Source organism: Lewinella sp. IMCC34191 (genome assembly GCF_003390935.1).
Classification (GTDB): Bacteria; Bacteroidota; Bacteroidia; order Chitinophagales; family Saprospiraceae; genus Neolewinella.
The window spans coordinates 1-56790 of sequence record NZ_QNQZ01000012.1; the positions used below are offsets into that span (position 1 = coordinate 1).

The 56790-nt window shown below is 58.1% G+C and carries 54 protein-coding genes (1 of these 54 only partly in view); 36 read left to right on the plus strand and 18 right to left on the minus strand.

Translation table 11 applies throughout. The annotated features are described in order from the left end of the window. Positions 1 to 394 precede the first annotated feature (394 nt). Both DRW39_RS22350 and DRW39_RS22940 read left to right on the plus strand, forming a co-directional pair. Positions 395 to 1546: a hypothetical protein gene (locus DRW39_RS22350; RefSeq protein WP_157976231.1), complete on the plus strand. Its 1152-nt coding sequence runs from the start codon at positions 395 to 397 to the stop codon at positions 1544 to 1546. A 78-nt stretch (positions 1547 to 1624) separates the two neighbouring features. Next, complete coding sequence (locus DRW39_RS22940; RefSeq protein WP_410503604.1) at positions 1625 to 1987, plus strand: HNH endonuclease; 363 nt, start codon at positions 1625 to 1627, stop codon at positions 1985 to 1987. Positions 1988 to 2405: 418 nt separating this feature from the next. Here the strand turns inward: DRW39_RS22940 and DRW39_RS22355 are convergent, their stop codons facing one another. After that, the gene (locus DRW39_RS22355) at positions 2406 to 2600 is read right to left on the minus strand and encodes a hypothetical protein (protein WP_157976232.1); all 195 of its coding nucleotides are present in this window, start codon (positions 2598 to 2600) and stop codon (positions 2406 to 2408) included. Between the two features lie 96 nt (positions 2601 to 2696). After that, positions 2697 to 3725: an IS4 family transposase gene (locus DRW39_RS19265; protein ID WP_116108723.1), complete on the minus strand. Its 1029-nt coding sequence runs from the start codon at positions 3723 to 3725 to the stop codon at positions 2697 to 2699. A 365-nt stretch (positions 3726 to 4090) separates the two neighbouring features. Here DRW39_RS19265 and DRW39_RS19270 point away from each other — a divergent pair, with 365 nt between their 5' ends. Both DRW39_RS19270 and DRW39_RS22945 read left to right on the plus strand, forming a co-directional pair. Beyond that, positions 4091 to 4297, plus strand: coding sequence for a hypothetical protein (locus tag DRW39_RS19270; protein WP_104421877.1), 207 nt, complete (start codon positions 4091 to 4093; stop codon positions 4295 to 4297). A gap of 4 nt (positions 4298 to 4301) precedes the next feature. After that, positions 4302 to 4442, plus strand: coding sequence for a helix-turn-helix transcriptional regulator (locus DRW39_RS22945; protein WP_116108724.1), 141 nt, complete (start codon positions 4302 to 4304; stop codon positions 4440 to 4442). Between the two features lie 158 nt (positions 4443 to 4600). Here DRW39_RS22945 and DRW39_RS19280 read toward each other — a convergent pair whose 3' ends face one another. The 3 genes from DRW39_RS19280 to DRW39_RS19295 form a co-directional block, all read right to left on the minus strand. After that, positions 4601 to 5377, minus strand: a complete 777-nt coding sequence (locus tag DRW39_RS19280; protein WP_116108725.1) for an alpha/beta fold hydrolase — start codon at positions 5375 to 5377, stop codon at positions 4601 to 4603. Positions 5378 to 5758: 381 nt separating this feature from the next. Next, positions 5759 to 6523, minus strand: coding sequence for an IS3 family transposase (locus DRW39_RS19290; RefSeq protein WP_116108727.1), 765 nt, complete (start codon positions 6521 to 6523; stop codon positions 5759 to 5761). A gap of 127 nt (positions 6524 to 6650) precedes the next feature. Beyond that, complete coding sequence (locus tag DRW39_RS19295) at positions 6651 to 6893, minus strand: transposase (RefSeq protein WP_116108728.1); 243 nt, start codon at positions 6891 to 6893, stop codon at positions 6651 to 6653. A 217-nt stretch (positions 6894 to 7110) separates the two neighbouring features. On the opposite strand from DRW39_RS19295, the gene DRW39_RS19300 reads away from it, so the two are divergent. Further along, complete coding sequence (locus DRW39_RS19300) at positions 7111 to 7341, plus strand: hypothetical protein (RefSeq protein WP_116108729.1); 231 nt, start codon at positions 7111 to 7113, stop codon at positions 7339 to 7341. Between the two features lie 693 nt (positions 7342 to 8034). On the opposite strand, the gene DRW39_RS19305 is transcribed toward DRW39_RS19300, so the two are convergent. Further along, entirely contained in the window at positions 8035 to 9063 is a 1029-nt protein-coding gene (locus DRW39_RS19305; protein ID WP_116108730.1) for an alpha/beta hydrolase, read from the minus strand. Positions 9064 to 9323: 260 nt separating this feature from the next. On the opposite strand from DRW39_RS19305, the gene DRW39_RS19310 reads away from it, so the two are divergent. From DRW39_RS19310 to DRW39_RS19350, 8 genes are all read left to right on the plus strand, one after another. After that, positions 9324 to 10064, plus strand: a complete 741-nt coding sequence (locus tag DRW39_RS19310; protein WP_116108731.1) for an SDR family NAD(P)-dependent oxidoreductase — start codon at positions 9324 to 9326, stop codon at positions 10062 to 10064. A gap of 151 nt (positions 10065 to 10215) precedes the next feature. Then, complete coding sequence (locus DRW39_RS19315) at positions 10216 to 10695, plus strand: nuclear transport factor 2 family protein (protein ID WP_116108732.1); 480 nt, start codon at positions 10216 to 10218, stop codon at positions 10693 to 10695. Between the two features lie 12 nt (positions 10696 to 10707). Continuing rightward, positions 10708 to 11694, plus strand: coding sequence for a Gfo/Idh/MocA family protein (locus DRW39_RS19320; protein WP_116108733.1), 987 nt, complete (start codon positions 10708 to 10710; stop codon positions 11692 to 11694). A 119-nt stretch (positions 11695 to 11813) separates the two neighbouring features. Beyond that, positions 11814 to 12716, plus strand: coding sequence for an ABC transporter ATP-binding protein (locus tag DRW39_RS19325; RefSeq protein WP_116108734.1), 903 nt, complete (start codon positions 11814 to 11816; stop codon positions 12714 to 12716). Beyond that, positions 12713 to 16291, plus strand: a complete 3579-nt coding sequence (locus tag DRW39_RS19330) for a hypothetical protein (RefSeq protein WP_116108735.1) — start codon at positions 12713 to 12715, stop codon at positions 16289 to 16291. The genes DRW39_RS19325 and DRW39_RS19330 overlap by 4 nt, the downstream gene beginning before the upstream one ends. A gap of 63 nt (positions 16292 to 16354) precedes the next feature. Beyond that, on the plus strand, positions 16355 to 16636 hold the full coding sequence (locus DRW39_RS19335; protein WP_116108736.1) for a hypothetical protein: 282 nt from the start codon (positions 16355 to 16357) through the stop codon (positions 16634 to 16636). A 528-nt stretch (positions 16637 to 17164) separates the two neighbouring features. Next, positions 17165 to 18070 carry a DUF1080 domain-containing protein gene (locus DRW39_RS19345; protein ID WP_116108738.1) on the plus strand — a complete coding sequence of 302 codons (906 nt, stop codon included), beginning with the start codon at positions 17165 to 17167 and terminating at the stop codon, positions 18068 to 18070. 34 nt (positions 18071 to 18104) lie between these two features. After that, positions 18105 to 18641, plus strand: a complete 537-nt coding sequence (locus tag DRW39_RS19350) for a GNAT family N-acetyltransferase (protein WP_116108739.1) — start codon at positions 18105 to 18107, stop codon at positions 18639 to 18641. A 523-nt stretch (positions 18642 to 19164) separates the two neighbouring features. On the opposite strand, the gene DRW39_RS19355 is transcribed toward DRW39_RS19350, so the two are convergent. Continuing rightward, positions 19165 to 19815: a hypothetical protein gene (locus DRW39_RS19355; protein ID WP_157976233.1), complete on the minus strand. Its 651-nt coding sequence runs from the start codon at positions 19813 to 19815 to the stop codon at positions 19165 to 19167. A 153-nt stretch (positions 19816 to 19968) separates the two neighbouring features. Between DRW39_RS19355 and DRW39_RS19360 the strand changes: the two genes are divergently transcribed. The 5 genes from DRW39_RS19360 to DRW39_RS19380 all read left to right on the plus strand — a co-directional run bounded on the left by DRW39_RS19360 (position 19969) and on the right by DRW39_RS19380 (position 23595). Further along, entirely contained in the window at positions 19969 to 20733 is a 765-nt protein-coding gene (locus DRW39_RS19360) for a creatininase family protein (RefSeq protein WP_116108741.1), read from the plus strand. Positions 20734 to 20838: 105 nt separating this feature from the next. After that, positions 20839 to 21024, plus strand: a complete 186-nt coding sequence (locus DRW39_RS19365; protein WP_116108742.1) for a hypothetical protein — start codon at positions 20839 to 20841, stop codon at positions 21022 to 21024. 139 nt (positions 21025 to 21163) lie between these two features. Further along, positions 21164 to 21622, plus strand: a complete 459-nt coding sequence (locus DRW39_RS19370) for a methyltransferase family protein (protein ID WP_116108743.1) — start codon at positions 21164 to 21166, stop codon at positions 21620 to 21622. A 44-nt stretch (positions 21623 to 21666) separates the two neighbouring features. Continuing rightward, positions 21667 to 22467, plus strand: coding sequence for a penicillin-binding transpeptidase domain-containing protein (locus tag DRW39_RS19375; RefSeq protein ID WP_116108744.1), 801 nt, complete (start codon positions 21667 to 21669; stop codon positions 22465 to 22467). A gap of 147 nt (positions 22468 to 22614) precedes the next feature. Continuing rightward, positions 22615 to 23595, plus strand: coding sequence for an NAD(P)-dependent alcohol dehydrogenase (locus DRW39_RS19380; RefSeq protein WP_198664948.1), 981 nt, complete (start codon positions 22615 to 22617; stop codon positions 23593 to 23595). Here the strand turns inward: DRW39_RS19380 and DRW39_RS19385 are convergent. Continuing rightward, positions 23592 to 24239 (minus strand): protein-tyrosine-phosphatase, encoded by a 648-nt coding sequence (locus DRW39_RS19385; RefSeq protein WP_198664949.1) that lies wholly within the window; start codon positions 24237 to 24239, stop codon positions 23592 to 23594. The genes DRW39_RS19380 and DRW39_RS19385 overlap by 4 nt on opposite strands. Before the next feature lie 219 nt (positions 24240 to 24458). Between DRW39_RS19385 and DRW39_RS19390 the strand changes: the two genes are divergently transcribed. Both DRW39_RS19390 and DRW39_RS19395 read left to right on the plus strand, forming a co-directional pair. Continuing rightward, on the plus strand, positions 24459 to 25016 hold the full coding sequence (locus DRW39_RS19390; protein WP_116108745.1) for a hypothetical protein: 558 nt from the start codon (positions 24459 to 24461) through the stop codon (positions 25014 to 25016). Further along, positions 25009 to 25887 carry a tetratricopeptide repeat protein gene (locus DRW39_RS19395; protein ID WP_116108746.1) on the plus strand — a complete coding sequence of 293 codons (879 nt, stop codon included), beginning with the start codon at positions 25009 to 25011 and terminating at the stop codon, positions 25885 to 25887. Before DRW39_RS19390 ends, DRW39_RS19395 begins: the two co-directional genes overlap by 8 nt. A 173-nt stretch (positions 25888 to 26060) precedes the next feature. On the opposite strand, the gene DRW39_RS19400 is transcribed toward DRW39_RS19395, so the two are convergent. Next, a complete protein-coding gene (locus DRW39_RS19400) occupies positions 26061 to 27248 on the minus strand; it encodes a M23 family metallopeptidase (RefSeq protein ID WP_116108747.1) in 1188 nt (395 codons plus the stop codon). A 108-nt stretch (positions 27249 to 27356) separates the two neighbouring features. On the opposite strand from DRW39_RS19400, the gene DRW39_RS19405 reads away from it, so the two are divergent. The 3 genes from DRW39_RS19405 to DRW39_RS19415 all read left to right on the plus strand — a co-directional run bounded on the left by DRW39_RS19405 (position 27357) and on the right by DRW39_RS19415 (position 30303). After that, complete coding sequence (locus tag DRW39_RS19405) at positions 27357 to 27605, plus strand: Rho termination factor N-terminal domain-containing protein (protein ID WP_116108748.1); 249 nt, start codon at positions 27357 to 27359, stop codon at positions 27603 to 27605. 987 nt (positions 27606 to 28592) lie between these two features. Beyond that, a complete protein-coding gene (locus DRW39_RS19410; protein WP_116108749.1) occupies positions 28593 to 28838 on the plus strand; it encodes a 4a-hydroxytetrahydrobiopterin dehydratase in 246 nt (81 codons plus the stop codon). Continuing rightward, complete coding sequence (locus DRW39_RS19415) at positions 28831 to 30303, plus strand: tetratricopeptide repeat protein (RefSeq protein WP_116108750.1); 1473 nt, start codon at positions 28831 to 28833, stop codon at positions 30301 to 30303. The genes DRW39_RS19410 and DRW39_RS19415 overlap by 8 nt, the downstream gene beginning before the upstream one ends. On the opposite strand, the gene DRW39_RS19420 is transcribed toward DRW39_RS19415, so the two are convergent. Together DRW39_RS19420 and DRW39_RS19425 are read right to left on the minus strand one after the other, a co-directional pair. After that, entirely contained in the window at positions 30300 to 31376 is a 1077-nt protein-coding gene (locus DRW39_RS19420; protein ID WP_116108751.1) for a phosphotriesterase, read from the minus strand. The two genes, DRW39_RS19415 and DRW39_RS19420, sit on opposite strands and share 4 nt — an antisense overlap. 4 nt (positions 31377 to 31380) lie before the next feature. Beyond that, a complete protein-coding gene (locus DRW39_RS19425; protein WP_116108752.1) occupies positions 31381 to 32052 on the minus strand; it encodes a polysaccharide deacetylase family protein in 672 nt (223 codons plus the stop codon). A gap of 244 nt (positions 32053 to 32296) precedes the next feature. On the opposite strand from DRW39_RS19425, the gene gltX reads away from it, so the two are divergent. After that, positions 32297 to 33847 carry a glutamate--tRNA ligase gene (gltX, locus tag DRW39_RS19430; RefSeq protein ID WP_116108753.1) on the plus strand — a complete coding sequence of 517 codons (1551 nt, stop codon included), beginning with the start codon at positions 32297 to 32299 and terminating at the stop codon, positions 33845 to 33847. Positions 33848 to 33877: 30 nt separating this feature from the next. Here the strand turns inward: gltX and DRW39_RS19435 are convergent, their stop codons facing one another. Next, on the minus strand, positions 33878 to 35101 hold the full coding sequence (locus tag DRW39_RS19435) for an HD domain-containing protein (protein ID WP_116108754.1): 1224 nt from the start codon (positions 35099 to 35101) through the stop codon (positions 33878 to 33880). 126 nt (positions 35102 to 35227) lie between these two features. Here DRW39_RS19435 and DRW39_RS19440 point away from each other — a divergent pair, with 126 nt between their 5' ends. The 4 genes from DRW39_RS19440 to DRW39_RS19455 all read left to right on the plus strand — a co-directional run bounded on the left by DRW39_RS19440 (position 35228) and on the right by DRW39_RS19455 (position 41206). Continuing rightward, positions 35228 to 37597 (plus strand): TonB-dependent receptor domain-containing protein, encoded by a 2370-nt coding sequence (locus DRW39_RS19440; RefSeq protein ID WP_116108755.1) that lies wholly within the window; start codon positions 35228 to 35230, stop codon positions 37595 to 37597. Positions 37598 to 37689: 92 nt separating this feature from the next. Further along, positions 37690 to 39030, plus strand: a complete 1341-nt coding sequence (gene trkA, locus DRW39_RS19445; protein WP_116108756.1) for a Trk system potassium transporter TrkA — start codon at positions 37690 to 37692, stop codon at positions 39028 to 39030. Positions 39031 to 39048: 18 nt separating this feature from the next. After that, a complete protein-coding gene (locus DRW39_RS19450) occupies positions 39049 to 40518 on the plus strand; it encodes a TrkH family potassium uptake protein (RefSeq protein WP_116108817.1) in 1470 nt (489 codons plus the stop codon). Positions 40519 to 40651: 133 nt separating this feature from the next. Then, the gene (locus DRW39_RS19455) at positions 40652 to 41206 is read left to right on the plus strand and encodes a hypothetical protein (protein ID WP_116108757.1); all 555 of its coding nucleotides are present in this window, start codon (positions 40652 to 40654) and stop codon (positions 41204 to 41206) included. A gap of 4 nt (positions 41207 to 41210) precedes the next feature. On the opposite strand, the gene DRW39_RS19460 is transcribed toward DRW39_RS19455, so the two are convergent. Further along, a complete protein-coding gene (locus tag DRW39_RS19460) occupies positions 41211 to 41666 on the minus strand; it encodes a hypothetical protein (RefSeq protein WP_198664950.1) in 456 nt (151 codons plus the stop codon). A 38-nt stretch (positions 41667 to 41704) separates the two neighbouring features. On the opposite strand from DRW39_RS19460, the gene DRW39_RS19465 reads away from it, so the two are divergent. After that, positions 41705 to 42955 (plus strand): M16 family metallopeptidase, encoded by a 1251-nt coding sequence (locus tag DRW39_RS19465; RefSeq protein ID WP_198664951.1) that lies wholly within the window; start codon positions 41705 to 41707, stop codon positions 42953 to 42955. On the opposite strand, the gene DRW39_RS19470 is transcribed toward DRW39_RS19465, so the two are convergent. Beyond that, positions 42936 to 45620, minus strand: coding sequence for a choice-of-anchor L domain-containing protein (locus DRW39_RS19470; protein WP_116108760.1), 2685 nt, complete (start codon positions 45618 to 45620; stop codon positions 42936 to 42938). The two genes, DRW39_RS19465 and DRW39_RS19470, sit on opposite strands and share 20 nt — an antisense overlap. Before the next feature lie 206 nt (positions 45621 to 45826). On the opposite strand from DRW39_RS19470, the gene DRW39_RS19475 reads away from it, so the two are divergent. Continuing rightward, a complete protein-coding gene (locus DRW39_RS19475; RefSeq protein WP_116108761.1) occupies positions 45827 to 46129 on the plus strand; it encodes a hypothetical protein in 303 nt (100 codons plus the stop codon). On the opposite strand, the gene DRW39_RS19480 is transcribed toward DRW39_RS19475, so the two are convergent. The 3 genes from DRW39_RS19480 to DRW39_RS19490 form a co-directional block, all read right to left on the minus strand. Further along, the gene (locus DRW39_RS19480; RefSeq protein ID WP_116108762.1) at positions 46126 to 46830 is read right to left on the minus strand and encodes a response regulator transcription factor; all 705 of its coding nucleotides are present in this window, start codon (positions 46828 to 46830) and stop codon (positions 46126 to 46128) included. The two genes, DRW39_RS19475 and DRW39_RS19480, sit on opposite strands and share 4 nt — an antisense overlap. Then, positions 46827 to 48128 (minus strand): sensor histidine kinase, encoded by a 1302-nt coding sequence (locus DRW39_RS19485; RefSeq protein WP_116108763.1) that lies wholly within the window; start codon positions 48126 to 48128, stop codon positions 46827 to 46829. Before DRW39_RS19485 ends, DRW39_RS19480 begins: the two co-directional genes overlap by 4 nt. Positions 48129 to 48205: 77 nt before the next feature. Next, the gene (locus DRW39_RS19490; RefSeq protein WP_116108764.1) at positions 48206 to 49186 is read right to left on the minus strand and encodes a PmoA family protein; all 981 of its coding nucleotides are present in this window, start codon (positions 49184 to 49186) and stop codon (positions 48206 to 48208) included. Positions 49187 to 49268: 82 nt separating this feature from the next. Here DRW39_RS19490 and DRW39_RS19495 point away from each other — a divergent pair, with 82 nt between their 5' ends. The 6 genes from DRW39_RS19495 (at position 49269) to DRW39_RS19520 (ending at position 54779) form a co-directional block, all read left to right on the plus strand. Further along, entirely contained in the window at positions 49269 to 49577 is a 309-nt protein-coding gene (locus DRW39_RS19495; RefSeq protein ID WP_232830201.1) for a rhodanese-like domain-containing protein, read from the plus strand. After that, positions 49574 to 49984, plus strand: coding sequence for a rhodanese-like domain-containing protein (locus tag DRW39_RS19500; protein WP_116108766.1), 411 nt, complete (start codon positions 49574 to 49576; stop codon positions 49982 to 49984). The genes DRW39_RS19495 and DRW39_RS19500 overlap by 4 nt, the downstream gene beginning before the upstream one ends. 45 nt (positions 49985 to 50029) lie before the next feature. Further along, complete coding sequence (locus DRW39_RS19505) at positions 50030 to 50551, plus strand: DUF421 domain-containing protein (RefSeq protein ID WP_116108767.1); 522 nt, start codon at positions 50030 to 50032, stop codon at positions 50549 to 50551. Between the two features lie 21 nt (positions 50552 to 50572). After that, complete coding sequence (locus DRW39_RS19510; RefSeq protein ID WP_116108768.1) at positions 50573 to 51775, plus strand: hypothetical protein; 1203 nt, start codon at positions 50573 to 50575, stop codon at positions 51773 to 51775. Between the two features lie 239 nt (positions 51776 to 52014). After that, a complete protein-coding gene (gene dnaB / locus DRW39_RS19515) occupies positions 52015 to 53574 on the plus strand; it encodes a replicative DNA helicase (RefSeq protein WP_116108769.1) in 1560 nt (519 codons plus the stop codon). A gap of 65 nt (positions 53575 to 53639) precedes the next feature. Further along, on the plus strand, positions 53640 to 54779 hold the full coding sequence (locus DRW39_RS19520) for a hypothetical protein (protein ID WP_116108770.1): 1140 nt from the start codon (positions 53640 to 53642) through the stop codon (positions 54777 to 54779). A gap of 12 nt (positions 54780 to 54791) precedes the next feature. On the opposite strand, the gene DRW39_RS19525 is transcribed toward DRW39_RS19520, so the two are convergent. Beyond that, positions 54792 to 56790 carry the final stretch of a gliding motility-associated C-terminal domain-containing protein gene (locus tag DRW39_RS19525; RefSeq protein ID WP_198664952.1) on the minus strand. 2456 nt of this gene lie beyond the right edge of the window, so only the last 1999 of its 4455 coding nucleotides appear in the window; the start codon falls outside the window, past its right edge; it ends in the stop codon at positions 54792 to 54794.

The window sequence follows — 56790 nt, forward strand, 5'->3', positions numbered from 1 at the left end:
GGAAGGCACGTAGAAAGGAGAGGAAGCGGGTCAGGGCGCGGGTCATCCGTCTAAGATCAGGAGAAACCTAATGCCGTAAAAAGCTTAGCTTAATGGCCGTGAACATTGCGCCATCGTCAAGCCGGCGATGGTGCTTTTGGGTGTCGATCAAGGCTCAAATGGCTAATTTGAAGCTTACCAGGATCCGCATGCTTGTTGATGCAGCCGGCCTGCGCCGGCGCAATCGTTAGCGGCAATCAAACACAAATCAACCGTGTTTTTAGTATTTCAGATGAATTGTGGCTTTATAGTGACATGACAAATTGATACACTAGTTTTGTCTTTTTGCAAAGATAGACGATGAGAAATGAATATCATATGTCTTACCAAAGCGTAAATTTAAAGTAAATGTGGCATGGAAAATATTAAGATTAGATTGTATATAGAATATTTTAATCGAGTTAGCCAGGATGTCATTGTAGATTTTCTAGATTCTAATGATTGGTCTAACCTAATTAATGCTAGAGACATAACTAGGTCAATGTTCCATCTAAAAAACTATAGCGGCAAACGATTGAACGTAGGTTCTTACTACAAACTAAACATCAATATCTTCAAGGAAGAATTAATAGAATATTTACCTTATGATCAGTCCTATATAATTGATGGTGTGATTGATTTAGAAAATTTTGAAGGTGAAGTATTTGGCGCAGCTCAATCAATTTCTGCAAATGAGTCTTGGGAAAGAAACATTGATCAGCCAAATTGCCAGCTGATCCTTGACAAAGAAAAGATTAAGTATCCTAGTCTGTTTATTGCTAAAAATGTTGGTCAGGGAAGTTGGAATGAAATTTATTCTAATGAGAAATTAGAATTCATTTTTGATATTGGCGCTAGTTTTAGGTATAGTAAAAAAGAAATTGATCTTCTCGTTGCGATGCCGAATAACAGATACATTAATGAGAATCCAAATGTAATTATTTCACACTGGGATGTAGATCATTACCACTGTTTAAAAGCTCTTTCTGATATTGCAATAGTAAAATTTTCAAAATTTGTTTTCAGAAATAGGCTGCCCAACCTTACGGCACGCGTTATATTCTCAAGAATCCGTAGATTGAACCCGTCTTGTTTGATCGCCATCGAACCTTTTGAAAAAGGAGACAAACATAGTCTTATTAAGATTCTTGACTTAGGGCAGTACTTAATCTACAACAGTAGAATACACCGTAATAGAAATAGAAACGCCCTCACAATGTGTATAAGAACAAAGAAAAGAAGCGTTATTCTACCTGCTGACTGTCATTACGAAGAAATTAACGATTGCATGCTATCAGATTTGTGCTATCCCCATAATAATTATCTGATCGTACCCCATCATGGTGGAAAAGCTGGCAAGGTTGTGTATAATTCAAATTCGAATTTTGTAAATAAAGATGCTATAATATCAGTTGGGAAGAATAGTTACGGTCATCCACTATCGTCAACTGTTAAATCTTTAGAATCGCTCAACTTTAAGGTCCATCAGACTAATCATACATTAAAGGATTATCGATTGGAACTATAGTTGAATTTAGATAGAGTATGTAGGTTCATCGTTTCAAGTTTAGTATAGATGAATTTGTACTCATTTTAAAACAAACATATGAATACGTTCAAGAGCCCAAACGAGGCAAAGATTACTTCAAGAATTTCATCAATAACCAATGTGTTCGTCAATAGTATTATACCAAATATTCGACCTCCAGATCAAGAAATACACAAGGTGTATGAGATATTAGAGCTAGATGAGAAGAACTTAAAGTGTGCATATTGTAGGGTAAACACTTGTACTGAGTGGGATCACTTTAGGCCCACTGTCAAGAATAAAAAACCAACTGGATATTTAGCTGACATCTATAACCTAGTGCCAGCATGTGGGAAATGTAATCAATCCAAACGAGGTGAATATTGGAGAGATTGGATAGTCAGCAGTGCCAAAACAGTCGCCACTTTCTCGGAGTGTTAATGATATAGATTTTATTATTCAAAAGCTACACGAGTATGAAATGTGGTCCAACAATTTTGTCACAAGGATCGACTTTGCTAATGTAAGTGAGGAAGTTTCAGAACTGTTAGAACTATATTGGTCTGATTATAGATCAATTGTAAATCAAATGCGTGAAGCTCAAAAAATTGCTGTCAGAATTAAAGCGCTAATGACCGAGAAAGATTTGTAAAGACACTCATGTTTAAATCATTTATTATTATGCCGCTAACACTGCGCCAACACCATTAAGTTAAGGCTTCACTCCTAATACCTCATTCTCAGTTGCTGCCCGTTTTCCGGCCATACCGGGCTGCCTCCTTTTCGTTGATTCGGTGTGAACACACCCCTGGCCCGCCCTCGTTCTACGATTGCTATTGTGACGATAGTATGCGGGTGTTTACATCGCTTTTCTATAATTTTTCTCGTGGATATGGCGGTTATTCATCCGCATTATTTTTCGCTCCCGTGCCCGGTTACGATCGGGACGGTAGGGCTCGGTGTAGCGGGGCATCAGTTCCAGTAAGACGAGCATTTTCCTTCGCCAGGTGGCTGGGCCATCCAGGTAGATGTGGTACAAAAACCTTTGCATCATAGCCGCCGTCACGTTGCGGTTGATGCGGTAGGCGTATTCGCGGTGCGCAGTAGCTCGCTGTACCTCCTCCTCGCTGGCGGCGACCAGGACGCTCTGCTAGTTATAGAAGGCGAAGCTGGCCCAGAGATCCTGTTCCACCCCGGGCTGGGTGTAGGCCGAGATCAGCGCCAACTGCAGGAACGATTTCAGGGTGAAGATGGCCGTTTCTACGCCCCAGCGTTTGCCGTACAGCCACTTGAAGACACCGTGGGGGTAGCGTCGGCGATCGGTGAGAGAAGTCATGAGGACCTCCACGGTGCCGTCGTCCAGCTCCACGCGCACTAACCGTACCCGGAAGGGTGCGTTTCGTTCGGGTCGCAGCCCCAGTTCTTTAAGTTTACTGTACCCCCGCCCGGTACGGAGCCGGCTGGTTACTATGCATTCTTTATCAGCACTTTGCACAAAATCCTTGACCAGGGTCGACCCACTGTCCGTCTTCATACGGATGAGGTAATCGGATCCCCGGCGGTGGTGTAGGTACGCCAGGGCAAAGCTGGCGTAGTGGCGATCGTAAATATGCAAGGCGTCCCGGTCAGCTCGGGCAACCAACTGGTAAGCATGGGCGATCTCGGAGCTGTTCTGGGTATGGAAGGTGACCTCGTTGATGATGTTGTTCAGTACGTCATGGCAAATGAGTATCCGCATCGAAGGCCGGTTGGCGTGTTGGTTGAGATGGAAGCCGAAGACGCGGCCGAGCCAGGCAAAGTGAGGCAGCGCCTGCCCGGTACCGTCGACGGCGATGAGGCGCTTTCCTTTCCAGCGCCGGTGGTGGGGAAAGTGGTGGTAGAACAGCCGGGCAGTTTGGTGGAAGAGCTCTTTGAAGAAGGACGGTTTGATTGCCTTGCGGCGCTGGCAAAAGGCGGACTTGGTGACGATGTCCTCGGGTCGCCAGCGAAAGAAGCGACTCAGTTCAACGGCCAGGGATTGGCGGGCCAGATCGACCACCAGACTCACCGTACGGGCAAAGGTGAGGGGGCTACGGCGCACGAACGTGCGATGGGGATCGTGAATGTATAGCCGTCGTCGCCGGGGGGTGAGGGTAAGCTGGCGGCGAATAGCAGAAAAGTAGCGGATGATGGGCCTCATGCTACTGCAACGCAAGCGAGTCTATTTCTTCGGATTGCCTTAGCTTAATGGTCATGAACACCGGCTACACGCCCATGCCGGCTGATCGCCAGGCGCGACGCGCGTAGCCCAACGCTAGATACTACAAAGAAAAAGCTATGCGGCACGAAGATCTCCCCGAACGGTGGAAGCAGCGGTTGGTCGAACATGCACTAAAGGAGAGCGGAGGAAGGTGGCGATCACTGAGTGTGTCAAGTTTTAGCTCAAACACGGCCGCAGTGCAGCGATTCGAAGACGGATCGACAGCTAAGAGCCTGTTTGGACATTCGCCACCGGCTGAGTCGTCCTAGGATAGCTTTACGGTCAATGTACTCTAATGCACTGTTTTGAGTAAGGAGAAGACAAGAGTTAAGCAGACGAAGCCACGCGGCACCTACCCGCCCTCCCTCAAGCGCGAGCTCGCCGTCCGCTACCTCGCCGGGGAGTTCTCCTACGCCGTAGCCGCCGAGGACTTCGGCCTCCCGAGCGCGGAAACCGCCAAGGAGTTCGTGCGGTGGTACAAGCGCCTCGTAGCCAGCGAGGACGCCGACTGAGCGGATGGGCGTCAGTAGAAAGACCATCAATACTGTCGAAAATGGTGTTTTCGCTCCCTCTGTTACTGTCGCTTTGAAATTCGCCTACGCACTTGAAGCGACAGTCGAGCAGCTATTTGAACTGAAAAACGCGCCGAACGATTAGGTCATTTATCGGCTCGGAAGTTGCACGCCGGCTTTGGTGGGCCGGCGCTCCGAAATGGGACAGTCGACTTCCGGCCTAAAATGCGCCAATGCGAAATAAGTCCATATTGAAGCCTTTGAACTGCTAGTCCGCCTATTGTAGCGTCAATGTGATCATGGTCACTCCGTGGCATCCAGAATGACCTTGACTGTCTCCTCTGGCTGATCCCACATCGGAAAGTGTCCGCTATGCTCAAACCAATGCATCCTTGCTTTGGGGAAGGCTGCCATCGCGCGGTCCGCCTGTTGCGGTAAACACAGCCGATCCTTGCGGCCCCAGCCGATAACGACCGGTGCAGATGTGTTCGCAGGACCCTCCTGCATTGCGCCTTTGGCGAGATCCTTCACGAGCGAACCTACGGTACGCGTGTCCGCCAATGATTTTAGTTCGCGCGCGACGAATGCGGGATCGAGCGCACGTGGCCTTGCGGAGAGCTGGGCCATAAGGGCGGTCCGGCCTACAACATTTCCGGTGATCGCAGGAAGCGCCGGTCGCAGCGCGCGAACCAAGGCAAGCGATGCCGTTATGGTGGCGTTGAAGAAGGTACGCTCCCACCCCTGCCAAAAGCCACCCGGATCTAGCGCGACGACCGCACCGGCACGGCCGCGCCTAGCCATCTCCAGCACCAGGCGAGCGCCCAGAGAGCTGCCGACCATATCGACCCCTGTGAAGTTCTCCGCTTTAAGCCAATCGTCCAGGCTACGCGCCAGCCCGTCAAACGTGCCGCTATCGGCCTCTTCGGGTGACTGCCCGTGGGCTGGCAGGTCTAGGGCGATTACATCTCTGGCCTCAGCAAGCGCGGGCGAGATTGTGTCCCACGAGCGGCAGGTTGCCCCCAGCCCGTGGACAAGAAGGAGGGGTTTTCCGCGCCCTGCGCGCGTGTGGAATATGGTCATGTGAACGAAACGCCTTGCAACGGCTTAAGTTAAATTCGGCCTGCCTCCGTCTGTTTTGCCGAGTGAATCGCCAAGAACGGACAGTGGGGGCTGTGGTCGAGGGGGGTGTGGCCGAGGCCCTGCCCGGCGACCCTGTCGCGCTCAAGCGCCTCGTCGCCGAGGCGTTCGCCCTGCGGACGCTCGTACGGGTCGTCGAGGAGGACACCGGGATCGACGCGCTAAGAAAGCCCGTCGCCAGGCGGCCAACGAAGTGAAGCGCGCCCACCCGGACATCGGACTGGGTCGCATCTGCGGTTGGCTCGGCTACACCCGGCAGGCGTACTACGCACAGTATAATACCTCGGGTTTTCAGACTACACAGCCAAGTTAGTTAGTTGAAAGTTAGGCGGCGTTTCGGTACCGCTGAATAGGTTTTACTCGGCCGATTCCCTGGTGATCCCGGTGGTGGTAGCGATGCAGCCATTCCTCGATTCCTTGGTACAGCTGCCGGCCGTCGTCGGCCGGGTTCAGGAAGATATACTGGTACTTGATGGTGCGCCAGAAGCGCTCGATGTAGATGTTGTCCAGGGCTCTTCCCTTGCCGTCCATGCTGATGGCGATGCCCTGTTCTCGTAGATAGCTGACGTACTCCGAACAGGTAAACTGGCAACCCTGGTCGCCGCAGTTCAGGATTTCTGGAGCACCGTGTTCAGCAATGGCTTGGCGGACCACCCCCAGGCTGGCTTCGGCCGCCAGGGTGTTGGCTAAGCCCCAGCCTACGATGTAGCGCGAGTACACGTCGATGATTGCCGTGAGGTACATAAAGCCGCGCTGCATGGGGACATAGGTGATGTCGATGGCCCAGACCTGCCCCGGTCGGTTAATCTCCAGCTCACGCAGCAGGTAAGGGTGAACGTACTTCGCCTGCCCCAGCACAGTCAGGTGCCGACGCGGGTAAATGGCTCGGATACAGGCTTTGCGCATCAACCTCCGGACCCGCTCATAACCCGCGTAGTGTCCCTTATCTCTAAGCATTGATTGCATCGTTAGTACACCTGCGGTAGGTTCATCCAGGATGTGGGCGTCCATCAGCCGCATCATGGCGAGGTTCTGCTCGCTCTCGCCTTTGGACTCATAGTAGACGCTGCCCCGGCTAACCGAAAGCAAATCACACTACCGGCGGATAGACAGGGAAGCCTGAGTCTCCACCCCGGCACGCCTTACTTCAGGTGATCCCATCTGGCTAAGTTTTTTTTAGAAAGTCGCGCTCCATCTGCAGCTGACCAATCTTGGCCTAAAGCTGCTGCAGTTCGGCTTCGCTGGCCGCTACCTCATCGGGTCCAGTAGTCGACCTGCCCTTGCCGGTCTCGAAAACCTGCTCGGAGCCGGCGATAAACTCCTGTTTCCACTGACTGATTTGGTTGGGATGCAGCTCAAATTTCTCCGCCAGCTCGGCCAACGTCTGTCTCTCTTTCAAGGCTTCAATCGCCACTTTTGCCTTGAAGGCGGCGGTAAATTTTCTTCTCGATCGCTTCATGTTACAAGTTAAGTTTTCAACTTAGCTCGTGGTCCAGTTTTGTCGAGGTATTATAATGCTTATCTATTATGAGTTCGTACAAGGGATGCCCCTGACTACCCACTCTATCGTTCCGACTATGTATATTGGATACATCAGTTCTCTACCACCCGTAAAGACCGGAGGGGGCGCAAGCATTCTAGAGGGTTTACAGAGTTGATCTTTAATGACTACAGCTATGAATAATTACGAAAATTACTTCGAGGGCATAGAGGATCGCGCTGTGCAGATTAGCGAGCTAATAGAAGAAATTCTTAAACTGAATGATTTAATAGCTGAGCACGATAAGTATGGATCTAAAGGCGTGCAGCGTGATCAATACGTGAATAGAAGAAAAGAATATACCGATAGATTAAATCAATTTTTAGAGCCTCATAAGATGAAGATCATTAATAGCGAGGCGGCATAAAAATTAAATAAAAAAACACTGGACAGAACACCGCGCCATTGTCAAGCCGGCGGTGGTGCTTTTAGGTGTCGAGGATGCTTTATCGGCTAGGAAAGCAATCTACTGATCCGTTAGTTGGTCGGTGTAGCCGGCCTGCGGGGGAGTATTGCATAAAGTGTGTCACGGCGTTTTCTAGCGGGAGTATGTTTTGGTCAATCCCCCGTAGAAGACCGGGGGCGGGCAAAAAAAACGCTGACGGCCGCGCTCACGGGTCCAGACGCAATCGGTCCTCGTAGAGAATGACCCCCTGGGAGCGAATGCGGTGTTCCTACGCAGTACTTCGTGCTCAGGGGTGCATCGGCTTTTGCCACCTGGCGGAGACGTCGCGCTGTACCAGGTAGAGCAAGTTCGTTACACTCCTGCCTGCGGCGGTCATCAGCGCCGCATCGAAGATGAAAGAGCCCTTTGTTTACTTACTCTCCTGAGCTGACGATGGAAAGCCTCGAAAGCGTTCGTCGTCTACATCAAGCGGCGGATCGGCGAGCTGCAATTGTATATCAGCGTCAGGTTCTCCCGGTTGCGGTGCCAGGAGGCGATGATCCAATGGTACTGCTTCCCCCACTTCTGCTTCGGGTGGTTGAGGGCATGCTCGGCCGGCGTACCCGTTTTCCCGGGAACTACTCCAGCCCAAGAACCAAGCCCGAAAGCGTAGCGCTACTCGAACTCCAGGTAATAATCGAAAAACGGTAAAACCTCCTGCGGAATCCTACCCTCCTTGGTGTAGATATTATTAACGTGGGTTCCGATGTACTCTTCCGCGTAGTGGTCGATACCTAGGTTCTCCAACTGTAGGCTAAACATCTTGCACTGCTGGGTGAACCGCTCGCCGGCGTTGCGACCCCAATCCATTTTGATGGCCTTCAGGCTTTGCAGGTTGTCGATGTAATCGGCAGCCGTGTAAAAGGGCATATTGTCCTGCCACTTTTGGAGCGTTTCCTGGTGAACCACCAACTCGCCATTTTCGTAGCCGAAGGGAAAATCGCAGTAGAAGGGTGGGTTGTCGGGATTGGGCGACCAGGAGCGTCCGAAGGCCACCATCACCTTGCCGAAGTAGGTCTTTTCCAATTCCTCATAGGTGGATATCCCAGCAAGTTGCTTGAAGGTATCGCTGTTGGGGCCGTATTCCCGGACTATAGCCAGCGCACCCGGGCTGATGGCATACACGGTATTGAAAACGTCGGGGTGTTTCATGGCAATATTGATCGCACCGTACCCGCCCATGCTGTGGCCGGTTATGCCCCGGCTTTCCTTTTTGGCCAGGGTGCGGTAATTGGTATCCATATAGCTTACCAGGTCCTCAACGGTAAAGTCTTCCCAATTTCCGAAGACACCGGAGTTGGAATAGAAGCTGCCCTCGTAAGTCGTCTTTTGGTTGGGGACGACCAGGATGAACGGCCGGATCCGCTGGGTAGTGATGGCGAAATCCAGGATCTCCTTCATGGGCTCCAGCATGGTGTGGTCGCCATAGAAGCCGTGCAGAAAATAGATTACGGGATATTTTTCGGTCCCTTCCGCGTAGTTAGGGGGTAGATATACGCCCACTTCCCGGGTCGGTTTCTCCCCAAAATCATTGACCAGGTTCTCCGAGTAGATGGAGTCGATCACGACGGTCCCCCCGGCCGTTTGTGCGTAGGTCACTTGGAGGGTAAAGACAAGGAGCAGGAATGTTATATACGTTTGCATGGATCTGACTTTGGCTTATAGCTTCCTAAGGGTTTACCCGTATACCGCGTCAGGCGTCGTAGGGGTAAGCCGGTTAGACAGACTAGGCGAATACATTTAGCAGAAACAATGATACGATCTGTCCCGGCATCAGACCGATACAGCCGGGCTGGTCTTGCTTCAGGCGATGCGCTTAGATACTGCTAAGTCCGGCAGCTTAGAACACCCACCGCGGCTTCTACGCTAAAGGAAGCATATCACCCAAGCAAAATCCACGATTCATGGCCAGCATCTTCATCACCGGATCTACGGACGGACTCGGCCAAATGGCCGCCCGCGAACTCATTAAAAGCGGACACGACGTATATCTCCACGCCCGCAATGCCGACCGTGCCGGCGACGCCCGCAAAGCCCTGCCCGAGGCCGCCGGCGTCCTGGTTGCCGATCTGAACGATCTCGACGCCACCCGCCGGCTCGCGGAGGAAGCCAATGCCATCGGCACCTTCGATACGGTGATCCACAATGCCGCCGTCTACCGCGTCAACAGCAGCCTCATCGCCCGGGTGAACGTCCTTTCCCCCTACTTGCTCACCTGTCTGATGCATCAACCAAAGCAACTGGTCTACCTCAGCTCGAATGACCACACCTGGGGCAAGTGGAAAGCCAGTGAGCTCGGGAAGGACAAACCGGATATGACCTACGCCGACTCCAAGCTGCTCATCGCCAGCTTCGCCCTCGCCGTAGCGCGAAAATGGCCGGACGTCCGCTCCAACGCAATCGACCCGGGCTGGGTACCCACCAAGATGGGCGGCTCCAGCGCGCCGGACGATCTCGACAAAGGTTACGCTACCCAGGTATGGTTGGCGGATGGCAAGGACCCCAAAGCCGGGGTAAGCGGACGCTACCTCTACCACAAGCGGGACGGCGAGCTGCAGGATCAGGCCCGGGATACCCACAAGCAGGAGGCCCTGATCGATACTTGCGCACAGATCACCGGCGTACCGTTTCCGGATCAGGCCTGATAATTCGTTACGACATAAGCCAAGCGGGCGGCGGAGCGCAGGTAAAAGACCTTTGGAACTGCCAGGGGGCGTCCTTCCCGTGCTGATGTCTTGTACGGCCTGCCTTTGACGAGGCACGAGCCTCGGAGCGCGGCAAACGTTACCTTGGGTTATGGATTCAGTCAACTGCATCACGACATTCTACACCGCCTTCGCCCGCGGCGACAGCGCCGGCATGATCGCCTGCTATCACCCGGACGTCACCTTCCGCGATCCGGTATTCGGGGAACTGCACGGCCCTGAAGCCCGCGGCATGTGGGAAATGCTCTTGTCTGGCAAATCCGCCGAACTGCAGGTCGACTTTGCCAATGTGCAATCTGATGCAGATACGGGAAGCGCCGATTGGACCGCCCGCTACCACTTTGGAAAGGACCGCCGCCCGGTGGTGAACGAGGTCCATGCACGTTTCCGATTCCGGGACGGGTTGATTTACGAGCATACCGATTCTTTTTCCAGCTACCGGTGGGCGCGGCAGGCCCTCGGTCCGGTGGGTTGGCTGCTGGGCTGGACGCCCTTTCTCCGGGCAAAGGTTCGAGCAACTGCGCGGCAAAAGTTGACCGACTATCTTTCTACCTGCGCTCCGGCGCCATAAACCGCTTTTGGCATGCAAACCTACTCCCGCCCCCTCCGCTGGGGCATTATCGGCTGCGGCGACGTCACCGAGGTGAAGAGCGGGCCGCCCTACCAACTCACGGACGGCTTCGAGCTGGCCGCCGTCATGCGGCGCGACAAGGCCAAACTCGCCGACTACGCCGCCCGCCACGGGGTAGACAAAACCTATACCGACGCCCAGGCCCTCATCGACGATCCGGAGATCGACGCCGTGTACATCGCCACGCCGCCCGATAGCCACCACGACTACGCCCTGCGCGTGGCCGCCGCCGGTAAGCCCTGCTGCATCGAGAAACCGCTGGCCCCGTCTTACGCGGAGAGTCAGGCGATCGAAGCGGCCTTCGCCGCGAAGGACCTGCCGTTGTTCGTTGCGTACTACCGACGTACCCTGCCGCGCTTCGAGCAGGTGCACGACTGGCTACGGGAAGGCGCCATCGGGACGGTGCGCCACATCAGCTGGCAACTGTGTAAGCCGCCTTCGAAAACCGATCTGGCGGAGACCGAAAACTGGCGGACCGAAGCGGAGGTCGCCCCCGGCGGCTACTTCGACGATCTGGCCAGCCACGGACTGGACCTGTTTACTTACCACCTGGGAAAGATCAAGGACGTGTACGGCGTCAGCCTGAACCAACAGGGGCTGTACACGGCCAAGGACGCCGTGAGCGCCTGTTGGCTCCACGAAAGCGGCGTCACGGGTATGGGATGCTGGAATTTTGGTAGCCACGCAGCAATAGACCGGGTGGAAATCATCGGTAGCGCGGGTACGATCCGGTATGCGCTCTTCGAGGAGAATCCCGTGGAACTGCAGACGGCGGATCGGCAGGAGTCACACCGTATCGATCATCCCCGGCACGTACATCAACAACACGTGGAAGCGATGGCCGGGCAATTACTGGGCGGGGGACAAGCGCACCCTTCGACCGGTGCGACCGCCGCGCATACCAGCTGGTTAATGGACCGCATCCTGGGGAAAATCTGAGCTTGACAGCCGGAAAAGGCAAAATGGGGTTGCGCAACAGCCTAAGGTGCACTAACTTTGAATTATAAAGTACTTAATTTTAATTAGGCTTGCGCCTTGTCCTAGCCCTCTCGCATTCCATGTCCGCTGTACTAACCATTACCCGCCTCTCCAAAACTTACCCCGGCGGCGCCCGGGCGCTACGGGGGGTAGACCTGACCGTTCCTAACGGGCTCTTCGGCCTGCTGGGGCCGAACGGTGCCGGGAAGTCGACCCTGATGCGCATCCTCGCCACCCTGCAGGAGCCGGATAGCGGCAGTGTCCGGCTGGGCGATATCGATGTACTGCACGATAAGGATGCCGTCCGGCAAACGCTCGGTTACCTGCCGCAGGAATTCGGCGTTTATCCCAAATCACGGGCCGAGGAACTCCTCGATCACTTCGCCATACTCAAAGGCCTGGCCGGCAAGGGGGAGCGGCGCGATACGGTGGAGGCCCTACTCCGACGAACCAATCTTTGGGACGTACGCCGCCAACGGCTCGGGGGCTTCTCCGGGGGAATGAAGCAGCGCTTCGGGGTAGCGGTGGCCCTGCTCGGTAACCCCAAACTCCTGATCGTCGACGAACCCACCGCGGGCCTGGATCCCGCAGAACGCCTTCGCTTCCTCAACCTGCTAAGCGAACTGGGGGAGAACAGCGTAGTCATCCTTTCTACCCACATCGTAGAAGACGTCAGTGAGCTCTGCAGCCGTATGGCCATCATCGACGCGGGGGAGATCCTACTGGAGGCCGAACCGTTGCGGGCGGTTGCGGACCTGGCTGGCCACATCTGGCGTAAAACGATTGACAAGGCCGAGTTGCCCGGGCTGGAGCGTACCCACCGCGTCATCAGCACCAAGTTGTTGGCTGGCCGCACGGTGGCCCACGTCTACCACCCGGAAGCGCCGGGCGCCGGCTTTGAGCCAGCGGTGCCGGACCTCGAGGACGTCTACTTCAGCACCATGGCGGGCCACGTCGGTCGCCGGCAAATACAGGCGCTATGAATCGCCTGACCGCCGTCTACCATCAGGAAATTCGCTACCAGCTGGGGCACTGGTGGACGTGGCTGATCGCCTTGGCGCTAATGGTCATCGTCTTTTTGCTCACCCGCGACGGCGCCCTGGCGGAGGCCCTGTACGACGACTTTTTCGTCAATTCCCCCTTCAGCATCGCTAAGGGGACGGTAGTGGGCACGCTACTCTGGCTCGTCATCGGGGCGGCGGTGGCGGGGGAGGCCGCGGCACGGGATTTGTCAACCGGCATTTATCCGCTGGTGTACACCACCTCCGTTTCGCGGCGCGACTACCTAGGCGGGAAGTTCCTTGCCGCGCTGTCGATCAACCTGTTGCTGTTGTCGCTGATCCAGGTGGCCACCTTACTGGCCGTGTACCTGCCCGGCGTGGACCCGGAGGTGATCGGTCCCTTCCGGCCGGCGGCCTTCCTCGCGGCGTACTTCTATCTCTCCGTACCCAACGTGCTGGCGGCTACGGCCCTGCAGTTCTACGTTGCCGGCCGCAGCGGACGCCCCATGGGGGCCTACCTGGCCAGCCTGCTGCTCTTTGTACTGTCGTACTTCGTGGCCACCTTCATCGGCGTACAGGGCTACCAGGACGTGGCGAAGTTGCTCGACCTGGTGGGCGTCCATTTCGTGCTCTCCGACCTGTCGCATCAATGGACGCCGACGGAAAAGAGCTACCGCCTGCTGGCACTGGAGGGGCCTGTCCTCACGAACCGGCTCCTCTGGATAGGCATTGCCATCGCCGCGGGTACGCTCACCTACTCGCGCTTTCGCTTCACCCACCGCGCTAGTGGAGGTATTCGGTGGCGGTTCTGGCGGCGCAAGCGATCGGCACCGAGCGCCGCATCCACCGTGCAACCCGGCCCCCTCGTCCTCCCCGCCGTGGATCGGACATTCGATACGGGCACCACCCTGCGGCAGATCCGCGCGGTGGCCGCCGCGTCATACCGGTTCACCGCGCGTAGCTGGGCCGGCCGGGTGCTGCTGATCGTGATTCCGCTGGTCACGGCCATTGCCATCGGCCAGAATATGGTCCTCAACGGCGTACCGGTCATCCCCTCCACGGCGCTGGTGCTGGACGAACTCACCAGTCCGCTCACCGCCGAACTGGGGGCCTGGGTGCTGATTCCCCTGCTCACCATCTACCTGGCCGGTGAGCTGGTGTGGCGCGAGCGGGAGCAAGGTATTTACCAGCTTACGGATACGTTGCCGGCCTCCGGCTGGGTCCCTGTGCTCGGGAAGTACCTCGGTCTGGTGCTGGTCCTCGCGTTGTTCGCCTTGCTACAGTGCGGCGCGGGGATGGCGGCTCAGGCCCTGGCGGGCTATTACGATTTCGAGCCGCATTTATACCTTTTCGTACTGCTCGGCCTCCAGCTCCCGGAGTACCTGCTGTTTGCGGCGCTCGCCCTCTCGCTACATGCCTTGGCTAACCATAAATACATCGGTCACCTCGTGGCGGTGCTGGCCTACGTTCACATCGTGGTCCCCTTTCTCTTCGGTGTGGAGCATCCCCTGCTGATCTTTAGCGCTGGACCCCGCTGGACCTACTCCGAGATGCTCGGCTTCGGCCGCTCGCTGCCCGCCTGGGCATTATTCAAGCTGTACTGGGTGGCGTGGGCGCTGTTCTTCCTGGTACTCGCCCGCCTTTTTTGGACGCGCGGTTTGGGCGACGGCGCGCAGGTAAAAAGAGCCCGGCAACGGTTGCGCGGTTCCCCTGCTTCGGTCCTGGTCTTCGCGGCGGGAGGGGTACTCGCCTTCGGTAGCTATTTGCTCTACGACATGCACGTACGGAACGATTACCGCGGTACCGCCGAGGCCAAGGACCGGCAGGCTCAGTATGAGCGACGGTACGCCCGCTACGCCAAGCTGCCGCAACCGAAGCCCGCGGCCACCGATTTACAGGTAGATATATTCCCCAATGACGGAGCACTCGAGATATCCGGCCATTACGTGCTGATCAACGGGGGGGACGAACCGATCGATACCCTGATCGTCAGTTCCGCTCCCAACGCGGACACGAAACCCCCAGTCTTCGACCGCCAAACCCGGCCGGTGGTGGAGGATGCAGACCTGGATTTTCGCTCCTTCGTCCTCGACCGGCCGCTACTCCCCGGCGACAGCCTGCGCATGGACTTCCGGTTGTCCGCGGCCTCGGCGGGACTGACCGGCTCCGGCTTCGCGACCGGCGTGGAACCCGGAGCGAGCCTGTTCACCAATGCCTACCTGCCCAAGATCGGCTACGACGCTAGCCGGGAGATCCTTCCCCCGAGCGAACGCCGGGAGTACGACCTGCCGCCGCGGCCACTGGTACCTTCCCTCTTCGACGGTCCGGTAGGCGACGGTGGTCGCCGGGGCGGAAGTGCGCTCTCGGTTACGATGGGCACGGCAGCCGGTCAGGTAGCGGTAGCGCCCGGCGAACTAGTGGATAGCTGGAACGAGGACGGGCGCAGCTACTACCGCTACGTCACCAGCGCCCCGATTGGCGGCGAGATCCCGTTCTACTCGGCCGATTATGCCATCCGGGAGGCGCGGCGGGAGCACGTGGGGGTCCGGCTGTACCACCACCCCGCGCATACGCGCAACGTAGAGCGGGTCATGGAAAGCGCGCTGGACGCCCTTTCCTGGTACAGCGCGCATTTCGGTCCCTACCCGTACGATCACCTGACGATCGTGGAGCGCTCGGGGGACGGCACCGGTATGCACGCCGACGCGAGTATCATCCGCTACACGGAAAAGAACGCCCGGTGGGATATCGACGACGCGGCCGGTACGCTCGACCTGCCCTACGTCATTACGGCCCACGAGATGGGGCATCAGTGGAATCTCCCCGCCGCAATGGTGGAGGGTGCGCCGGTACTTTCGGAAGGGCTGGCCTGGTACAACGGCATCCGCCTTACGGAGCAGGTCAAAGGCCGCAAGCAACTGCGCCGGCTGCTCGATTTCCTGCACCGGCCGTACCCCTATCCGCCGATGCGCCACGGGGAGCCGCTGCTGCGGGGCATCGATCCGCATATGGCGTACCGCCGCGGGCCTTTTGCCCTCTACACCTTGGGTGAGTACAGCGAGGCGGACAGCATCGACACCGCCCTGCGCCGCCTGCTCGCCCGTCACCGGCAACCGGAAGCTCCATTGGCCACCACCCTTGACCTGTACGCCGAGCTGGAGGACGTCCTGCCGGATACCCTGCATCCGCTGCTGCACGACCTTTTTGTAGAGAATACCTTCTGGGAGTTCGATACGCGCGAGGCTACCGCCCGCCGCCTCAACGACGACCGCTGGGAGGTTAGCCTGGAAGTAGACGCCCGCAAGGTTGTCGCCGATACCGCCGGCGTGGAATCCGAGGTACCCCTCGACGACTGGGTGTACGTCGGGGCGGTGGGCCAACGCGCGGGGGAGGAACCGCTGTACTACCGTCGCCACCGCATCCGTTCCGGGGAGCAGACCATCACTTTCACGCTGGATGATCGCCCCCGCGGCGCCGGCCTCGACCCCTATCACTTGCTGGACCTGGCCGACAATGAGGACGATAAAAACTACCGAAGGGTAACGGTACGGGAGTGAGCACCGCTTGCGACCACCACCCGCCGTAAATTTTGCATCCTAGCTGATGTTAACGTTTACGCTATGGTACTATGGTTCCTGGGATTATGCGGGCTGGTGCAACTGGCGTTCTACGCCTTGGCCGCCGGGAGAGAAGGCAGCAGCGCGAAACGGCATGCCACCTGTGCGGCGATGGTGGTCATGCACGCGGTAGTTTTTCCACCTTATTTCATGCCGGAAATTACCGCCGCGGGGTGTGGTATGCCCGTACTCCTTACGTACGTGACCTTCTGGATTTTCGGAATCGGATCGACGGTATTCATCCACTTACTTACCGCGATCATCCTACGGGCTTGCCGCGGTTGAATTTCGGTTTCTGCGTTTCAACAATATATGGGAGGTATCTACGGCTGACATGGCTGGGCTCACCCATGACGTGTATTGCGCCAGGACGCGGAAACTTCTATTCAATGAAATTTTTGCGGAAATCGATCAAGCAATCTCCATCGCCTAGTTGGGGAAGGTATTTTCTGTATCCCGTTATGGAGGTGGTGCTGACCATTCTCGGGATGCTTACTGCCCTTCACCTTAACGATAATAAGGAGGCCCGTGGAAAGGAGGCCATCCGGGAGAAGTACGTATCGCTATTGGTGGAAGACTTCCCAACTGGAAGCAAAGCGCTACCGCGATATCCTGCACGAACTGAACAGCCTGACGGCATTGCTACAGGCAGAAGTCCCATAGGTGCCAATCTAAGATCGAGGTAAACTGGAATTTCCCTGGAATGTCTTGCGCCTTATCGAAAAGGCAAACGGTTGGTAGGAACTATTGCGGGAGGGGGCGTAGTATTGCCCGCTCATTCGGATTCCCGGCAATGACATAACTCCCTATAGCATGCGCTTCTTCCCCTCTCTGGCCTGTCTATCTATTTTGCTGTCTTTCGGCTCCTGCTCCACCCCCGTAGCCCGGCCCGCAACCGCCGCCACAAGCGATGCGGGTTGGACGGACCTCATCGACCCCGATCTTTCCCAGTGGGATACCTACCTCAGCTTTCGCCACCAACTGGGCTACGATGGCTCCGCGCCGGTGGATGCAAACGGAAACCTGATTGAGCCCATCGGTATGAACCCGGAAGGCTACGGTGTCTTCGCCTCGGCTAAGGAGGACGGAGTGGACGTGATCCGCGTCAGCGGGGAGGTCTACGGCTGCCTGATCTCGAAGGAGACGTATGCGGACTACCACCTGCAGGTCCAGTTCCGGTGGGGCGATAAGAAGTGGGTGCCGCGGCAGGACCTGCTGAAGGACAGCGGCGTGCTGTACCATTCCATCGGTGAGCCGGGCGCCGAGCACTGGCGTACCTGGATGCTCAGCCAGGAGTTCCAGATTATGGAGGGGCACACCGGCGACTACTGGAACCAGGCCAGTTCCGCCATGGACATTCGCGCCTACACCCCCGAGTACCTGATGAACCCCATGGCGGACGCGACCCAGGATTACCTGCACATCGGCGAAGGCGGGCCCTACAAGAACTACTGCCTCCGCAGCAACAACTACGAAAATCCCCACGGTGAGTGGAACACCCTGGACCTGATCTGCTACGGCGATAAAAGCCTGCACATCGTCAACGGAGAAGTCGTCATGATCCTGAAGAACAGCCGGTACGTGAACGACGCGGGAGAGGTGTTGCCGCTCACCGAGGGGAAGATTCAACTGCAGAGCGAGGCGGCGGAGGTCTTCTACCGGGGAATCCGGATCCGCCCGCTCGAAACTTTACCGGCGGACTACGCGGCCTTATTTTAAGTATCGTACTTTTCGAGGCTCATTGCTACAGTACATGCCGGAACCGTCGATCACTTATCGTCCAGCCACGCCCTTTGACGCCCCGCGTATCGCTGCCCTGCACGCCCGCAGCTGGCGGGAGAACTACCGGGGTGACTTGCCCGACACCTTTCTGGACAAGGAGGTACTCTCCGAGCGACTAAGTGTCTGGACGGAGCGCTTTTCCGCGCCCAACGATGGAATGCGGGTCATGCTGGCGGAGCGGGACAACGAGCTCGTCGGCTTTTGCTGCCTCTTGCTGCACCACGATCCGAATGATGGGACGCTGTTGGATAATCTGCACGTTCGTCACGACCTGCAGGGGTCGGGTATCGGGCGTCGCCTCATCCGCTGGGCGGCCATCACCACCGTAGCCGAAGATCCAAAGGGTCGGCTATACCTGTGGGTACTCAAGAATAACACCGCCGCCGCAGCCATGTACCGACACATCGGCGGGCGCACGGGCCGCACGGAAAGCAAGCAATTGCTACCCGGTCGGCCAGAGCTGGTCGAGGCCGTGGCGGTGCATTTCGATGCGGAGGAGTTGGTTTAGGGGAGGGGGAAGTTGGTGAATTAGTGAATTTTTGAAGGACTGAATGGGCGGGGGTGCTCGCCTGCGGCTCGTGCGGCATAGGGTTTGCAAAAGTGTGAATTAGTGGATGCTTGAAGGACTGAATGGGCGGGGGTGCTCGCCTGCGGCTCGTGCGGCATAGGGTTTGCAAAAGTGTGAATTAGTGATGCTTGAAGGACTGAATAGGCGGGGATGCTCGCCTGCGGCTCGTGCGGCATTGGGTTTGCAAAAGTGTGAAGTAGTGGATGCTTGAAGGACTGAATAGGCGGGGATGCTCGCCTGCGGCTCGTGCGGCATTGGGTTTAACACGGAGAGCTGCACAGAGGTATTACTGAGGGATAACTGTAGCAGGAGCCGCTGCGCGGTTGAGCGTCTACCGCAGAGAAAGGCAGCACCGCAGTCGACAATCCGTAATGTGCATGAAGTGAAATAGCCAGCCGCAGGGGGCCAAAACTTTTCCATTGAAGGCTGGGGCGGTGACCGGAGAGAAAGGGCGGTCTGGAGATTAGTAGTCCAAACTGTCAACCAAAAAGCCGCGCAGGTTAATATTGACCGTTGCTTCGTTGTTTCTGGATGCCTCAATGCGCAGGTATTCGCCGGGACCGATCACCATTATCGGGGTTTCGCTGGTGATAAAGTTCTGTTCGGCCAGGTTGCCGGTCATACGGAAACCGTTATCGCGGTCGCCGAACCCGCTGTCGCTAGCGCTCGACGAAAAGAAGGCCAGGGCAAAGCGCTCGGGGCTAAAGGTGAAGAAGTTCGGCATTACGTTGATGGACGTAATTAAAAGGTATTGTCCGGCTGGTGGGGTGATGATCCGGGAGTTATCGTCGCGGGTTTCGAAATAGACGGTTGCTATTTCCTCCGGGCTGATGTTGGGCGAGTAGGCAGTAATGTACCGCGCCGTAGTGCCGGGCAGTCCGTCGGAGGAACTGTTGGTAAAGCTTTTCCAGTCCTTCCCATCGTAGCCCTGAAAATCGGCCTCGGATCCGTTGTAGCGCATGGTGCCGGCGGTGGGAGCCATCGCGTCGTCCCCCACCTGAATTTTTCCGTTCACGTCCAGCGCCTGTTCCGGCTCCGTGGTATTGACGCCTACCTGGGCGAATAGCCCCAGGGGCATCACCAGGAACAATAATAATTTGATTCGATGTAGCATGGTGTGGTATTTGCCTGCTTCATTCCTGCACGCTGGAAAAGGTTACTCCGCCAAAATTCTTTTACGTACCCGCATGCACGACCGGTGCCACTCCACACAAACCCTTACCTTCCTCGAACCCCGTACCCCACACCCAGCACCCAGCACCCAACTATGCCCCGCCCCTACATCCTAGCCGAAACCAACTGGAAGCACCTTAAAGACGCCACCGTCGAACTGGCCATCCTCCCCTGGGGCGCCACCGAGGCGCACAACTACCACCTGCCCTACGCTACGGACAACATCGAGGCGGAAGGCCTTGCCTACGAAGCCGCGCGGTTGGCCTACGAGCGGGGAGCAAAGATCATGGTCCTACCCACGATCCCCTTCGGCGTGAATTCGGGGCAAACCGACATCTTCCTGGACATGAACCTCAACGGGAGTACGCAGCTGGCCATCCTGCGCGACCTGATCCAGGTGCTTGACCGGCAGGGAGTGAAAAAGTTATTGGTGTTCAACAGCCACGGCGGCAACACCTTCAAGCCGCTGCTGAAGGAACTCGGACTGGAATTCCCCGACATGTTCCTCTGCACCTCCAATTGGTTCCAGGCCATGGACAAAACGCAGTACTTCGAGGAGATGGGCGATCACGCCGATGAAATGGAGACCAGCCTGGTGATGTATCTACGTCCGGAACTGGTGCTGCCGCTGGATGAAGCGGGGCCGGGAAAAGAAAACAAGCACCGCATCGCGGCCTTTGGAGAGGGCTGGGTCAGCCACGAGCGGCGCTGGTCGCAGATCACCGACGATACCGGCGTAGGGAATCCGCGGAAGTCGAGCGCCGGGAAGGGAGAGCGCTTCTTCCGGGACGTGACGGCGAAGTTCGCGGACCTGTTCGTCGAGCTGGCCGCCCTCGACGTCGATAATATGTACGAATAGGTGGTTTTGCCCGGCTCGGAATCAACATGTTAGATACCTCTGCTTTCTAGTGGTGGCTCCCGCCCCGGAGCACCGTATTACAGACACTACCGAAGAAACACTGACATGAAAACCGCTCTCACCTTTTCCCTGCTTTCCACCCTGCTTATTGTAACCGGATCGATGCTGAAACTGCTGATGCCCGGCTATTCATTGCTGCATGACGGCCTGCTCGTCACCGGACTGCTCTGCCTGGTCCTGGCCTTATTGACCCTATCGTACAAAGACTTCCTCGGAGGGGCGGCCGGATGATCCGCCTTCGTTCGGTGGCACCTGGCCGACCCGAACGGCGACGGCCGCCTGGATAGCATCGAAACCGATTCCTACGAGGTCAATCGCTACTACCTCAACCGGCCTCCGGAGTGAGATAACGGAACGCTATCTTAACCGGATGAAGTGGTTCATCCCGCCGGTCCTTACTACCTGCTGCGTCGCACTTATGGTGTTGCTGGACCGGGCCTTGCCGCTTGCCGGCCTCTTTCCGGCAAGTATTCGGATTGCCGGCATCGTTCTGCTGACCGCCGGTTTTCTGATGATCGCCGCGGTTGGCTTGCTGTTGCTGCGGCGCGATACGGAGGTCCATACCTTCGGCCGGCCGCGTAAGCTGGTGACCGAAGGATTATTTCGTTTTAGCCGTAATCCGATCTACCTCGGCTTTTTACTTAGCCTGATTGGCGTCTGGATCTACCTCGGGTCGCTCTCGCCGGTAGCGGGCTGCTTGATTTTCTTCGTCGTTGCCGATCGCTGGTACATTCCCTTCGAAGAGCGTCAGCTGGAGCGGGCGTTCGGACCTGCGTACGGCACCTACCGGGCAGGCGTGGGGCTCTGGCTGTGGTTTCTTCGCGGCTGACTAATATCGGGCAACCTGGCTTTCAATCCATCGTCACTCAGCTTATGAATTGGTTATTCCTTTTACCGTGCCTCCTCGCCTTTATTCGCCCGTTAATGGGCCAGGACAGCCTGCGCCAGGTCTTCCTGGACTGTGGCGTACAGGGCAGCATCACCCTGTACGATTACCGGGCAGGCAAGTGGATCGCCAGTGACATCAACGACAGTCACCGGGAAACCCTGCCGGCGTCCACTTTCAAGATCTTGCATACCCTGATCATCCTGGAGGAGCGGGCGGTGGCGAACGCACAGGAAACGATTCCCTGGCCGGGGCACACCGATACCGTGAAGTACGGCTACCGCCCGGAAATCTACCACGACATGAGTCTACGTCGCGCCTTTCGCGCTTCCGCCGGCTGGGCCTACGTCGAGCAGGCTAAAAAGATCGGTAAAGAGAAATATCATCAGTACCTGGTCGCGGCGGATTACGGCAATGGCGATCTATCGATTCAAGACCCCGACTTCTGGAACTTCGGCGGATTCGGGGTGACACCCGTCAACCAGATCGAGACACTCATCGGGGTATACGAAGAGACGCTGCCCTTCCGTCCGGAAACCTTCACGGTCCTCAAAGATCTCATGGTTGAAGAGCAAACGGAACACTACACCCTGCGGGCCAAGACCGGCTGGACCCGTGACGGTGGTATGAACACCGGCTGGTGGGTCGGCTACTTCGAGATGGCGGATAATGTCTGGTTCTTTGCCACCCGCCTGCACCGACAGCTTGGGCAGGACGGTCCGGATTTCGGTAATTGCCGCAAGGAAATCACACGCAGGGTACTGGGCGACCTTATTCCGCTTGACTAAGACTTGCTGGAATAATAAGGGCGGCGGAGCGCAGGTATAAAGCTGATCGGTCAAACGAGGACATCCGTCGAAAGAACGCGGCATAACAGCTAATGGGCCCTTTGCTTGTAAATCTCTCAGCATCATCGTCACCAAAAGCTCCACACCATGTCAACCAGCATGCGGGCCGCTATTCGGACGGACTACGGTCCTCCGGAACGTATTGCCGTCACCACCGTTCCGAAGCCGGTACCGGGCGATCATGACCTTCTCGTCCGGGTACGGGCGACCACTGTGAACCGGACGGACTGTGCCAATCTCACCGGTCGTCCGCTGGTCATGCACCTGGTATTGGGCGTGCGCCACCCACGGGAAGTTCGCATCGGTACGGATTTCGCCGGCGAAGTAGTGGCCGTGGGGAGTGCCGTCACGGCCTACCGGATCGGCGACCGCGTTTGTGGTTTCCGGGACACGGGTTTGGGCGGACAAGCCGAGTACATTACGATCCGGCAGGATGGCCCGTTAATGACCATCCCGCCTGGGTTGGATTTCGCGACGGCGGTAGCCAGTCTGGAGGGGGGGCATTACGCCTACTCCTTTTTTCGTCGTTCCGGCGTGGAAAGCGGTGACCGGGTGCTGGTCAACGGGGGTAGCGGAGCCATTGGCTCGGCCCTGTTGCAGTTTGCGGTGGCGTGCGGTGCGCGGGTGACCTCCACGACCGCTCCCGAATACCTGGAAGCGGTGGCGGCGCTGGGAGCATCGCGCGTAATGGATTACACTAGCGAAGACTTCACCCGATCACCGGCGCAATACGATTACGTCTTCGACGCGGTGGGTAAAAGTACCTTCGGACGGTGTAGGCCCATACTGGAGGAACGGGGTATTTATATCTCCTCCGAGGCCGGACCGTACCTGCAAAACGTGTTCTATACCTTGGGCACGGCGCTTATTCGGTCAGGGAAACGGGTACTGTTTCCGGTTCCCCTCAGTCCGAAAGAAAGCCTGCCCTTCATTCGCCGCCAATTGGAAGCGGGAACTTTCCGTCCGTTACTGGACGATTCACGCTATACACTGGACAACATCGCCGAGGCCTATCGCTACGTCATGAGCGGCCGGAAGCGAGGCAACGTGATCGTAGACGTCGCTTAACCCGCTTTCTCCGCCGCGACGAGACGCATCACGTACAGCATGTCCCGTCCGATCTCTCGGAAGCGTTCGTCGTAGACGGCTTCTTCAGCGGGGGTGCCGTCAGCGGCCTTCGGATCGTCGTAGGGAATAGCGAACCGGCGATCGGCTTTCGGGACGACCGGACAGTCGGCCGCCGCCGCGGAGCATACCATGACGGCGGCAAAGTCACTTTGGGGATTCGGATCGGCGTCGTAGACCTTGGAAAAGGCGAGGTAGGGAGGCATTTCCTTCCGCCACCGGATGGGGTAGTGTGGGTTTTCGGTTTGGGTTGTTTCCGCGACATCCAGTCCCGCGCGCCGGAGAACCGCCACCGCGTTCGGATGCAGGGCGGTGGCTTCGGTCCCGCCCGAATAGGTATGGAGACCCTCGACGCTGTAATAATCTGCCGCAATAGCCAACCAAAGCTGCGTAAAGTGGCTACGGCGGGAGTTGTGGGTGCAAATTGCGATGATCCGGCAGGCTTGCTTTTGCTTACACCGGTCGGCCAGGTAGGTAGCCAAAGCGGTGAGGCTGCTGCGACGGTCATCGGATATTTGCAGGTACTGCCCGGTGAGCGTGCGGCAAAGCGCTTCGATTGACGGGAGCAGGCGGGTAGGATGGGCCATGAAAGAGGGGAAAGTGAGTGTTAAGATTTATTGCCCACGTGCATCGGTTAGTGAAAGCATCGTTTGAAGGGCAGTATTTATTGCCCGGAGCCAGGCTACCGGACCGATCATCCCTCCAAAAGTTGATCGATCCAGGGTAACGGGACTGAGAGACATTTTTTTGCGTGGTATCGGGTGATTGTTCGCCGGGTATACCACGGGACTATTAAACAAGACACGATGAAAGAGCAAACACTCAACGGGTATGCACCCGTGCGAAAACTCCATTTCCAAGACCTCCTACCCTGGACGGCGCCCATCCTACTCTGGATCGGCATTTTCCTCTGCCTCTTCGAAAGCAACTTCACCGACCCCCGCGTCCTCACGGCCCTCGCCCTATTAAGCGTGGCTACCGCGATCACCTACTACCGGTCTGAGGCGGGTGCCCTGCTTACCCTCCCGGTCATTATCGCCGGCGTATTGGGCCTGGCGGTATTCTTCCCCGTACAGTTTAGTGCCGGCGTCGAACTGGGACTGTTCAACCTCAATTTCGACCTGCTGCTCATCCTGATCGCGGTCGTTCACTTCCTGACTAACCGGCAGGCTTTTCTGCCCGTCCGCAAAGAGCCGACTCCTCGCCAGCAACAACGGGAGCTGCGCCGCGCGATCGCTATCTATAAGCAGCAATTCGCGCATATGGACCTCCCGGAACTGGAGTATATCGCCGAAGATCGCCGGTTCATTCCCGCCGCCGTGGAGGCAGCTCGCGAACTCATCCAGTCTTTTGACCATGAGTAAGGACGTCGCCTACCTACGCCAAATGATGCACGTCGGCAACTTTCCCCGGATTATCAGCCGCACGGACTATTTGGATACGGCGAGAAATTCACCGGAGGGCATCGAAATGCTGACGTACCGGGCCCACGCCCTCGCCGCGCTGCACCGGGATGAGGAGGCCGTATCCACGTACGACCAAATTATCGAGCTTGGCGGACAAACCGCCCAGCTGTATCTGGATAAGAGCATACTAGAAATTACGCTTGGTCGCTTTGCCGAGGCCCGGAAGAGCTTACGAAACCTGTTGCTTCTAGAGCCGCATAATATTCACGCCCTCCGTAATTTGATTTACGTAGCCGAAAGCTGTCACGAGTGGCAGGAAGTGCTGCGTTTATCCGAGAAGAGCCTGGCGATCGAACCGGATGGGATTGACTTGTTGCTCGCGCGGGCCGATGCATTTCGGCACTTAGGACAGGGCCAAATGTCGATTAAAATAGCGGAGCAAGCCATGGTGCACGCCGAAGATGAAGAAGATGTGTCTTTAATCCGTACGACCCTGGCATGGACCTATACCTCCATGAAAGACTGGACCGGGGCGGAGCAAGAGCTCCGGTCGGCCATAGAAGCGTACGATGAATTTGCCGATTCGCATTTCCTCCTGGGATGGGCACTGGCCGAAAGCGGAAAGGCCGTGACGGGGCTACAGGCAGTCGAGCGCTCGTTTCAATTGGACCCCGACAACGCGTATGCCTATAAGGTCAGAGCAGTTATTCTGCTGAAGTTGGGCCAGCGAGACAGAGCCATTGCTGATTTACAGCGGGCCAAAGAATTGGATTATCGGCTCGATTACGACGAAGAAGTGGATATGCTCTTGCAGCGATTCCGTAAATAAAAAGCGCCCACTCCATCAGAGACGGAGTGGGCGGCGTAAGTGTTATGGGTAATAGGTGCTTTACTGTGAAAAGATAATTAAAGCAGAATATGTGGTTAAAACGGTGGAATGCCAGCCTTAGCATGGCTTAAGGGGGGTGTTAACAAATAATCCTCAGCGCTATATGTTGGGGCCTAGTCGAAGTTGGCGTAGCCCGTTTCCCCTTCGCCGGTCCGGATGCGGTAGAAGCGATCGGTGGCCGAGAGTACGGTGACGGGCTCCTCGTTGTCGAGTTGGCGAACCACCACGTCCTGATCGCGGGCGGGGCTGCGGCGCAGGTAATGCCGTCCGCTCGCGGGTACCCGGACCGGTATAGCATCTTCGTCAAGGGAGTAGCGCAAATCGTCGGGTTCACCGTCCGGGCCGAGCAGGTACGGAAACGGATCGCGGGCACCGTTGCGGTAGATGCCGAAGTGCAGGTGGGGCGGTGTCGTGCGGGCGTTACCCGTATTGCCTACCAGTCCGAGGGTGTCGCCTCGGGAGACGATCTGCCCCGGACGAACCAACTGGCTATCCAGGTGGGCGTAATAATACGTGAGTCCCCGACCTTCGCCATCGCGCAGCCAGACGGTCTTGCCGCCGAGCCCCCCGATCTTGGTGGAGCGGACGATACCGTCCGATACCGCCACCAGGGGCGTGCCGCGCGGCGCGAAAATGTCGTTGCCCTTATGCTGGCGGGCGCCGCCCGAACGGCTATCGCCCCAGAAGGACTGGATATTGCGCGAACTGTGGCCCGCTACGGGAAAGAGCAGCGCGGGATCCGTGCGCAATACGAGGGAATAGGCACCCATATCCGCCGGGGCGGATTGGACGACCAGCAGCAGTTCTTCCCCCCCGCGACTATCGGTTTCGTAGACGATCCCGTCTTCTTCGGGTTCCCAGCGGGCGATCGCGTCGTCGGGGTCGATGGCTTGCTGCATCTCGACGGCGAATAATTCACCGAAAACCGGTCCGGTCGTCCCCTTCCTTTCTACCTGAACGGTGAGCATCCGGCCGGCTGGCAGGTAAAAGCGATAGGAGAGCGCGGTCAATTCCAGCTCGCCGGTACGCCGCACCACCTCGCGGTGGGGCAAATCGATCAGGAGCGTATCGCGCAGAGCGCTCACGAAGGCAGAGTCCCAGGCGGCCGTAAGCGAATCGCCGGTTGGCAGATCGCGGAGGTAATCGCGGGCGAACGATTCCCGGGGAGTGCGCCGGGTAACGATGTCTTCCACCTTATCGGCTACGTCGTCCAGAAAACCGTTGCAGGCACAGGCGGAAAGGAGGGTGAGCAAGGCCAGCAGGACAAAGGATGCCGGGCTCGTTATCAGGCGATTACGCATGCTCCGAAAACAACGGTCCGGCCATATGGATGCGCGTTAAGAAAGCTTTAACGCCGCCCCTCGCCGGCTAAACACGCCGGTGAAACGGTCGGTTCCATCAGAAAAGCCATGGCAAAGGATCACGGACCCAGCGTGAAGAACGACGAGCAGTACGAAGCCCTGCGCGACGAGGGAATGAGCAAGCAAAAAGCCGCCCGCATCGCCAACACCCCGAACGCCGGCAAGAAGGGCGGGAAGGCCGAAAACTACGAGGACCGCACCAAGGACGAACTCTACCAGCAAGCCAAAAAAGTGGGCATCGAAAGCCGCTCTAAGATGAACAAGGAGGAGTTGATCGAGGCGCTGCGTAATAATTGATCCGGACCCTCCGAGGTCCTACGTACACGCGCAGTTCCTGATGCTTTTCGTGCTGGTGACAGCTATAGGACCTTGGGGTGTGGCCGACCCGGACACCACGAGGTCCTAACGTACACTCGCGGGTCCTGGTGATTTTCCCTAACGGGGAAGCAGCTCAGGACCTCGGAGTGTGGCCGTACGCAGTAGGCGACCTGCGAGTGTCCGGCCTCCGGTAGCAGCACAAGAACTCGGAGCGTGCCCGACCCGGACACCACGAGGTCCTACGGACACTCGCGGGTCCTGGTAATATTCCCTAATGGGGAAGCAGCTGAGGACCTCGGAGTGTGGCCGTACGTAGTAGGCGACCTGCGAGTGTCCGGCCTCCGGTAGCAGCACAAGAACTCGGAGCGTGCCCGACCCGGACACCACGAGGTCCTACGTACACTCGCGGGTCCTGGTAATATTCCCTAATGGGGGAGCAGCTGAGGACCTTGGGGTGTGGCCGACCCGGACACCACGAGGTCCTACGTACACTCGCGGGTCCTGGTGATTTTCCCTAACGGGGAAGCAGCTCAGGACCTTGGAGTGTGCTTGACCCGGACACCACGAGGTCCTACGTACACTCGTGGGTCCTGGTGATTTTCCCTATCGGGGAAGCAGCTGAGGACCTCGGAGTGTGGCCGTACGCAGTAGGCGACCTGCGAGTGTCCGGCCTCCGGTAGCAGCACAAGAACTCGGAGCGTGGCCGACCCGGACACCACGAGGTCCTAACGTACACTCGCGGGTCCTGGTGATTTTCCCTATCGGGGAAGCAACTGAGGACCTCGGAGTGTGGCCGTACGCAGTAGGCGACCTGCGAGTGTCCGGCCCGTACCGACGCACTCTTACCAAGTGTCCGGTCCAAAGCACTTTCCGGTTTATGGGAAAGGTCTTTACCTGCGCTCCGCCGCCCCAATCAACTTAAGCCGTTCGCGGCGCCTTGTAAGGGTAGCCCCTAAACGGATACGTATGCCCTGGACCGAAAAAGAGAATGCCCTGCACCGCGAATTCACCTTCAAGGATTTTCGCCAGGCTTTTGCCTTCATGACCGAAGTGGCGTTTGCCGCCGAAAAGATGAACCATCACCCGGACTGGACGAATGTCTACAACCGGGTCACCGTCAAACTGAATACCCACGACGCCGGGAACACCGTCACCGACCGGGATCGCAAACTGGCCGAGCAAATGGACGGTATCTTTGCCCGGTATGCCTAAGCTGTTTTTATTGCTGCTAAGTTGGGTCGTGTGGGGTGCCGCTATCGCGGGGGAATACCGGTATGTGTTTCACGACGAGGCCCGGTCCATTTACGAAGACGTGATGAAGCTGGAACTGGACCTCGCCGAGGCCGGTATCGACCGGTTACAGCGCACGGAGTCGCAGAATCTCGTGGCGCAGCACCTCGGCAGCTACATCGACTTTTTTCGCCTGTACCTTTCCGGTGACGAGCAGCTGGATGCCCGGCTGCAGGACCGCTTTGACCGCCGGATCGACCTGCTGGAGCGGGGAGATCCCGCCTCGCCTTACTACAACTATGCGCTGGCCGAAGCCTACCTGCACCGTAGCCTGATCGACGTGCGCTTCGAACGGCACTTAGCCGCCTTCCGCTCGCTGAACCGGGCCAATAAATACCTTCGCGACAACGCCGCGCGCTTTCCGGATTTTTTGCCGACCTACAAAGATCTGGGCTTGCTGCACGCGGCCGTGGGCACGATCCCCCCCCAGTACAAGTGGGGCATCGAGCTTTTCAGCTCCCTCACCGGTACGATACCGGAGGGACGCAAGGAGATGCAGCGCGCGATGAGCGAGCGCGATAGCCCGTTCTATACCGAGACGAGCGTGCTCTACGCACTCATGGAACTCTACCTGGCCGATGATGCGGAGCGGGCGTGGGAAATCGTTCGCAAGCTGGACTTACAGCCCGCCACCAACAAACTGCACTGCTTTATAGCTGGCACCATCATCATGCGCAACAATCGCAATGCGGAAGCGCTGCGCTTGCTGGAAAATCAACCGCGTGGCGGAAACAGCGCCGATTTTCCCTATCTCGATTTTATGCTCGGGCAGGCGAAGCTGCGTAGCCTGAACGTGCAGGCGCGCCTGCATTACCGGTCGTTTCTGCTACGCTACCCCGGTCGCCACTTCCGGGAGGAGGCCCTACAGAAGATCGCCTGGTCTTACCTGCTGGAGGAGAACACCGAGCGGTACCACCGGACCATGGCCGAGATCGAAGGGGGGAGTCGCGCGGGCGGTGACGAAAGCGCTACGCGGGAGGCGACGCTGGGTAAAACGCCGCAGCCGGCCCTCCTGAAGGCCCGACTGCTGTTCGACGGGGGATATTTCGAGCGGGCACGCGCGCAGTTGGACGGCATAGACCGATCCACGCTCACCACGGATGAAAACCTGGAGTTCCTCTACCGTACCGGCCGGGTGCTAGACGGCATGGGGGAAGATGCGGGCGCACTATCGTTCTACGAACGAACGATCGCGATGGGTAAGGATAATCCTGCCTACTACGCGTGTAATGCCGCCCTGCAGGCCGGTCTACTGGAAGAGGACAGGGGAAATTTCGTGGCCGCCCGGAAGTACTTCGACCGGTGCCTGGATCTCAGCCCCGCGGAATACCGCACCGGGCTGCACATGATGGCGAAGGCCGGGCTGGACCGGATCGCCGGGCGCTAGAGCAGGCGTTTCTGAATGGTAAAGTAGGTAGCGGGGTTCCGAAAGGTCAGGGTGTCGATCTCCTCCTCGGAGAAATTTTCGGAGCGGAGGACGGGCAGAAAGGCATTGGAAAGAAAGTCCATGGGGCGGCGGCTATCCAGGTCGGGCGGGAAACTGCTGCCATCGTGGCTCAGCAAAACTTGCTCCAGGTAACCAGCCTCGCGCAGCGCGAGGAGCAGCTGCAGATGGCGGTCGAAGGTATCGCTGCCCTGTAATTTACCGGCTTGGTAATAGGGAAGCTTGATGCCGTCCAGGCTTATCCACGCACCGGCTGCGGCGGCTTGCAGGAGCGGCTCGGGGTCGGGGACGTTCTGTGCGTGCGTCCAGGTCCAGGCGGAGGGATGGACCCCTTCCCCTTCCAGAATGATGAGTTGCTGGGCGGCGGCGGGGGCATTATTGCCGGTGTGAACGGCCAGGGAGAGGCCGGTCTCCCGGTGGGTGATGGCGGCAGCCCGGACGAGTTTAGCGTCGATCTCGCTGATGGGGCCGTTGTCTACGGCCGTCTTTACGAAACCGGGTTTGATCCCGGTCTGACCGATACCGTTGGTGAATTCCTCGATCCAGCGAGCCGCGATTTCTTCGGCCGTTAGCTGGTAGGCTTCCTCTGGCACGTACCGGTCTTCGGCTGCTCCGTAGAAACCGGTGTTGGTAATGAGGTGCAATCCGCTTTCGGTCGAGAGCTTGGCCAGCAGGGGCGCGTTGCGGCCGAAGGTTTGGGCGGTGCAGTCGGCGATGGCCGTGATCCCGAGTTCGCCGAGGTAGCGGAGATAGGGAACGACCTCGGCTTCTACCAAAGCTTCGTCGAATTCGGCCGGCTCGGCGGGCGCTTCGCCGAAACGGCTTAGCACGTGCTCGTGGGGGAGGCAGAACCCCAGATCACCGGGATCGATGGGGCCGGCAACCGTCATCACGGTACCCGAGAAATCCTGGATGGGGGGAACGGACGAATTTGACCAGACTTTACCGGATGGCAGGTAGCCGGCGACACTCAGGGCAGCCAGGGTACGCAGGGCATCACGGCGACCGATCGGCATGCTATCAGGCGGTTTTCAACTGGGGTTTGGCCAGTGGCGACCGTTTGGTGAGCAGCTCCGGGGTGAGCCGATCGAAGGCATAGCCCAGGTCGGTGTAGTGCTGAAGCAGGCGAGGCAGAATGTTCCGCAATTTGTCTTCGGCCTTGAGGCTGTCGTGCAGTACGACGATGCTACCCGGGCGGGCGTTCTCGACGACGTTGTCGAAGCAGTCGTCGGGGGTCAGCTCCGGATCGAAATCACCGCTCAGCACGTCCCACATAACGATCTCGTAGTGGCGTTGTAGGAATTGGGCCTGACTTGGCTTCAGCCGCCCGTAAGGGGGACGGAAGAGGGAGGTCTTTAACTGGACGGCGGAGTGGCGGATATCGTGGAAGTAGGGCACGTTGTCCGTTTTCCAACCGTCGAGGTGATGGGTCGTGTGGTTGCCGATGGTGTGGCCGGCGGCAATTACCTGGCGCATTACGTCCGCGTAACGGCGAGCGTTGTTACCGACGCAGAAGAAGGTGGCTTTGGCATCGAATCGCTCGAGTTGCTCCAGGACCCAGGGGGTCAGGTGGGGGATCGGGCCATCGTCGAAGGTGAGGTAAATCGTAGGCTTTTCACTCGCCGCTTCCACCCGCCAGTGGAAGTTGGGGAAGAGTTTCTGAATTACCCTGGGTGTCTTAATGAGGTACATGGTTGTGCGGAATCTTGAGAGGAAAATAACTTGTGTTGTGTATGGCGTGTCAGAAAACCAGGGTTAAAGACCAATCAACGGGGGAGGGGATCGAGGGTTCGGTGCGAACCAGGCCGTAGATAACTACCTTTGCCGAAAATCCGGAACAGCACCCGTTGACGGTTGCTTTTAAAACGTTATAGCGGCAAGTATTGCTGCTTTCCTAATAAAATTTTCCAATCTGCTGTCCGCTTAATTACAATGTATGCAAAACGTTCGTGTCCGATTCGCTCCTTCTCCCACCGGTGCCCAACATATTGGCGGCATCCGTACGGCACTCTATAACTATCTATTCGCCCGCAGCCAGGGCGGCGTTTTCGTACTACGCATCGAAGACACCGACCAGAAACGCTACGTAGAGGGGGCGGAGGAATACGTCATCAATGCCCTTCGCTGGGCCGGCATTACGCCCGACGAGGGACCCGGTATCGGTGGTGAGTACGGGCCATACCGACAGAGCGAGCGCCGCGAGATATATCGTAAGTACACCCAGCATTTACTCGACTCGGGGCAGGCCTATTACGCCTTCGATACCGAGGAGGAACTGGATCAGCGGCGGGAAGCGGAAAAGGCCGCCGGCAACCACAGCTTCCGCTATGATGCTACCACCCGCGGCGACATGCGCAACAGCCTCAGTCTGGGCCGCGAGGAAACGGACCGGCTGCTGGAAGGGAACACCCCCTACGTCGTCCGCCTGCGCGTGGAGCCGGGGCAGATGGTCCACATCAAGGACCGGGTACGCGGCGATGTGGCTTACCGCAGCGAGGAAGTCGACGATAAAGTCCTGGTAAAGGCCGACGGCCTGCCAACCTACCACCTGGCCAACGTGGTGGACGACCACCTCATGAAGATCACCCACGTCATCCGGGGTGAGGAATGGTTGCCGAGTACCGCGCTGCACGTGCTGCTGTACCGGGCCTTCGGTTGGGAAAAAACGATGCCGGAATTTGCCCACCTGCCGCTGTTGCTCAAGCCGACCGGCAAGGGCAAACTGAGCAAACGGGACGGACAGCAACTGGGCTTTCCGGTATTCCCGCTCGACTGGGGCGAGGAAGGGGACGACGATTATCTGTCCGGATTCCGGGAGGCCGGCTTCCTGCCCGAGGCGATGCTCAATTTCCTAGCCTTTCTCGGCTGGAACCCCGGCACCGAGCAGGAAATATTCAGCCGGCAGGAATTGATCGATGCCTTCGGACTGGACCGCATCAATAAATCGGGCGCCCAGTACGACTTTGAAAAGGCTCGCTGGTATAATCAGCAGTACCTCATCAACACCCCCGATGCGAAGCTGGGGCCGCGCATTGCCCACGTATACGCCGAGAACGGTCACCCGATCAGCGAGGAGATGTCCGTCACCATTGCCGGGCTGCTCAAGGAACGGGTGCATACCCTGCCGGAATTCTTCGAGCAGGGCGTTTACTTCGTGGCGCGTGTCGGCATCAACGATGAAAAGACCGCGCGCAAAAAGTGGAAGCCCGAACAGCGTCCCGCCTTCGAGGATCTCCGTACGCGTCTGGCATCCGTCAAGGACTGGCAGGCCCCCCGGATCAAGGAAGAAACCGTGGCGTTCATGGAGGAGAAGGGGCTGGGCTTCGGCGCCGTGCTTCCCATTCTGCGCCTGGCCGTGAGCGGTACGGTCAAGGGGCCGGATGCTTTCGCGATCCTGGAAGCCGTCGGTCGGGAAGAAACCGTCGCCCGCCTGGGGGAAGGCTTCAACCTGATGGACCGGATCGTGGCGGATCAGCGGGGGGAGTAGAATGAAAGCCCTCCAACCACTCACCCACCCCTATACCGCAATCTCCTTCGGATAACAAAGGAAGAACTTGGTATACGACCGCGGCGCGATCGCGAAGTCGCTGATGGTGGACATCGGGACGACCTCGCCGTACTTCGTCCACACCATGATCTCTTCCTTGGTGAGGGTGTAGGCGCTATTCGTTTCCTGCCCCTGGATGACGAGGTGGGCGGCCGCGTCGCGCGGCAGGCGGGTATCGGTACGGATGGCTTCGCGCAATTCGTCGACGTACGCCGGATCGAAGGGGTCGTTGCTGAACTCGAGGCGGAACAGGCGGCGATTGACGAGCCCGTAGCTGAGGTAAGACAGCAGTGCGTCCGGGTGGTGCTGCCAGGTCTTGACCGCGGCGCTGATGTCGGTGTCGTCGAGGGCGGCAAAGCAGTCGAGTAGCTGATTGCGGGAGGAAAGAAAATCCTCGCTCCCCACGCGGTGGATGAGGAAGTACTCCAGGGCCGGCGGCGCCCAGGGCGGCTGCCCCATTTCCGACAGCTTCCGTGCCCGTTGCAGCGTGAGGCGAAGCATCTGCTCGGCGGCCACCACGGTCTTGTGGAGGTACACTTGCCAGTACATGATGCGCCGGCTGGTGAGGAAGCGTTCCACGCTGTAGATGCCCTTTTGCTCGACCACCAGGCGTCCCTCCACTACGTTCAGCATTTTGATGATGCGGTCGTAGCCGATCACGCCCTCGGCCACGCCGGTGAAGTAGCTGTCGCGGTTGAGGTAGTCCAGGCGGTCCATGTCGAGCTGGCCGCTGACGAGCTGGTGGAGAAAGGGTTTGGGGTAGCGCCCCGTAAACACCTCGATGGCCAGGCTCAGCTTTCCCTGGAACTCATCGTTGAGCCGCTGCATAAACAGCAGGCTCAGCGTCTCGTGGTTGACGCCGATCAGGGTATGCTCCAGGGTATGGGAAAAAGGGCCGTGGCCGATATCGTGCAGCAGGATGGCGATCATCACCGCCTCGGCTTCCTGCTCGCTGATGGCCACCCCCTTCGCCCGCAGGCTATCGACGGCCTGCTGCATGAGGTGAAGTGCGCCGATCGCGTGGTGGAAGCGGGTATGCAAGGCACCGGGGTACACGTAGTGCGTCAGGCTTACCTGCTTGATGTTGCGAAGGCGCTGAAAATAAGGGTGCTCGACCAGGTCGAACAGAATACCGTAGGGGATGCCGACGAAGCCGTAAACGGGGTCGTTGAGAATCTTGGTTTTTTTCTCCATCGTGGTCTACGGGTAAGGCAGGCCGGTGTTTTTTGTTCGCCACCGCGCAGGGAGCGCAGGAATATAGCAGCGCAATATTATTGCTAACCTTCTAACGCTGTTTGCGTTACAACACAAATCACCCATATGCCCCGACTTTTCCTCGCTGCCCTATTTCTCCTGCCCATTTTACTAACGGCCCAGGCCGTTCCGGTCAGCGGAACGCTGGTCCAGGATGCCGACGAGCAGCCGCTGGGGTTCGCTACCGCCGTTGCCTACCGGCAGTCCGACAGTACCATGGCCGCCAACGCGACCACCGCCAACGACGGCACTTTCTCGCTCAACGTCGAGCCGGGGGCGTACTATCTGGTTATCGAGTTCCTGGGTTACGACGACCTGACCGTCCCAGCTATCAACGCGGCGGATGAGGCAATCGACCTGGGTACGCTGCGTATGGGACAGAGTGGCGTCGCGCTCGAAACCGTAGAAGTAACCACCGAGCGCAGCCAGATGGTAATGAAGCTGGACAAGCGGGTCTTCAACGTAGGCAAAGATCTCACCGGTGCCGGCAACAACGCCGCCGATATTCTCAATAATGTTCCCTCCGTCAACGTCGACCCGGAAGGCAACGTCAGTCTACGGGGAAGCAACGGCGTCCGCATTCTGGTGGACGGCAAACCCTCCGCCATGCTCAGCTCGGGCGACCTCGACGCGTTGCGGCGTATGCAGGGCGATATTATCGAAAGCGTGGAGGTGATCACCAATCCCTCCGCACGCTACGAGGCGGAAGGGGAGGCCGGCATCATCAACATCATCCTGAAGAAAAACCAGCAGCGGGGCATCAACGGCTCCTTTGGCGCCACGCTGGGATACCCCGAAAATTTCGGGGCCAGCTACAGCCTCAACTTTCGGCGAAATCAGTTTAACCTCTTCTCCAATTTCGGCATCGCCTACCAGCGCTCCCCCGGCGGCGGCAGCAACGAACAGCGATTTTTCGACGACGACGGCAGCCTCCTGGCCAGCTACGAAAGCGAAACCGACCAGGACCGCGGCGGCATCGGCGGAAACTTCCAGTTAGGAACGGACTGGTTCATCAACGACCATAATCAACTCACCGGCTCGCTCCTTTACCGGCGTTCCGAAGACAACAACTACGCCACGGTCACCTACCGCGACTTCGATGAGGTCCGCAACCCGATCGCCACCACCATCCGGGATACGGAGGAGGAATCCGGTAATCAGAACCTCGAATCCTCCCTGGCCTACAAGCGCACCTTTCCCGACAATGATGAACACGTCTGGACCGTGGACGCCCAGTACATCCTGGATGACGACCTGGAACTCTCCGACATTACCCAGTCGGCTACAGACCGAAACGAGCCCCTCCTCCAGCGCGCCAGCAATACCGAGTACGAAACGAACCTCCTTTTACAGAGCGACTACATCCATCCCTTCAACGATTCGCTGAAAGTGGAGGGAGGCGTGCGGACGACCTTCCGCACCGTCAAGAATGCCTACCAGGTTGAGGAGGCGGACGATGCGGGGAATTACTTGATCGTAAGCGATTTCGACGATGAACTGGAGTACAACGAAAACATTGCCGCGGCCTACTTAATCGGTAGTGCCGAGTTTGGTCGTTTAGGCATTCAGGCCGGCCTGCGGGGAGAACTGTCGGATGTCACGGCCACGCTCCTGCGCGCCGAAACGACCAACGAGCAGAACTACTTCAATCTCTTCCCCAGCGCTTCTCTCTCCTACCAACTCAGCGAGGTCAATCAGGTACAGCTGAGCTACAGCCGCCGCCTGAGCCGGCCCTACTTCCGCCTTTTGCTCCCCTTCTCCAACTTTAATAACCCCCGGAACAACTCGGTCGGTAACCCGACCCTCCGGCCGGAATACACGGATTCCTACGAGGCCGGGCTGCTCCGCTACCTGCCGGAAGGCTCTTTCCTGGCGAGTGTTTACTACCGCTACACGACGGGCGTCATTGAACGCCTGGTTTTACCCGCTGACGATGGTACCACGATCCGCTATCCCGTCAACCTCGGCAACCGCAACGCTTACGGCGTAGAACTCAATTTCAATTACGACCTCACCGACTGGTGGAAGTTTACCTCGGACGTCAACTTCTACACGGCAGAAGTCGAAGGCGCCTACCAGGAAACCAGCTATGCTTACGATATTACGTCCTGGAGCGGGCGGGGCGCCTCCGTTCTCGACCTGACCGACCGCCTCCAGGGCCAGGTAACCTTCAATTACAATGCTCCCCAGAATACGCCCCAGGGCCGACAGCTATCCACCTATGCCCTGGACGTAGGGGCTTCCCTGGACGTTTTCCGGGGAAAAGGAACGCTAACTTTAAGTGGTCGCGACCTGTTTAATACCCGCATCGAGCGGACCATCATTAATCAGCCCGACTACGAATCCGTCTCCGACTTTCAGTGGCGGCAATCCCGGCAGGTGGTGCTTAATCTGGTGTACCGGTTAAATCAGGACAAGCCAGCCGCCGTGCAGTAGGAGCATCCGCCCGGCCGATAGTTGTCGGGGTCGCCCGAAATATGCCTGCGAATCACGAACTTTGCACCGGCTTTACCTTTAGCTAGCTTACGATGAATATAGTAATTGCCGGTGCCGGCGATGTTGGTTTTCACCTGGCCGAACTACTCGTTACTGAAAATCAAAACATCACCCTGATCGATAACGACCAGGACGTGCTCGATTACGCGGGATCCCACCTGGACGTACTCACCGTACGCGGTGACGCCACCAGCCTGGTCACCCTCGAAAGCGCCCGCGTACGCAATGCCGACCTGATGCTGGCCGTCACGACGAGCGAGCAGACGAATATGATGGCGGCCATCCTGTCGAAAAAACTCGGAGCCGGCCGCGTCATTGCCCGGGTCGACAATGAGGAATACCTCGAGACCGATAATCAGGAAACCGTATGCTCGCTGGGCATCGACCAGTTGATCAGTCCCCGCCAATTGGCCGCGATCGAGATTGAGCGACTGGTCAACAAGTGTTCCTTCACCGATATCTACGAATTCGAGGATGGAAAACTATCCCTCGTCGGCATCACGCTCGACAGCAACTCCCCGCTGGTCGGCAAGAAGTTAGCGGAGATCGACGGGTTGAATGACCGCAATCAGCTGCAGCTCATCGCCATTCTACGCGGCCACCAGACGCTCATCCCCCGCGGCCACACCGAACTGCGACGCAACGACCACATCTACTTCATCACCCGACCGGAGCACACGAAAATGGTGGAGAAGTTCGTCGGCAAGGATCACGTCAAGGTGACCAATGCCATGATCATGGGCGGTACGGACCTGGCCATCGCCACCGCCCGCCGCCTGCAGAAGCACTACCAGGTCACGATCGTGGAGAAGGACAAACCTCGCTGCCAATACATCACCGAGATGCTGGACAACGTCCTGGTCGTAAAGGGTGACTATACCAACTTCGACCTGCTGGAGGAGGAGGGCCTCTCCCGGATGGACGCCTTCATGGCCCTGACCGAGAATAGCGAGACCAACATCATCGCCTGCCTTACCGCCCACAACCACGGGGTGTACAAGACCATCGCGCAGGTGGAGAATAAAGAGTACGTCCACATCAGCCAGAATATCGGCGTGGATACGCTCATCAATAAGAAACTCCTGGCCGCCAACGACATCTTCCGCTACGTGCGTAAGGGGAACGTGGAGGCCATCACGAGTCTACAGGGCGTGGACGCGGAGGTGATCGAATTCATCATCAAGAAGAGCAATCAGCTTACCAAGAAGCCCCTGCGAGACCTGCACTTCCCCGACACCGCCCTCATCGGCGGGGTGATCCGGGGGGAGGAGACGATCATACCCAACGGTTCTTCCCAGCTGCAGCTGCACGATCGGGTCATCGTATTTGCCAAGCCGCAGGCCATACGCCGCCTCGAAGAATTGTTCCGCTGATCGATGAATAACCGCCGCCTGATCAATTTTCGCCCCATCGCACGGGTCATTAGCGTCCTGTTGCTGATCATCGGGGTGCTGATGCTCACCGGTATTCCCTTCAGCTACTATTTCAACGAGAGCGTGCTTCCGCTACTGTACGCGGGCCTGACGACCATCGGCTCGGCCGGCTTGCTCTTTCTCGTACCGCGAGCACCACGGGGTTCCTTACCGCAGGCCAGCGATATGACCATCCGCAAGCGGGAGGGCTACCTCATCGTAGCGCTCAGCTGGACCGCCATGGTGTCCTTCGGTATGCTACCCTACCTGTACAGCGGCATGCTCCCCAACGTCGCCGATGCGCTCTTCGAGACGGTATCGGGTATGACAACGACCGGGGCATCCACGCTCAGCGATATCGAGATCCAGCCCCGCGGACTGCTCTACTGGCGCAGCCTGACGCAGTGGATCGGTGGTATGGGCATCATCGTCCTTACCGTCGCCATCTTCCCGCTGCTGGGCATTGGCGGCATCGAACTGTTCGCGGCCGAAGCTCCCGGGCCCACCTCCGACAAATTACATCCGCGCATCAGCGAAACCGCCAAGCGCCTGTGGTTCATTTACGTGGGGCTTACCGTGCTGCTCGGCGTGCTGATGTACGTATTCGGCCTGTCGGCCTACGATTCGATCAACCACTCCCTGACCACCATGGCCACCGGTGGGTTTAGCGTGTACAACAACAGCGCCGCGGTCTTCCCCCCCCGCATTCAGTACCTGATGACGGTCTTCATGTTCCTGGCGGGCGTAAACTATACCGTGCTGTACTTGAGTCTGAAGATGCGTTGGTCGGAAGTTTGGCAGAGCGACGAACTGAAGGCCTACATTAGCCTGGTTATCGTCGTCTCGCTCTTCTTTACCGCCCGGGTCTGGTACATCACCGGCAATCCGCTGGAGCAAAGCTTCCGGGAAAGCATCTTCCAGGTGGTCAGCCTGGTGACGACCACCGGCTTCGTTACGGCCGATTATACCAGCTGGGCGCCGAGCCTGACCATGATCTGCTTTATCCTGCTTTTCCTGGGGGCCTGCGCGGGATCAACTTCCGGGGGCATCAAGATCATCCGCAACCTGGTGTTCCTCAAGAACAGCTACCTGGAATTTCGGCGCATCGTCCACCCCCAGGCCATTATCCCCCTACGCCTGAACGGGCAGATCGTGCCGGGCCGCATCATTACCCACATCTTCAATTTTCTACTGCTTTACCTGATCCTGTTCGTCTTCGGATCGGTCATTCTCAGCGTCCTCGGCCTGGATTTTCTAACCGCGATCGGGGCCATGGCCACCAGCCTCAGCAACGTAGGCCCCGGCATCGGCGAGGTGGGTCCGGTAGATAATTTTTCCTGGCTTTCCGCCCCGGTGAAACTGGTCCTCTGCTTTGTCATGATCATCGGGCGCCTGGAGCTCTTTACCGTTCTGGTGCTGTTTACCCCGTATTTCTGGCGGTTGAATTAATTGGGTACGGCATCCGTAGGCACCCAGTCGCTAATTTGGGCGGCGGAGCGCAGGTAGACGTGATTTCGGAAACAGGAAATACTTGCCTTCGCCATCAGACCCGGCTTAGCTGGATCTGCCCGTAATTAGCAGCATGGACCATTCATTTCCACAGATTGATCGGGCAAACCTCTTTCGCTCGGTCCCGGTCCGCAACCCACTCCTCGAGGTTCGCTGGTGGGCTTTCTTACGCGGTGATGCTTACGTCAACCCCTTCCACGATCTGCTTTACGCGCTCAGCCGCCAATCGCTGACGGGCGAAAGCCTGGGCGGGGGAAGCCATAAACGCATTCGCTTTACCGAGGACAAGATCGTTTTGGATACGGATAGGAAGGCGAAAACGGTCATTGCCTACGCTGACCTGCTCACCTTCCAACTGGACTACCAAACGCTGGTGCCCGGTGGCCCGGAGGCGTACTCTTCGAACCAAAGCCGCTACGTTACCTGCTACTTCAGATCGGAGGAGAAGTATCACCGCGTCCATTTTGCCGTCCGACAGCAGGCTTACGTACGGCTACTGGATGATCTCTACCGTCATCGCGTCGTCTTTCGGGAGTTGGTGAACGGTATCCGCTCGTTTAAAACGGCCACTTACCTTCCGTACCGCCGGATTCAGGAGTTGAAAAAAGAGTTTGGTATCGAATGGTGAGCCGTCACCTTGCCGCCAGCCACACCCGCCGCAGCATCCGGCAGGACCGCTCGCTGCCGGGGTCGTCTACCGTCAATTGCATATTGGCAATGGCGGTGTTCATCGCCTCGTCCAGGGGGGCGGAGGAGGCACAGGAGCAGGAGCGGGTCCGGTCTGCGGCAGAACGGTAGTAGGTCAGATTGTAGCAACTGGCGGTATCCGAACCGGGCTGGCAAGCCTGGGCAACCGGGCGAAGTATCGACAAATCGAAAGTCTGCAGGGGATAGTCGAGATGATGGTGCGGATACTGCCGGTGGGTGAGGCTTCCGCTACCGTCACCGTGCACGCGCAGCAGCCAACCGTCGTTGCGGCTGAGTTCGGCGTAGTCCAGGGGAGATGTCCTCGACTTGGCAATGGATTGCCCGCAGGCGTACAGCATCAACAGCAGGACCGAGCCGAAAAAAGTCTGGGGAATCGTCATGGCAACTATACGGATGCGGCGGGGTTTCTTTTTGGCGTATGATTGACTTTGAAAGCTACACCCTGCCCAATGGCCTCACCGTGTTATTGCACCACGACGCCCAGCGCACGGTAGCGACCGTGAATGTCCTCTACAAGGTAGGGAGTCGCAACGATCCGTCCCACCGGACGGGCTTCGCTCACCTCTTCGAGCACCTGATGTTCGCCGGCTCCGAGAACGTCCCTAACTTCGACGACGCCCTGCAGCTGGCGGGCGGAGAAAACAACGCCGTCACCAGCAGCGACTATACCCTGTACTACGAAACCCTGCCCGCCGAAAATGTCGCTACCGCCCTGTGGCTGGAGAGCGACCGGATGCGTAAACTTCGTTTCAGCAAGCGAATCCTGGAGAACGAAAAGCGGGTAGTGATTGAAGAATTTCGAGAAACCTGCCTTGAGCAGCCCTACGGCGATCTGTACCACCACTTCAATGGCCTGATCTACCGCGAGCATCCCTACCGCTGGCCGGTCATCGGGCAGGATATCGAGCACATCCGGGAGGCCACCCTGGAGGAAGTCAAGGAATTCTATTATCGCTATTACCGACCGGACAATGCAATTCTCTGCATCGCGGGAAACTTCGATCCGCAAACCATTCGCGATACCATCGCCGATTACTTTGGCGACATTCCCCCCTCCGATCTGCGCATGCCGCGGCCGGTGATCCAGCCCGAACCGCCGCAGGAAGACTTTCGTCACCTGCAGGTTGCGGGCGATGTACCCAGCCCGGTTATCTACCTGCATTTCCGCACCGTTGACCGGCTGCACGAAGACTTTCCCGCCACCGACACCCTGAGCTTTCTGCTGGGTGGGGGGCGGTCGTCCCTGCTGTACCGGCGTCTGGTGCGCGATACGGAGTACTTTGCCGAAGTGAGTGCCGGCATCAACGACAACCTGGAGGCCGGCGGCATCATCGTGGAGGCCCGCCCCAGCGAGGACGTGGACTACGACACCGCCCGGGCCGCCCTCTACGCCGCCATCGATGAGATGATCGATAAGGGCATCAGCCAGGAAGAACTGGACAAGGTGGTCCACCGCCTCGAGCAGCGCAATCACTACCGGGAAGCCAATATCAGCAATCGGGCCAACGAGTTGGTTTTCTACGCCCTGCTGGGCGATCCCGCCCTCATCAATACGGAGATGGAAAAGTACCTTTCCCTGACGGTCGATAAGCTGAACGAAGTTGCCCGTCGCTATTTAAGAAGGCAGGTCCGGGCGGAGCTCGAATACCTTAGTGCCCCGTTAGCATAACCGTTCCGGTTTCCTCCTGTATTTCCCCGTTGTAGAGCAGGATCTCAACCGACCAAACGTAGGTGCCCACGTGTGCCGGTCGCCCGCCAATATAGCCGTTCCAACCGCGCTGGGCATTGTTTGGCGCGAAATCGGCATCACCGTAGACCTGTTCTCCCCAACGCGTGAAGACGCGGAAGCTGAGCACCCGATCGACCAGGTCGGCATTCGCGAAAACCGAGATGTAATCGTTGTTTCCGTCACCGTTCGGACTGAAGGCAGTCGGGATGTAAAGCGGGGCCCGGCCGTCGACGGCGACGTAGGTGGTCAGGCTGTCTACGCACCCGTATACATCTTCGATGGTCAGGTCAATGTCCTGCGTGAAGGGTGAGGTCAGTGTAGGCTCGGCGCACGTAGGGCAGTCGAAGAGTTCGGCCGGCTCCCAGCGGTAGGAGTAGATCTGGTTGAGGGGTACCCGGTGATCCAGTTCGATCTGCACGCTCTCCCCCACGCGTTGCGGGATAAAATTGGGTAGACTCACCGCCCGTGGGGCCGCCTGGGGAAAGAAGAAGTTAGGCTGGGGGAGTTCGCACCCCGCCGCGTCCCGGATGATAAGATTGTAGAAATTGCCCGGTACCAGGGTCGGCCAGATATCGCTGACGAAGTCCCGTCCGCTCACGCTGTAGCTATACGGGGGTATGCCCCCCTCGGCGGAGGTTTCAAAGGGCAGCCGTCGCAGCTGATTGCAGTTGATTGTTACCGGTTGTAGGGGCTCGGGGGTCGTAAGCGTGACCGAGGCGGTGTCTTCGCAGCCAAGCGCATCGGTGACCTGGACCATGTAGGTTCCAGCCGCCAGGTTATCCGTAGTGGACGAAGCCACTAGTTGCCCGTCGATGCGGTAGGTGTACGGTGCGGCGGTTTTAAGGTGGTTGACGCTGATCGATCCGTTCGTACCTCCGCTACAGGTGGGATCTTCGGTCGTCGCATCCAGTACCGGGCGGTAGAAGTTGATCCGGGCCAGTTCGTTTACATCCGCGGCACACGCCTGATCCTCGATGCGGACGATGTTGTAAGTGCCCCCCCGATTTACGGTCCAGGTGCCGGATTGATTATCCTCCAGCGTGACGAGTTGAGTGGGGCCGCCGTCCAGGCGATAGTATATGTTGAATGGGCCGCTGCCGGTCAGGTCGTACCGCATGGAAAGCTCATCCCCCCAGCAAGCCGATAGATCCTGATCGGGAAAATGAAGAACGGGTGGCTCGGCCGGTTGCGTACGCGCGGTACTGGTGAGCGAATGGCCGCAAGCATCGGTTACCTGCAGGCTGATCTCGTCCGGCAAGGTACCGCTGAACCTGGGCTCGGCGGCGTCGCTACCGATACTCCACCGGTAGGTAAAGGGCGGTACGCCACCCTGGATGTTGGCTGTCAGGATGCCGTTTTCACTGGGGCAATAGAGGAAGGGATCACTTAGTGCCGCGCTAATCGGTTCGGGTTCCCGGATGATTATGCGTACGCTATCCGTGAAGCAGGCGCAGGGAGCATCCAGTAGGATATAAGCTTCCTCCTCCCCTTCGATCTCGTCGTCGGCGAAGGCCTGAATGGGAACTTCCGTAAAGGTTTCGCCGGCCGGAATGGTAACCGTACCCGTAAAGGCGGAAAAATCAGTTCCTTCCTTGGCCACGCTCTCATCAGCCACTCGGTAGGCGATGGTATGGTCCGTTTCCAGATTACTGTCGGGACCGCGAACCACCCGCATCACGGCTGGCCGGCAACCTTCGTAGGCGATGATGGGAGCATCCTCTTCTTTTGACTCCTTTTGATCTTTGGATTCGAGACTGACACTGGCACCCAGGTCGAAGCTGCCCGCCTCCAGGAAAACGGCGGAATCCAGCCTGGCGTCGTTCACGTCGGCCACGACGATGCGGATGTGGTAGGTTTCACAGGGAACGACCTTGAAGGTAGCGGTCAGGATCACCGTCTGCCCGTCGTATTCGATCTTTTCGTGGCGTGGGCCGGTGTCAGATCCGCCCCCGCAGTTGAGCGCGTCCAGGATTTCCGGCGTCTGGTTATCCAGGTAATACTCCTTGTTGGTCTTGTAGTTGACGGTGTTGATTGTCACGGGCTGCTTCGTGCCGGGGATCAACGCGGCGTTTATGGCGCCATTGGCGAAGGGGCCGTCAAAGCCCGGTCCGCTGATGAAGAAGCCGAAAATATCATTGAAGTTGTTCCCGACAAACTCACAATATTCCTCGGAAGCGAAGACGTAGCGGAAGGTCACCTCAGGAGTGAGGGGGATGAAGTCAAATTCCATGCCGGTACGGTCGTGTACCCGCCCGCGGGAAACAATATCCAGGTCGGGATCCGGGGTGGGGCCGCCAATCTCCGACCCGGTATCGGTACGCCGGTTGGGCCCTACCGCGTCGCGTACCCGGCCACTGGAAATCACGATCCCGCGCTTAAAGCCGACTACGTCATCGGGCGCGCTGAAGTAGCCGATCCCGTCGGAGTTATTACCGATCTGGCGAACGTTGAAAATGGTCTCGCAACGGTCGGTGGCAAACACCTCCCGGACGAGGCGATCCACGCTGTAATCGGGGTCGACTTGCAACTCCGTAGGGCTAGACTGCGCCCACATAACGGATGCCGATCCGAGTATAACCAGCAGCGTGAGGAATCTAGTGAACATTCAGGTGTGGTAAAAAGGGGTTCATCGGCTACCGACATATGATCGGGACCCGGTGAGTTTGGTCAGAAAGTTGGGAGGGCGGTGCGCAATAGCGATCCTCAAATCTACAATGTTATAAACGATAATGTTGTGTTTTTCGCGCGCCTATGGCCGTCGAAACAGTGTTAAGGTGATCAACTTCTCACCGTTTATCTTGTGTTTATGCCATGTTCGTCCTCCTGATCACCATCGTTATCGTCCTGTTTCTGGCGATGCTCTTTGTTAACCTTTATTTTCGTGCAAAGGTGCTACGGGCGTACCGCCTGCTGATCCGGGGGAGGGTCGAGTTTACGGCCGGGCAGATCATGAGCGAAAAGCGCATGGAAGAGGAGATCGTGCCGGCCTATCCAGAATATGCCCAGGCCATACGGGACTTTGGCAACAATCTGCGCCGGAGTATCCGGATGGCCACCGTACTGCTGGTACTGATTACGGTATTCGGCGGTATCCTGATGTGGTACCGTAGCTAATCGGCCACCGTCAGCGAAAAGCCCACCCCGTGTATGTTCTCGATTTTGATGCGTTCGTCTTCGCGGAGATACTTGCGTAGGCGACTGACGAAAACGTCAAGGCTGCGACCAAGAAAGTAGTCGTTCTCTCCCCAGATCCGCTCCAGTATTTCACTTCGCTCGAGCACCTCCTCCCGCCGGCTACTCAGCAACTGGAGTAGTTCGGCTTCCCGCCGCGTCAGGCGCCGCGACGAGTCGGTCTTTTTATCGGTCAGTTGGAGTTGCTCCGCGTCGAAACGGTACCGCCCGATTTGCCTGGGGTCAAAGGCGGTGGCGGCGGGCCTTACCCGGTTGCGCCGCAGGAATACGTCCACGCGTAAGAGCAGTTCCTCAATACTAAACGGCTTGGTGATGTAGTCATCGGCACCGAGACGCAGTCCCGTGAGTCGATCCTGCTCCAGGCTTTTCGCGCTCAGGAAGAGGATGGGTATATCCTGATCTTGTTCCCGGATACGCCTGGCCAGGGTAAAGCCGTCGACACCGGGCAGCATCACGTCCAGAATGCAGAGATCGTACGGAAGGTCTCCCGCCTCGATCACTTCCAGTGCTTCCCGCCCGGTTTCCAGGTGCACGACCTCGAAGCCGTTGATCTCGAGGTTATCCCGGGTCACGAAGCCCAGCCCCTCATCGTCTTCCACGTACAGTAAACGGGCTTTGCTCACGCGGGAACGGCTTTGGTGGAGGGGGCCAGGGGAAGCCGGAGGTGCAGGGTCGTGCCCCGGCCGACCTTACTCTCCACCCGGATATCCCAGCGGTGGGCGCGGCATATCTGGTGAACGTAGTACAACCCCAGCCCGAACCCCTTTACGTCGTGTACATCCCCGGTGGGAACCCGGTAGAACTTATCGAAAAGCTTGTCCTGGTGTTCCGGGGCAATGCCCGGTCCACTGTCGCTAATCGCCAGGTGAAGGTGTTCGTTCGCCACCCGCCCGATGACCGCTATGCGCGGGTCCGGACCGCCGTACTTGATGGCATTGTCCAGCAGGTTGTAAAGGATGTTAGTCAGGTGAAGCGGATCGGCCAGCAGGGGAAGGGGGCGTTCGGGTAATTGCCAGGTGAGGTGGCCGTGCTGCTCTTCCACCCGCGCCCGGGCACTGGCCAGCAGGGGGGGCAGTACGCTCTGCAGGTCTACCCGTTCCTGTTTGATTTCGAAGCTTCCCTTTTCGGTACGCGCGATCTGAAGCACTTTTTCTATCTGGCCGTTCAGCCGCTCGTACTGGGTGTAGATCAACTGGGCGTAACGACTCAGCCGGGGATCGCCGGCTACCTTTCCATCACGCGCCAGCACCGTGGCCGCCACCCGAATGGTCGATAGCGGTGTCTTGAATTCGTGGGTCATATTGTCGATAAACTCCTTCTGCATGTGGGCCAGGCGGCGCTGACGAAGGATGACCACTAAGGAGTAAGCAAAGAAGGCGACGGTCAGGAGGAGAATGGCCGACAGAAACACCACCAACTGCATTTTCTGCCAGATGTAGCCGGTGCGCGTGGGGAATTTGATCCCGAAATAGTACAGCAGGTCATCGTCGGGGGGCAGCGCCCGATCGGTCCGTGGCAGCGCCCCCGGCTGTAGGTCAACCTCGGCGTAGCAGTAGCCGCCGTAGGCCATTTCGTTGGTCGCGCAGTTGAAAATGGCATACTCGAAGTCGATGTCCAGGTTGAGCCGTTGCAGTTCCTGCTGCATAAGGTATTCCAGCCGCTGGGCGTTGATCTCGCTTTCGGTATTGACGATGAAGTAGTTGCTGCTCCGTTGGCGCACGATGTCGCGCTTGGGCAGGTCGGCATTGTTCTCCGCCGCCAGCTGACGGGCCACGCCGTAGAGCGCCAGCTGCGCCTTCTGACTAAATTCGGTATCGTTCAGGTCCCAGGTAGTGGCCACCCAGTACGTCTGCATACCCACGATGCCCGCTATGGCAACAACGCCGAGAACGATGACCCGCCTGATTACGTGGCTGTGCATGGTGTCCAATTTCGGTGCGGCGGAGCGCAGGTAGAGCGTCCGTCCGGTAATTTAACACCCCATTCACAAGCATGGGTCTAACGGACGGGGTATTCGGCCCATGTATAGGACGCCAACTGCCCGGGCTCCGGCTCGCCGTCGAAGATCACGAAACGGTAGCGGGAGACGTAGGTTTCACCGGGAGCAATGGCAAAACCCTCCTCCACCACGGGTGTCACTGACAGGTAGGGCATGTCGGGATGGAGGCGCACGAACTGGGGAGCGCGGAAATTATCCGGGTGGGGAAAGACCGCTACCCCCGCGACTCCCCCGCCGTCCTTTGAAGACAGTTCACCGAAAATGGCGGTCCATTCGGGACGGGTATGGTTCCCGTTTTCGCGGTGCATGCCCGCACTGGTGAGAAAGCGGGCCTCTCCGGAATAAGCGGTCGTGTCGGAACCGTTCCATTCGGCACTGCCGCGCATGCCCAGCCCGCCGTAGGTGTACTTATCCAGGTAGAGGGTGTCGTCGGTCACGTTTGTCTGTTCGCTGCGGAGGTCCCACACGTAGGGTGCGGCATTGTCGTATACCCGGACGCGCCAGTCTTCGCTCAGGACCGCTCCGTATTTAAGACTCACTTGCTCGAGGCGGGCCCGGAACCCGGCAATGCCGTCGGCGGCGTAGGTTTCGAGGAGTTCGACGTGGCGGGCCGTGCCCGTACCCTGGTGCTGATTCCAGAAGTCGAGGTGCTCGCCGCGGAAGGTCGTGCTCGTCCAGGCGGTAAAGATGCCGTGCTGGTGCGTATGGCCTACCGGAAAATCATCGGTTACGAGCAGGCCGTCGGGACTGTATACCGGATGAATGAATCCGCTGCGGGTATAGTAGGCGGGCAGGCTATCCGGGAAGCGGTAATGGGGGAGCTGTGGCGCGAGGGCATAGCTCAGTACCGGCCGGCCGTCGATTCGGATGGTTAGCTCCTCCTCCAGCGCATCCAGGGTAATACGGTCGTTGTCGCGCACGGATCCGCAAGCCGCCCACCAAAAGAATGCTACCGTGGCTAAGCCCATGACTGTTCTCATCGGTTATCTTTATACCTCCGGACCAAAATAAGCCCCCGTGCAAGAATCACCTCCCTCGTGCCCCATACCTCGCTGGCAGTTATTGAAACAAGAACTGAAAAACGTCGGTCCGGAAGAATTCGATTACCTGCGCTCCGCCGCAAAAAAGGGCACGCTGCTGGACGTACGCAGCGAAGATGAATTTGCCGACTACCACCTGGAAGGCGCCCGCAATATGAATTACTTGGGGCCAAATTTCCTGGAGCAGATGGACCAACTGGATCCCGAGGAAACTTACCTGGTTTATTGCCGCAGCGGCCGCCGGAGCGTTCGGGCCTGCACCCTGATGAAGAACGCGGGACTTAAAAATCTAATCCACCTCGACGGGGGTATCAATGCCTATTCCGAATGAAATTTTTACTTGCCTTCCTCCTGTGCGCCAGTCTGTTTGCCTGCGGGCAAACTGCTGAACCGGGTACCACCGCTCCCGACGCCGACACACCGGCGGTCTCTGCCGACACGTACGGGCAACTCACGCCCGAGGAATTCGCGAAGATGATGGACGACGAAAACGTGGTCCTGCTGGACGTGCGTACGCCACGGGAAACCGCCGAAGGCGTTATCGACGGTGCGGTGGAACTGGACTTCCGCGATCCGGACTTTGCCAGCAAGCTCGCCGAGCTGTATAAGGAGCCGACCTACCTCGTGTACTGCGCCGCCGGCGGGCGCAGCAACCAGGCCTGCGAGATGATGACGGAGGCCGGCTTCGAGCGGGTGTATAACCTCGATGGCGGCTATACCGCGTGGACCGGCCGCTGACCCGAACATCCCCCCGGATTCGCTGCTTAGTCTGGTAAAGGAAAAATGGAAAACTGGCTTACCGCACCCTGGGACGTCTTGTTGAAAACGGCCGCTACGGCTATCGCTGTTTTTATCATCATTGTCGTCTACGCCCGCATTACGGGGTTGCGGACCTTCGCGAAAATGTCCAGTTTTGATTTCGCGGCCACCATCGCCATCGGCTCGATACTGGCGAGCGTGATCATGGGTACCGATACCTCCATCATGAAGGCCGCCGTGGCGCTGGCGACGATCCTTGTCTTCAAGCAGGTGTACACATCCATCAAACTGAAGAGCGACGCTTTCGAAAACCTGGCCGAAAACAGTCCGATCCTGCTGATGGACGGGTCGACCATTTTGTACGATAACCTGAAGCAAACGAACGTCAGCGAATCTGACCTGATTGCTAAACTGCGGGAGGCGAACGTGATCCGAATGAGTCAGGTCATGGCGGTGGTCCTGGAGACGACGGGGGACATATCGGTCCTGCACCAGGAGGGAGACGAGGCAATAGACGATATCCTGCTATCGGGCGTGCAGCGCTAGGGAGTTGCTACCTTTGCCCGCATGGGCGATTACCGGATACAAGCGACCGAGGAATGGAAAGACTGGCACCAGGTACTGGATACCGTATACGCCGGTAACCCCCAGTACGTCTATCCCCTGCGGGGGGACATTGAGGATATACTCAGCAGCAAGAATGGGGCCTACCGGAGTGGCAATCTCCGGCGGTGGGTGGCTTACCGGGGTAAGCAACCGGTTGGCCGGATTGCCGCCTTTATCGACGAAGGCCGCAACGAACAACTCAGCCTTCCGGCGGGGGGCATTGGCTTTTTTGAAAGTATCGACGACGCCGAGGTGGCCGGTCTTCTTTTCACCGCCGCCGAAGATTACCTCCGGGAGCGAGGCATGCAGGCGGTTGACGGACCCATCAATTTCGGGGAGCGCGACAAGTTTTGGGGACTGCTGGTGCGGGGTTGGTACCGCCCGATCTACCAGGAGACATATAACCCGCCCTATTATCAATCCTTTTTCGAAAGCCACGGCTACCAACCCCACGAACAGTGCCTGACGATGCGGGGCGTCGTAGCGGAATTTCCCGGTGAGCGTTTGGGTAAACTGGCGGCCCGGGTCCGGGAGCGCTACGGGCTATACACCGAGCAAATCCAAGCGAATAACCTGCGAAAAGGAGCGGAGGATTTTGCCGAGGCCTACAACGCCGCCTTCAACCACTGGCCCTACTTCAAGCCGCTGACGGGCGACGATATCTACCCCACCTTCCAGCAGATGAAGCCCATCATGGATCCGCACCTGACCTGCATCGCGTACAATAAGGAAGGAAGACCCATCGGACTGGCCGGCTTGATTCCGGATATTAACTGCTTCCTCGGCGGCGTCAACGGGAAACTGAACTGGCTCGGCTTACCTAAATTTTTGTACCGCCTCAAGTTTCAGAAGCAACCCCGCAACTGTAAGGGGATTGCCTTCGGCATCGCCCAGGAATACCAGCGCCAGGGAGTGTACCCCCTGATGGTCGATGCCATGTTCCAGAGCGGCGACCGCCACACCAGCCGTACCTACCGCTACGTGGATATGGCCACCATACGGGGACACAACAAGCTTATGGTGGATACCTGCCGGCAGATGAATACCGAAATCCACCGGGTGCACGTCGCCTACCGCAAAGCCCTTACGGAGGAGGCCGAATGGGAGCCCTTCGAGATGATGGACGTGAGCGGGGTGGAGATGGGAACGTATGGTAGTAAGTAGTCGGCTGGCTTCTCCATCCGGGGTAGGGGGTTAGGGACAAGGGATAGCGGGTAGGGTATAAAATTAGCGGACGGGATAGCAGGCCGTCGTGCGATGAACGGGAGTTGTCCGCCGACTGCCTATTCGCTATACCCTACCCCCCCCTGTGTATAACCGCGACGTTTTCCACAACTATATCTTTTTCTCCACAGCCTTTTCAACAACAATTTGTTAGAAAAACGGACTACCTTTGATCTACAATGGCTAAGGATAAAAAATACGACCGCAGGAACAATGGCAATGGTAACGGCTATGTCGCTACCGCCTACAGCAACCGCTCCCGGCTGGACGAGGCGAACCTGCCGGCGTATAGCAAGCTGCCGCCCCAGGCACCGGACCTGGAAGAGGCCATTCTGTCCGCCATCCTGATTGAAAAGGAGGCCATGACGAAGGTTCTCGACATCATCTCGTCCGAGTCCTTTTACAAACCCGCCCACCAGGCCATTTACCGCAGCATGCGCCGGCTTTTCGAGCGCAGCCAGCCGATCGACCTGCTCATGGTGGTGGAGGATCTGCGGAAGAACGAGGAACTGGAGGTCGTAGGCGGAGCGGCCTACCTGGCCCAGCTCACGAGCAAGGTGACCAGCTCGGCCAACATCGAGTACCACGCCCGGATCGTAACCGAGAAGTTTATCCAGCGGGAGCTGATCCGCACCAGTACCGAGATCATCAAGGACGCCTACGAAGACAGTACGGACGTGCTCGACCTACTCGACAAGGCTGGCAATTTCGTATTCGAGATCACCGAGCGGAACATGGGTAAGCAGGTAGCCGATATGGGCACCCTGGCCAACCAGTTGCTCGATCAGCTGACGATGCTGCGGGAGAAAGAGGACGGCCTTACCGGTATCCCTACGGGCTTCACCGAACTCGACCGACTCACCTCCGGCCTGCAGCCGTCTGACCTCATCATTGTTGCCGCCCGCCCCGCCATGGGTAAGACGAGTTTCGTGCTTTCGATGGCCCGCAACGCGGCCGCGGAGTACGGACACGGAGTAGCCGTATTCAGCCTGGAGATGAGCGCCGCCCAGTTGGCCGGCCGGATCTTCAGCCAGGACGCGGAGGTGAACGGACAGAAGATGCGGAACGGAAAGTTCACCGAAGACGAATGGTCGCGGCTAGTCAACGCCATGAACCACATCGGTGAGGCCCCAATCTACATCGACGATACCCCGGGCATCAACGTTTTCGAACTGCGCGCCAAGTGTCGTCGCCTCAAGCTCGAAAAAGGGATCAGCATGGTCATCATCGACTACCTGCAGCTGATGTCCGGCAGTGGGGAAGGAAATAAGGGTGGTAACCGGGAACAAGAAGTATCCGCCATCAGCCGGTCGCTGAAGGGCCTGGCCAAGGAACTGGAGGTTCCCGTTATAGCCCTGTCCCAGCTAAGCCGGGCCGTAGAGACGCGGGGCGGGGATAAGCGCCCGCAGCTCAGTGACTTACGCGAAAGCGGAAGTATTGAACAAGACGCCGACATGGTCATGTTCCTATACCGCCCGGAATATTATAAAATCACCGAGGACGAACAGGGAAACAGCCTCGTCGGGGTAGCGGAGATCATCGTAGGGAAAAACCGTCACGGTGAAGCCCGCGATATTCGTCTACGCTTCGACAGCGACTTTGCCCGCTTCAGCGATCTCGACGACCCGGATTTTGACTTGCTGCCCTCCAATGCCATCACCGGCGGTCAACCCCAACAGCCCTACGGCGGCGGTACATTACCGAGTAAGATGAATACGGACGACGACATCCCGTTCTAACCCGCACCCCGCACCCCGCAACTCCCCTCCCACGCGTATCTTACCCAGGCACCCAAGCCTCCGGTATGTCCCTTTACCAAGATTTCGTTTACTGGCTGACCACGCAGCCGACCAACTACCTGCTCCTACTGGCCATCATCGGGCTGCTGTTATTTACGGTGGGGCTTCTCCTGGGTTACCTGCTCCAACGGGGGAAAACCAAGAAGGCGCTGCGCAAACTGACGGCCGCGGAGCGGGAAAAGGCGGAGCTGCAACAGAAACTATCGGCTGGCGATGAGGAGCAAAAAACACTGGCTCGCCAACTGGTCAAAATTACCACCGAGAAAGATGAGGTGCTCGTGCAACTCCGGGAAATGCGGGGCAATCTCGAAAAGATCAACGCCGAATCGCAACGCATGCAGGCCACCAACGAACAGCTCGGGGCCACGAATCAAAGTTACGCCACGACGATAGAGGATCTCAACGATCAGGTCATTGGCTTGAAAACCCGGAACGAACAGCTACTGCGGGGAAATGGAGCATCCCTCATCGTTACCGACGGGGAGGGACAGGAGCGGGCCGACGATCGGCTGGCGGCACTGGAACGCCGCCTGGCCATCCTGGAAGATCGCCTTGCCGCACCTGCCACCAATGAGGAAGAGCAAATCAATCTGGGTAAACCCCGACATCGGGTACGAATCGGAGCCCCCTCCGGGGAAGATGCTGGTCACCGCGACGATCTTACGCACATTAATACCATCGGTCCCTTCAACCAGGAACAGTTAAACGAGGCGGGCATCTACCGCTTCGAGCAAATTGCGGATTGGAGCGACGACGACCTGGACGACTACGCCGCCCACATCGGTTACGTGGCCGAGATTATGCGGGAAGAGGACTGGATCGGACAGGCGAGAAGACTCGCGGAAGCAGATGCACCTCAGCCCGCCAGCCACCGGACGCGCAGTGTGGATGCAAAGGATCTAACCGTCGTCAGCGGTATCGATGCCCAAGTAAGTCAGGTACTGCACGAAGCGGGTGTCCGCGATCTGCCGACCCTCGCCGCTACGCCCGCCGCCGAGCTTCAGGCCATGCTGGAGCAGGCGGGACGCGGACTGCGCGCACAGCATACGCTGACTTGGCCGGAGCAGGCAGCTCTGGCGGATGCCGGCGACTGGGATACCCTGGAAGCTTTACAGCAGGAGCTGCGTAGCCGACCTGCCACCTGATCGCCCGCTATTCTAGCGAAGGACCGAAATCTCGCCCCGGTACGTCAGCGTTTCACCGTCGAGGAAGCTTACCTCCACCGTATAGACGTAGAGGCCGGTATTGACCTCCCGGTTATTCTCACTCTGGCCGTCCCAGATCACGGTACCGTCCAGACAGTTGACCGGCAGATTCTCAGCCTCGAACATCAGTCCGCCCCAACGGTCGAATATGCGCACCATCGGTATAGCGGTCACGCCCCGGCAGGCGAAGATGCGGAAGTCCTCGTTTCGCCCGTCTCTATTCGGGCTGAAGGCCGTGGGTATGTAGACATTGCGGTTCGCGTCGATTTCCACCAGGATGTCCTCGATGGCCTGGCAACCGTTCGGATTGGTGGCCGTGAAGGTGTAGTTGGTATTGCCGAGTGCAAAAACCGTCGGATTGCGAATGCTGTCGGACGATAGGTACGTATCCGGCGTCCAGGCGTAGGTATAATTGCCCGGCGGGCTCACCAGGGGGTTAAGTTGGACCAGGCTATCACCAAGTTCCACGATGATTCGGTTGGGCAAGTCGATTGTCACCTCCTCGGGCTCGTCGATAGAGAAAAACTGCTCGGCGGTACAGCCCACGGAGTCGAAGACGGTCACCGTGAGCTCACCCGCGAAAGCCACCCCCGGATTGCGAATCGGGATCAGGAAACCGTCGTTGTTCAGCATGTAGGTGAAGTCATCGATATCCGATGCCTGCCCGCCAAAGGCCGTGTCGATCATAACGGAAGTGGTTTCTCCGAAGCATAAAGGCTCTTGGATGTTTTCCACGGCGAAGGTGATCGGCTGCGGTTCGATGACGGTGTAGACCAGGCTATCCTGACAACCCTCCACGTCGGTTACGGTAACGCCGTACGTACCCGGAGCCAGACCGTTAGCTACGCCGTCGTCGTTATCGGAGACGTTGGAAGTCCACTGGTAGGGATTATCGGGAAAGGCATTGTTGTTGTTACTGCTCACGAAGACCGCGAGCCGGCCATCCTCGTCGCCGTTACAGGTGACGGTCGGCGTGGTTAGGTCCGTGTCGATGGACAAGACAAGGGCGTCCGGTTCCAGGATTGTCACCTGTTGGGTCGGAGCGATGCAGCCGTTGGCGTCCGTAATGTTGACTTCGTAGGTACCGGCCCCCACGCCACTGATGGTATTGCCGGTCTCGGGGCGGGCCGTCCAATTGAAGGTATAACCGGGGGTTCCGCCCGCTACATTTACCGTGGCGCTACCATTTTGTTGGCCGTTGCAGTTGGCGTTATCAATTACCGGAGCAGGAAATGCAAAGTCGGGGGGACTGGGGATCGTATCCGTAAACTGTTGCGGGCACAGGCCATCCGTGACGGTTACGGTGATGGGCCCCCGTGGCAAATCAATGACGGTGGCGTTCGACCGGCTGAGGGTGGTATCTCCGTTCGACCAGTAGAAGTCAAAGGTCGGCGTGGTGCCATCGGTCAGGCGCGCCGAGAAGGTCGCGGAGCCGTCCGTGGTCGACTCGTCCGGGCAGCTCACCGGTACCAGGCTGGTAAAGTCACCCGTAATGCCGATCGGCTCCTCCAGCACGAAGGTGGTGTCGAAGGCCGGTTGGCAGTTATTCGCGTCGGTGATCGTCACGCTGTAGGTGCCGGCACTGAGTCCGTTCACGTTACTCGCGGTAGTACTCACGCCGTCGATGGACCAGTCGTAGCGGTAGGGGCGCGTTCCACCGGATGGGTAGAGGAAAATGCTGCCGTTATCGTCGCCCAGGCAGACCGGGGAGATGACGTTAGCGCTATCCAAAGCGACGAGGCCGGGGCTGGCCACCTCGCCGATGGCCTGGGATACGCAGTTGTTGGTGATGGTCGCTTCGAACAGGTAGAAGCCAACCTCCAGGTCCGCGCTGGTTCGTACGCCGATGTCGACCTGATCGCCTATGGTGCCGTCATCGTTCAGGCGGTACCAGACCGTTTCCGTTATGTCCTCTCCGGCCGGCGGGGTTACGTCGGCAAAGAGCTGTCCG

What these genes read in the sequence shown, in the direction of transcription:
- DRW39_RS19330 (WP_116108735.1), top strand. Translation starts at nt 12,713, where the DNA reads ATGAATCGCCTGACCGCCGTCTACCATCAGGAAATTCGCTACCAGCTG.
- DRW39_RS19350 (WP_116108739.1), top strand. Translation starts at nt 18,105, where the DNA reads ATGCCGGAACCGTCGATCACTTATCGTCCAGCCACGCCCTTTGACGCC.
- DRW39_RS19360 (WP_116108741.1), top strand. Translation starts at nt 19,969, where the DNA reads ATGCCCCGCCCCTACATCCTAGCCGAAACCAACTGGAAGCACCTTAAA.
- gltX (WP_116108753.1), top strand. Translation starts at nt 32,297, where the DNA reads ATGCAAAACGTTCGTGTCCGATTCGCTCCTTCTCCCACCGGTGCCCAA.
- DRW39_RS19410 (WP_116108749.1), top strand. Translation starts at nt 28,593, where the DNA reads ATGCCCTGGACCGAAAAAGAGAATGCCCTGCACCGCGAATTCACCTTC.
- DRW39_RS19345 (WP_116108738.1), top strand. Translation starts at nt 17,165, where the DNA reads ATGCGCTTCTTCCCCTCTCTGGCCTGTCTATCTATTTTGCTGTCTTTC.
- DRW39_RS19435 (WP_116108754.1), bottom strand. Translation starts at nt 35,101, where the DNA reads ATGGAGAAAAAAACCAAGATTCTCAACGACCCCGTTTACGGCTTCGTC.
- DRW39_RS19300 (WP_116108729.1), top strand. Translation starts at nt 7,111, where the DNA reads ATGAATAATTACGAAAATTACTTCGAGGGCATAGAGGATCGCGCTGTG.
- DRW39_RS19405 (WP_116108748.1), top strand. Translation starts at nt 27,357, where the DNA reads ATGGCAAAGGATCACGGACCCAGCGTGAAGAACGACGAGCAGTACGAA.
- DRW39_RS22355 (WP_157976232.1), bottom strand. Translation starts at nt 2,600, where the DNA reads ATGATGCAAAGGTTTTTGTACCACATCTACCTGGATGGCCCAGCCACC.
- DRW39_RS19385 (WP_198664949.1), bottom strand. Translation starts at nt 24,239, where the DNA reads ATGGCCCATCCTACCCGCCTGCTCCCGTCAATCGAAGCGCTTTGCCGC.
- DRW39_RS19440 (WP_116108755.1), top strand. Translation starts at nt 35,228, where the DNA reads ATGCCCCGACTTTTCCTCGCTGCCCTATTTCTCCTGCCCATTTTACTA.
- DRW39_RS19520 (WP_116108770.1), top strand. Translation starts at nt 53,640, where the DNA reads ATGTCCCTTTACCAAGATTTCGTTTACTGGCTGACCACGCAGCCGACC.
- DRW39_RS19380 (WP_198664948.1), top strand. Translation starts at nt 22,615, where the DNA reads ATGTCAACCAGCATGCGGGCCGCTATTCGGACGGACTACGGTCCTCCG.
- DRW39_RS19505 (WP_116108767.1), top strand. Translation starts at nt 50,030, where the DNA reads ATGGAAAACTGGCTTACCGCACCCTGGGACGTCTTGTTGAAAACGGCC.
- DRW39_RS19485 (WP_116108763.1), bottom strand. Translation starts at nt 48,128, where the DNA reads ATGCACAGCCACGTAATCAGGCGGGTCATCGTTCTCGGCGTTGTTGCC.
- DRW39_RS19465 (WP_198664951.1), top strand. Translation starts at nt 41,705, where the DNA reads ATGATTGACTTTGAAAGCTACACCCTGCCCAATGGCCTCACCGTGTTA.
- DRW39_RS19420 (WP_116108751.1), bottom strand. Translation starts at nt 31,376, where the DNA reads ATGCCGATCGGTCGCCGTGATGCCCTGCGTACCCTGGCTGCCCTGAGT.
- DRW39_RS19510 (WP_116108768.1), top strand. Translation starts at nt 50,573, where the DNA reads ATGGGCGATTACCGGATACAAGCGACCGAGGAATGGAAAGACTGGCAC.
- DRW39_RS19490 (WP_116108764.1), bottom strand. Translation starts at nt 49,186, where the DNA reads ATGAGAACAGTCATGGGCTTAGCCACGGTAGCATTCTTTTGGTGGGCG.
- DRW39_RS19335 (WP_116108736.1), top strand. Translation starts at nt 16,355, where the DNA reads ATGGTACTATGGTTCCTGGGATTATGCGGGCTGGTGCAACTGGCGTTC.
- dnaB (WP_116108769.1), top strand. Translation starts at nt 52,015, where the DNA reads ATGGCTAAGGATAAAAAATACGACCGCAGGAACAATGGCAATGGTAAC.
- DRW39_RS19500 (WP_116108766.1), top strand. Translation starts at nt 49,574, where the DNA reads ATGAAATTTTTACTTGCCTTCCTCCTGTGCGCCAGTCTGTTTGCCTGC.
- DRW39_RS19425 (WP_116108752.1), bottom strand. Translation starts at nt 32,052, where the DNA reads ATGTACCTCATTAAGACACCCAGGGTAATTCAGAAACTCTTCCCCAAC.
- DRW39_RS19280 (WP_116108725.1), bottom strand. Translation starts at nt 5,377, where the DNA reads ATGACCATATTCCACACGCGCGCAGGGCGCGGAAAACCCCTCCTTCTT.
- DRW39_RS19390 (WP_116108745.1), top strand. Translation starts at nt 24,459, where the DNA reads ATGAAAGAGCAAACACTCAACGGGTATGCACCCGTGCGAAAACTCCAT.
- trkA (WP_116108756.1), top strand. Translation starts at nt 37,690, where the DNA reads ATGAATATAGTAATTGCCGGTGCCGGCGATGTTGGTTTTCACCTGGCC.
- DRW39_RS19415 (WP_116108750.1), top strand. Translation starts at nt 28,831, where the DNA reads ATGCCTAAGCTGTTTTTATTGCTGCTAAGTTGGGTCGTGTGGGGTGCC.
- DRW39_RS19265 (WP_116108723.1), bottom strand. Translation starts at nt 3,725, where the DNA reads ATGAGGCCCATCATCCGCTACTTTTCTGCTATTCGCCGCCAGCTTACC.
- DRW39_RS22940 (WP_410503604.1), top strand. Translation starts at nt 1,625, where the DNA reads ATGAATACGTTCAAGAGCCCAAACGAGGCAAAGATTACTTCAAGAATT.
- DRW39_RS19305 (WP_116108730.1), bottom strand. Translation starts at nt 9,063, where the DNA reads ATGCAAACGTATATAACATTCCTGCTCCTTGTCTTTACCCTCCAAGTG.
- DRW39_RS19395 (WP_116108746.1), top strand. Translation starts at nt 25,009, where the DNA reads ATGAGTAAGGACGTCGCCTACCTACGCCAAATGATGCACGTCGGCAAC.
- DRW39_RS19325 (WP_116108734.1), top strand. Translation starts at nt 11,814, where the DNA reads ATGTCCGCTGTACTAACCATTACCCGCCTCTCCAAAACTTACCCCGGC.
- DRW39_RS19475 (WP_116108761.1), top strand. Translation starts at nt 45,827, where the DNA reads ATGTTCGTCCTCCTGATCACCATCGTTATCGTCCTGTTTCTGGCGATG.
- DRW39_RS22350 (WP_157976231.1), top strand. Translation starts at nt 395, where the DNA reads ATGGAAAATATTAAGATTAGATTGTATATAGAATATTTTAATCGAGTT.
- DRW39_RS19375 (WP_116108744.1), top strand. Translation starts at nt 21,667, where the DNA reads ATGAATTGGTTATTCCTTTTACCGTGCCTCCTCGCCTTTATTCGCCCG.
- DRW39_RS19400 (WP_116108747.1), bottom strand. Translation starts at nt 27,248, where the DNA reads ATGCGTAATCGCCTGATAACGAGCCCGGCATCCTTTGTCCTGCTGGCC.
- DRW39_RS19470 (WP_116108760.1), bottom strand. Translation starts at nt 45,620, where the DNA reads ATGTTCACTAGATTCCTCACGCTGCTGGTTATACTCGGATCGGCATCC.
- DRW39_RS19320 (WP_116108733.1), top strand. Translation starts at nt 10,708, where the DNA reads ATGCAAACCTACTCCCGCCCCCTCCGCTGGGGCATTATCGGCTGCGGC.
- DRW39_RS19315 (WP_116108732.1), top strand. Translation starts at nt 10,216, where the DNA reads ATGGATTCAGTCAACTGCATCACGACATTCTACACCGCCTTCGCCCGC.
- DRW39_RS19370 (WP_116108743.1), top strand. Translation starts at nt 21,164, where the DNA reads ATGAAGTGGTTCATCCCGCCGGTCCTTACTACCTGCTGCGTCGCACTT.
- DRW39_RS19355 (WP_157976233.1), bottom strand. Translation starts at nt 19,815, where the DNA reads ATGCTACATCGAATCAAATTATTATTGTTCCTGGTGATGCCCCTGGGG.
- DRW39_RS19295 (WP_116108728.1), bottom strand. Translation starts at nt 6,893, where the DNA reads ATGAAGCGATCGAGAAGAAAATTTACCGCCGCCTTCAAGGCAAAAGTG.
- DRW39_RS19460 (WP_198664950.1), bottom strand. Translation starts at nt 41,666, where the DNA reads ATGACGATTCCCCAGACTTTTTTCGGCTCGGTCCTGCTGTTGATGCTG.
- DRW39_RS22945 (WP_116108724.1), top strand. Translation starts at nt 4,302, where the DNA reads ATGGGCGTCAGTAGAAAGACCATCAATACTGTCGAAAATGGTGTTTTC.
- DRW39_RS19365 (WP_116108742.1), top strand. Translation starts at nt 20,839, where the DNA reads ATGAAAACCGCTCTCACCTTTTCCCTGCTTTCCACCCTGCTTATTGTA.
- DRW39_RS19455 (WP_116108757.1), top strand. Translation starts at nt 40,652, where the DNA reads ATGGACCATTCATTTCCACAGATTGATCGGGCAAACCTCTTTCGCTCG.
- DRW39_RS19310 (WP_116108731.1), top strand. Translation starts at nt 9,324, where the DNA reads ATGGCCAGCATCTTCATCACCGGATCTACGGACGGACTCGGCCAAATG.